The 57,671-nt window shown below is 38.6% G+C and carries 48 protein-coding genes and 1 pseudogene (1 of these 49 only partly in view); 11 read left to right on the top strand and 38 right to left on the bottom strand.

Annotated elements, in window-relative coordinates:
* From ACE198_RS00565 to ACE198_RS00520, 10 genes are all read right to left on the bottom strand, one after another.
* Positions 1 to 200 carry the 5' portion of a polysaccharide deacetylase family protein gene (locus ACE198_RS00565; RefSeq protein ID WP_375374311.1) on the bottom strand. 403 nt of this gene lie to the left of the window's left edge, so 200 of the gene's 603 nt are visible here — the first part of the coding sequence; it begins with the start codon at positions 198 to 200; its stop codon lies beyond the left edge, outside the window.
* A 14-nt stretch (positions 201 to 214) separates the two neighbouring features.
* Positions 215 to 1,198: an aldo/keto reductase gene (locus ACE198_RS00560; RefSeq protein ID WP_375374310.1), complete on the bottom strand. Its 984-nt coding sequence runs from the start codon at positions 1,196 to 1,198 to the stop codon at positions 215 to 217.
* A gap of 48 nt (positions 1,199 to 1,246) precedes the next feature.
* Positions 1,247 to 2,746 (bottom strand): xylulokinase, encoded by a 1,500-nt coding sequence (xylB, locus tag ACE198_RS00555; RefSeq protein WP_375374309.1) that lies wholly within the window; start codon positions 2,744 to 2,746, stop codon positions 1,247 to 1,249.
* 16 nt (positions 2,747 to 2,762) lie between these two features.
* Positions 2,763 to 2,948, bottom strand: coding sequence for a hypothetical protein (locus ACE198_RS00550; RefSeq protein WP_251461953.1), 186 nt, complete (start codon positions 2,946 to 2,948; stop codon positions 2,763 to 2,765).
* Positions 2,949 to 3,019: 71 nt separating this feature from the next.
* Positions 3,020 to 4,351 (bottom strand): xylose isomerase, encoded by a 1,332-nt coding sequence (xylA, locus tag ACE198_RS00545; protein WP_098576050.1) that lies wholly within the window; start codon positions 4,349 to 4,351, stop codon positions 3,020 to 3,022.
* Positions 4,352 to 4,914: 563 nt separating this feature from the next.
* Positions 4,915 to 6,396, bottom strand: coding sequence for a glycoside hydrolase family 5 protein (locus tag ACE198_RS00540; RefSeq protein ID WP_375374308.1), 1,482 nt, complete (start codon positions 6,394 to 6,396; stop codon positions 4,915 to 4,917).
* A 29-nt stretch (positions 6,397 to 6,425) separates the two neighbouring features.
* Positions 6,426 to 8,027 carry a glycoside hydrolase family 43 protein gene (locus ACE198_RS00535; protein WP_375374307.1) on the bottom strand — a complete coding sequence of 534 codons (1,602 nt, stop codon included), beginning with the start codon at positions 8,025 to 8,027 and terminating at the stop codon, positions 6,426 to 6,428.
* 5 nt (positions 8,028 to 8,032) lie between these two features.
* Entirely contained in the window at positions 8,033 to 9,415 is a 1,383-nt protein-coding gene (locus ACE198_RS00530; protein ID WP_251461962.1) for a glycoside-pentoside-hexuronide (GPH):cation symporter, read from the bottom strand.
* A 383-nt stretch (positions 9,416 to 9,798) separates the two neighbouring features.
* Positions 9,799 to 10,734, bottom strand: a complete 936-nt coding sequence (locus tag ACE198_RS00525) for a dihydrodipicolinate synthase family protein (protein WP_375374306.1) — start codon at positions 10,732 to 10,734, stop codon at positions 9,799 to 9,801.
* A 123-nt stretch (positions 10,735 to 10,857) separates the two neighbouring features.
* Complete coding sequence (locus ACE198_RS00520; protein WP_375374305.1) at positions 10,858 to 12,843, bottom strand: YjhG/YagF family D-xylonate dehydratase; 1,986 nt, start codon at positions 12,841 to 12,843, stop codon at positions 10,858 to 10,860.
* A 243-nt stretch (positions 12,844 to 13,086) separates the two neighbouring features.
* On the opposite strand from ACE198_RS00520, the gene ACE198_RS00515 reads away from it, so the two are divergent.
* The 4 genes from ACE198_RS00515 (at position 13,087) to nspC (ending at position 18,012) form a co-directional block, all read left to right on the top strand.
* Entirely contained in the window at positions 13,087 to 13,848 is a 762-nt protein-coding gene (locus ACE198_RS00515; RefSeq protein WP_375374304.1) for an IclR family transcriptional regulator, read from the top strand.
* A gap of 132 nt (positions 13,849 to 13,980) precedes the next feature.
* Positions 13,981 to 14,967 (top strand): glycoside hydrolase family 43 protein, encoded by a 987-nt coding sequence (locus ACE198_RS00510; protein WP_375374303.1) that lies wholly within the window; start codon positions 13,981 to 13,983, stop codon positions 14,965 to 14,967.
* 677 nt (positions 14,968 to 15,644) lie between these two features.
* Positions 15,645 to 16,883, top strand: coding sequence for a saccharopine dehydrogenase family protein (locus ACE198_RS00505; RefSeq protein WP_375374302.1), 1,239 nt, complete (start codon positions 15,645 to 15,647; stop codon positions 16,881 to 16,883).
* A 1-nt stretch (position 16,884) separates the two neighbouring features.
* A complete protein-coding gene (nspC, locus tag ACE198_RS00500) occupies positions 16,885 to 18,012 on the top strand; it encodes a carboxynorspermidine decarboxylase (RefSeq protein WP_375374483.1) in 1,128 nt (375 codons plus the stop codon).
* Positions 18,013 to 18,093: 81 nt separating this feature from the next.
* Here the strand turns inward: nspC and ACE198_RS00495 are convergent, their stop codons facing one another.
* Together ACE198_RS00495 and ACE198_RS00490 are read right to left on the bottom strand one after the other, a co-directional pair.
* Positions 18,094 to 19,026, bottom strand: coding sequence for a fumarylacetoacetate hydrolase family protein (locus ACE198_RS00495; protein WP_375374301.1), 933 nt, complete (start codon positions 19,024 to 19,026; stop codon positions 18,094 to 18,096).
* 543 nt (positions 19,027 to 19,569) lie between these two features.
* Positions 19,570 to 20,925 carry an MFS transporter gene (locus ACE198_RS00490; protein WP_375374300.1) on the bottom strand — a complete coding sequence of 452 codons (1,356 nt, stop codon included), beginning with the start codon at positions 20,923 to 20,925 and terminating at the stop codon, positions 19,570 to 19,572.
* Between the two features lie 1,262 nt (positions 20,926 to 22,187).
* On the opposite strand from ACE198_RS00490, the gene ACE198_RS00485 reads away from it, so the two are divergent.
* From ACE198_RS00485 to ACE198_RS00475, 3 genes and pseudogenes are all read left to right on the top strand, one after another.
* Positions 22,188 to 22,859 carry a TetR family transcriptional regulator gene (locus ACE198_RS00485; protein WP_375374299.1) on the top strand — a complete coding sequence of 224 codons (672 nt, stop codon included), beginning with the start codon at positions 22,188 to 22,190 and terminating at the stop codon, positions 22,857 to 22,859.
* 562 nt (positions 22,860 to 23,421) lie between these two features.
* Positions 23,422 to 24,021, top strand: a complete 600-nt coding sequence (locus ACE198_RS00480; RefSeq protein WP_257148600.1) for a hypothetical protein — start codon at positions 23,422 to 23,424, stop codon at positions 24,019 to 24,021.
* Between the two features lie 97 nt (positions 24,022 to 24,118).
* Positions 24,119 to 24,852: pseudogene (locus ACE198_RS00475) on the top strand (NAD(P)-dependent malic enzyme); the annotation flags it as partial.
* Between the two features lie 378 nt (positions 24,853 to 25,230).
* Here the strand turns inward: ACE198_RS00475 and ACE198_RS00470 are convergent.
* Positions 25,231 to 25,899 (bottom strand): TetR/AcrR family transcriptional regulator, encoded by a 669-nt coding sequence (locus tag ACE198_RS00470; protein ID WP_098576064.1) that lies wholly within the window; start codon positions 25,897 to 25,899, stop codon positions 25,231 to 25,233.
* Between the two features lie 295 nt (positions 25,900 to 26,194).
* On the opposite strand from ACE198_RS00470, the gene ACE198_RS00465 reads away from it, so the two are divergent.
* A complete protein-coding gene (locus tag ACE198_RS00465) occupies positions 26,195 to 26,551 on the top strand; it encodes an ATP-binding protein (protein ID WP_375374298.1) in 357 nt (118 codons plus the stop codon).
* A gap of 463 nt (positions 26,552 to 27,014) precedes the next feature.
* Here ACE198_RS00465 and ACE198_RS00460 read toward each other — a convergent pair whose 3' ends face one another.
* The 11 genes from ACE198_RS00460 to ACE198_RS00410 all read right to left on the bottom strand — a co-directional run bounded on the left by ACE198_RS00460 (position 27,015) and on the right by ACE198_RS00410 (position 38,823).
* Positions 27,015 to 28,970: an oxidoreductase gene (locus ACE198_RS00460; protein WP_375374297.1), complete on the bottom strand. Its 1,956-nt coding sequence runs from the start codon at positions 28,968 to 28,970 to the stop codon at positions 27,015 to 27,017.
* A 32-nt stretch (positions 28,971 to 29,002) separates the two neighbouring features.
* Entirely contained in the window at positions 29,003 to 29,731 is a 729-nt protein-coding gene (locus ACE198_RS00455) for a (Fe-S)-binding protein (RefSeq protein ID WP_375374296.1), read from the bottom strand.
* Between the two features lie 2 nt (positions 29,732 to 29,733).
* A complete protein-coding gene (locus tag ACE198_RS00450) occupies positions 29,734 to 31,017 on the bottom strand; it encodes a 4Fe-4S dicluster domain-containing protein (RefSeq protein WP_375374295.1) in 1,284 nt (427 codons plus the stop codon).
* Positions 31,018 to 31,872: an electron transfer flavoprotein subunit beta/FixA family protein gene (locus ACE198_RS00445; protein WP_375374294.1), complete on the bottom strand. Its 855-nt coding sequence runs from the start codon at positions 31,870 to 31,872 to the stop codon at positions 31,018 to 31,020.
* On the bottom strand, positions 31,847 to 32,869 hold the full coding sequence (locus ACE198_RS00440) for an electron transfer flavoprotein subunit alpha/FixB family protein (protein ID WP_375374293.1): 1,023 nt from the start codon (positions 32,867 to 32,869) through the stop codon (positions 31,847 to 31,849). The genes ACE198_RS00445 and ACE198_RS00440 overlap by 26 nt, the downstream gene beginning before the upstream one ends.
* Before the next feature lie 72 nt (positions 32,870 to 32,941).
* Positions 32,942 to 33,670: a cupin domain-containing protein gene (locus ACE198_RS00435; protein WP_375374292.1), complete on the bottom strand. Its 729-nt coding sequence runs from the start codon at positions 33,668 to 33,670 to the stop codon at positions 32,942 to 32,944.
* 80 nt (positions 33,671 to 33,750) lie between these two features.
* Positions 33,751 to 34,176, bottom strand: a complete 426-nt coding sequence (locus ACE198_RS00430) for a Rieske (2Fe-2S) protein (protein ID WP_257148602.1) — start codon at positions 34,174 to 34,176, stop codon at positions 33,751 to 33,753.
* A 24-nt stretch (positions 34,177 to 34,200) separates the two neighbouring features.
* Entirely contained in the window at positions 34,201 to 35,328 is a 1,128-nt protein-coding gene (locus ACE198_RS00425; RefSeq protein ID WP_098576070.1) for an amidohydrolase family protein, read from the bottom strand.
* Between the two features lie 126 nt (positions 35,329 to 35,454).
* Positions 35,455 to 36,375: a DMT family transporter gene (locus ACE198_RS00420; RefSeq protein ID WP_098576071.1), complete on the bottom strand. Its 921-nt coding sequence runs from the start codon at positions 36,373 to 36,375 to the stop codon at positions 35,455 to 35,457.
* A 281-nt stretch (positions 36,376 to 36,656) separates the two neighbouring features.
* Positions 36,657 to 38,123, bottom strand: coding sequence for an alpha-ketoglutaric semialdehyde dehydrogenase GucD (gene gucD, locus ACE198_RS00415; RefSeq protein ID WP_098576072.1), 1,467 nt, complete (start codon positions 38,121 to 38,123; stop codon positions 36,657 to 36,659).
* 472 nt (positions 38,124 to 38,595) lie between these two features.
* Complete coding sequence (locus ACE198_RS00410) at positions 38,596 to 38,823, bottom strand: hypothetical protein (protein ID WP_375374291.1); 228 nt, start codon at positions 38,821 to 38,823, stop codon at positions 38,596 to 38,598.
* A gap of 480 nt (positions 38,824 to 39,303) precedes the next feature.
* Between ACE198_RS00410 and ACE198_RS00405 the strand changes: the two genes are divergently transcribed.
* Entirely contained in the window at positions 39,304 to 40,752 is a 1,449-nt protein-coding gene (locus ACE198_RS00405; RefSeq protein ID WP_375374290.1) for a L,D-transpeptidase family protein, read from the top strand.
* Positions 40,753 to 40,870: 118 nt separating this feature from the next.
* Here ACE198_RS00405 and ACE198_RS00400 read toward each other — a convergent pair whose 3' ends face one another.
* The 8 genes from ACE198_RS00400 to ACE198_RS00365 all read right to left on the bottom strand — a co-directional run bounded on the left by ACE198_RS00400 (position 40,871) and on the right by ACE198_RS00365 (position 49,404).
* Positions 40,871 to 41,398: a GbsR/MarR family transcriptional regulator gene (locus tag ACE198_RS00400; protein WP_375374289.1), complete on the bottom strand. Its 528-nt coding sequence runs from the start codon at positions 41,396 to 41,398 to the stop codon at positions 40,871 to 40,873.
* 102 nt (positions 41,399 to 41,500) lie between these two features.
* Positions 41,501 to 42,667: an amidohydrolase gene (locus tag ACE198_RS00395; protein WP_375374482.1), complete on the bottom strand. Its 1,167-nt coding sequence runs from the start codon at positions 42,665 to 42,667 to the stop codon at positions 41,501 to 41,503.
* Between the two features lie 74 nt (positions 42,668 to 42,741).
* Positions 42,742 to 43,584, bottom strand: a complete 843-nt coding sequence (locus tag ACE198_RS00390; RefSeq protein WP_375374481.1) for an ABC transporter permease — start codon at positions 43,582 to 43,584, stop codon at positions 42,742 to 42,744.
* The gene (locus ACE198_RS00385; RefSeq protein WP_375374480.1) at positions 43,527 to 44,501 is read right to left on the bottom strand and encodes an ABC transporter permease; all 975 of its coding nucleotides are present in this window, start codon (positions 44,499 to 44,501) and stop codon (positions 43,527 to 43,529) included. Before ACE198_RS00385 ends, ACE198_RS00390 begins: the two co-directional genes overlap by 58 nt.
* A gap of 68 nt (positions 44,502 to 44,569) precedes the next feature.
* Positions 44,570 to 46,177 carry an ABC transporter substrate-binding protein gene (locus ACE198_RS00380; RefSeq protein ID WP_251461989.1) on the bottom strand — a complete coding sequence of 536 codons (1,608 nt, stop codon included), beginning with the start codon at positions 46,175 to 46,177 and terminating at the stop codon, positions 44,570 to 44,572.
* A 34-nt stretch (positions 46,178 to 46,211) separates the two neighbouring features.
* Positions 46,212 to 47,198 carry an ABC transporter ATP-binding protein gene (locus ACE198_RS00375; protein ID WP_375374288.1) on the bottom strand — a complete coding sequence of 329 codons (987 nt, stop codon included), beginning with the start codon at positions 47,196 to 47,198 and terminating at the stop codon, positions 46,212 to 46,214.
* Positions 47,191 to 48,189: an ABC transporter ATP-binding protein gene (locus tag ACE198_RS00370; protein WP_375374287.1), complete on the bottom strand. Its 999-nt coding sequence runs from the start codon at positions 48,187 to 48,189 to the stop codon at positions 47,191 to 47,193. The genes ACE198_RS00375 and ACE198_RS00370 overlap by 8 nt, the downstream gene beginning before the upstream one ends.
* Positions 48,190 to 48,237: 48 nt before the next feature.
* Positions 48,238 to 49,404 (bottom strand): M24 family metallopeptidase, encoded by a 1,167-nt coding sequence (locus ACE198_RS00365; protein WP_375374286.1) that lies wholly within the window; start codon positions 49,402 to 49,404, stop codon positions 48,238 to 48,240.
* Positions 49,405 to 49,664: 260 nt separating this feature from the next.
* Here ACE198_RS00365 and ACE198_RS00360 point away from each other — a divergent pair, with 260 nt between their 5' ends.
* A complete protein-coding gene (locus ACE198_RS00360; RefSeq protein ID WP_251462001.1) occupies positions 49,665 to 50,498 on the top strand; it encodes an RMD1 family protein in 834 nt (277 codons plus the stop codon).
* Between the two features lie 69 nt (positions 50,499 to 50,567).
* Here ACE198_RS00360 and bioB read toward each other — a convergent pair whose 3' ends face one another.
* The 3 genes from bioB to ACE198_RS00345 all read right to left on the bottom strand — a co-directional run bounded on the left by bioB (position 50,568) and on the right by ACE198_RS00345 (position 53,453).
* Positions 50,568 to 51,566 carry a biotin synthase BioB gene (gene bioB / locus ACE198_RS00355; RefSeq protein WP_375374285.1) on the bottom strand — a complete coding sequence of 333 codons (999 nt, stop codon included), beginning with the start codon at positions 51,564 to 51,566 and terminating at the stop codon, positions 50,568 to 50,570.
* 298 nt (positions 51,567 to 51,864) lie between these two features.
* The gene (locus ACE198_RS00350) at positions 51,865 to 52,023 is read right to left on the bottom strand and encodes a hypothetical protein (protein WP_375374284.1); all 159 of its coding nucleotides are present in this window, start codon (positions 52,021 to 52,023) and stop codon (positions 51,865 to 51,867) included.
* Between the two features lie 68 nt (positions 52,024 to 52,091).
* Complete coding sequence (locus tag ACE198_RS00345) at positions 52,092 to 53,453, bottom strand: D-serine ammonia-lyase (protein WP_375374283.1); 1,362 nt, start codon at positions 53,451 to 53,453, stop codon at positions 52,092 to 52,094.
* A 321-nt stretch (positions 53,454 to 53,774) separates the two neighbouring features.
* Here ACE198_RS00345 and rlmN point away from each other — a divergent pair, with 321 nt between their 5' ends.
* Positions 53,775 to 54,833 (top strand): dual-specificity RNA methyltransferase RlmN, encoded by a 1,059-nt coding sequence (gene rlmN, locus ACE198_RS00340; protein WP_375374282.1) that lies wholly within the window; start codon positions 53,775 to 53,777, stop codon positions 54,831 to 54,833.
* Between the two features lie 232 nt (positions 54,834 to 55,065).
* Here the strand turns inward: rlmN and fabF are convergent, their stop codons facing one another.
* The 3 genes from fabF to ACE198_RS00325 all read right to left on the bottom strand — a co-directional run bounded on the left by fabF (position 55,066) and on the right by ACE198_RS00325 (position 57,519).
* Positions 55,066 to 56,307 (bottom strand): beta-ketoacyl-ACP synthase II, encoded by a 1,242-nt coding sequence (fabF, locus tag ACE198_RS00335; RefSeq protein WP_375374281.1) that lies wholly within the window; start codon positions 56,305 to 56,307, stop codon positions 55,066 to 55,068.
* Between the two features lie 140 nt (positions 56,308 to 56,447).
* Positions 56,448 to 56,723 carry a phospholipase A2 family protein gene (locus ACE198_RS00330; protein ID WP_375374280.1) on the bottom strand — a complete coding sequence of 92 codons (276 nt, stop codon included), beginning with the start codon at positions 56,721 to 56,723 and terminating at the stop codon, positions 56,448 to 56,450.
* A gap of 412 nt (positions 56,724 to 57,135) precedes the next feature.
* Positions 57,136 to 57,519 (bottom strand): hypothetical protein, encoded by a 384-nt coding sequence (locus ACE198_RS00325; RefSeq protein WP_375374279.1) that lies wholly within the window; start codon positions 57,517 to 57,519, stop codon positions 57,136 to 57,138.
* Positions 57,520 to 57,671 lie beyond the last annotated feature (152 nt).

Genomic DNA, 57,671 nt, shown 5'->3' with positions numbered 1-57,671 from the left:
TTTCCGATTTCATGTCCTAGGGCAGCCACTTGTTTTACCACCTCAGGATTTTTCTTCATTTGATCACCAATCATAAAGAAGGTAGCTTTCCCAGCTGCCTCCGAAAATATCTCTAATACTTGAGGTGTGTAGATGGGATTGGGCCCATCATCAAACGTAATCGCCACTGCCTTACGAGATGTATGAACTTCGTTAATCATAATGTGAGCACCCCTTAATACGGACCTCTAATATGACCCTTTACTTTTTCCTGATAGAAACGTTCAATCTCTTGCATTTCATCTTCTGAAAAAGGTTTTGTCTCAAGTGCTGAGAGATTGTCCTCGACCTGTTTCACATTTTTAAACCCAGGAATAATACAAGTAATTTCTTTTTGGTCTAAAATCCAGCGCAGTGCCGCACTTGCCATCGATTTCCTGCCTTCGCCAATCCACCTTAACTGATCAGCTAATTCTACTCCCTTTCGGAATCCAAGGCCTGCAAAGGTTTCTCCTACATTAAAAGCCTCCCCATTTTCATTAAAATGGCGGTGGTCATCGGCTTCAAAAACATGCTGGGCCGTAAACTTACCAGTAAGCAGACCGCTGGCAAGCGGTAATCTAACAAGAAGCCCTGCCCCTTTTTGATAAGCCTCCGGGATTAATTTCTCTAATGGCTTTTGGCGGAACATATTAAAGATGATTTGCAGGCTCTTAACATTTGGATATTCCAAACAAATTAACCCTTCTTCAACGGTTTCCACACTAACTCCATATTGACGGATTTTTCCTTCCTGCTTTAGCCGATCCAGTACTTCAAAAACACTGCCATCTTTTAAAATCTCCGTTGCCGGGCAGTGAATTTGATACAAATCAATCGCCTCTCTATTCAAACGGCGAAGGCTATCTTCACAATAGGCACTAACTTTTTCATAGCTATAATTTTTGGGATCATGAATATCACCCTGACGGCAGAACTTTGTTGCGACATAAATCTGGTCTTCCCTGCCTTTTGTGGCTTTGGCCAGTAACTCTTCACTATGACCGTCCCCATATACATCGGCCGTATCAAAAAAATTAACCCCCTGGTCAATGGCATATTCCAAAGATTTCAGTGCTTCTGTGTCATTTGTTTTCCCCCAAGCACCACCGATTGCCCATGTGCCAAAACTAACCTCACTAATCATGATTCCTGTATTACCTAATTCACGATAATTCATTTTTTAATCACTCCTTTATAAAGAGAGCTGACCCAGGCCAGCTCTCCGTTACTTTCTAAACTCTCTTAATTGCTCATTCAATTCCTTTGTTTGTGGATAAACATGTTGATAAATGGTAAATAGCTTTTTATATGCTTCCACATTTTCCTGAATCGGAGTATAGGTTTTTGAAGTTTGAATAAATTCTTGCGCACATTCTTTTAGGGAAGGATACCAGCCGCAGCCGTAAGCAGCTAACATCGCTGCCCCCATTCCAGGACCTTGCTCGCTTGTAAGCTTTTCAATTTTTGCGTTAAAAATATCTGCCTGCATTTGCAGCCATGTGTCATTTTTCGCTCCGCCGCCAATAGAAATAATAGAATCAATCGTCTTACCGCTGCTTCTAAAAATCTCAATCGATTCATGCAAGGAGAAGGTAATACCTTCAAGCACTGCACGGGCAAAGTGCTTACGCTCATGGGAAGCATCGACACCTATAAAACTGCCGCGAATGGTTGAATCCGCATGCGGTGTTCTTTCCCCTACAAGATAAGGAGTAAATAATAAACCGTTGCTTCCTGCCGGTACTTCATCCACACCTGCTAATAACTGTTCAAATGCCTCTTCCTTAGCAAACGTATCTTTAAACCAGCTTAAACTATAGCCGGCTGCGAGCGTTACTCCCATCGTATAGTAAGCATTTTCTTCACCGTGATTAAAATAATGAACCTTCCCCTCAAAATCGAGGTCATTTCGTTCTTCATAGGAAAGAACAACGCCCGAAGTACCGATACTGCATAAGGTTTTACCTTCCGCCAAAATCCCTGAACCAATTGCACCGCAGGCATTGTCCGCTCCACCTGCGAAAACTTTTACCGCATCAGACAATCCCGTTTCTTGGGCAAATTCAGCTTTAACCGTACCCACAAATGCATGTGATTCTACCAGTGGAGGGCAGAAATCAGCCGTTAAACCGAACGTTTCAATTAATTCATTGCTCCAATTACGATTGGCTACATTTAACAATAAAGTCCCTGCAGCATCAGAGTACTCCATATGGATATTTCCAGTCATTCGGTAACGCAAATAATCCTTTGGAAGCAAGAATACGCTGGCCCGTTCAAATACTTCAGGTTCGTTTTCTTTTACCCAGAGGATTTTAGGTAAAGTAAAGCCCTCAAGCGCAGGGTTTTTCGTTACTTCTAATAAACGCTGACTGCCAACAACTTCGTAAATCTCCTGGCATTGTTTACTCGTCCTTGTGTCATTCCACAGAATGGCATTTCTTAGTACTTGGTTGTTTTCATCTAATAAAACAAGGCCATGCATCTGCCCAGAGAAAGAGATGCCCTCGATATCATTTATGTCTCCATCGAATTGTTCAATAAGCTCTGCTAATCCTGCCGAGGTTTTGTCTACCCATTCTTCCGGGTCTTGTTCGCTATAGCCTGATTTTTCAATAATAAGAGGATATGATTTAGACACTTCTTTGCAAACTTCACCATGTTGATTGACAAGTAATATCTTTACGGCACTCGTTCCAAGGTCAACTCCAATTACGTATTTCATCCGTATCATCCTTTCCTTATAGCTGTGTTAAACTTGTCTGTTGATTTCCGTTCCAGGCGCTTTGCTTTCCGCGGGCGTTGCGGGGAGCCTCCTCGGCGCTTTCAGCGCCTGCGGGGTCTCCCCTGCCCCGTACTCCCGCAGGAGTCTTCGCGCCTTCCTCTCCAATCAACAGAGTGTTAAAATCAACGCGAACCTTTAACACAGCCTATCCTATAAAAATGTGCTGGAGTAATAGACTGCCAGCACATTTTTGATGATTATATTAAGTAGTTATTAAACAGTTACACTTGAAAGTGTTTCTAGTAGATATTGATTAATTAAAGCTTTTAGGCGCTCTGTTCTGCCTGAGATGTTTTTAATTTCTGTTAATTGAAGAGCATATGCTTCAAGTTCACGGAAGTTTGTTTTTCCTTCTACGATGTCTAAGCCAATTCCATTTGTATAGCTGCTGTAACGCTCTTCAATAAAGCTATCAAGAACTTTATCTTCGATTAACTTGTTAGCAACTTTTAGGCCAATCGCAAATGCGTCCATACCTGCAATGTGTGCGTGGAATAGGTCTTCTGCTTCGAATGAACCTCTTCTTACTTTTGCATCGAAGTTTAAGCCGCCTTTTCCTAAGCCGCCATTCTTCAAAATTTCGTACATAGCTAATGTATTTGTATATAAGTCAGTTGGAAATTCATCTGTATCCCATCCAAGCAGTGTATCCCCTTGGTTGGCATCGACAGAACCAAGCATTCCGTTAATACGAGCTGTTCTTAATTCATGTTCGAACGTGTGACCAGCTAAAGTAGCGTGGTTCGCTTCGATATTAAACTTGAAGTAGTCTGTTAAATCATATTTTTGCAAGAATGCTAGACCAGTAGCCACATCGAAATCATATTGATGTTTAGTAGGCTCTTTTGGTTTTGGCTCAATTAGGAATGGAACGTTTAAACCAATTTCTTTCGAATAATCTACTGCCATATGAAAGAAGCGTGCTAAGTTATCTTGTTCCAGCTTCATGTCTGTATTGAGAAGTGTTTCGTACCCTTCACGGCCGCCCCAGAATACATAGTTTTCTGCTCCAAGCTCTTTTGCTACTTCTAACGCTTTTTTCACTTTCGCTGCAGAGTAAGCAAACACATCTGCATTCGGAGCAGTAGCCGCTCCATGAACATATCTAGGGTTAGTAAACATGTTTGCCGTATTCCACAATAATTTTGTCTTGCTGGTTTTCATGTATTCTTTTATCATTGCAACGATTACATCTTGGTTCTCGTTTGTTTCTTGCAACGTGCTTCCTTCAGGAGCAATATCAACGTCATGGAAAGCAAAGAAAGGAACATTTAATTTTTCAAAAAGTTCAAATGCAGCTTCCACACGTGCTTTCGCTAAATCTAATCCTTTCAGGTGATCCCACGAACGGATTGCTGTACCTACACCAAATGGATCGGTACCATCTGCAGTAAATGTGTGCCAATATGCTACAGAGAAACGAAGAATTTCTTCCATTGTCTTGCCATTTATTTTTTCTTCTGGATTATAATACTTAAATGCTAATGGATTTTTAGATGCTGCACCTTCAAATTGAATTTTATTAATTGTTTCGAAATAAGCCATGAGATTATTCCTCCTAGAGTTTTATGGGTTCAGAATAACTTTGCAAATGCTTTCACTTTCTAATCAGATTATAGCACCATAAACTTAGTTTGTCTATTAGATAAACTAAGTTTAAGAAAGTATTTTTTACATGAGCTTCATCTGCCATAATTCCTTTTTTTCATCCCCATTTATTTATACACTATATACATTAATCTGATCGCATTTTCAGATGTTTTTTCAAGGTTATCAAATGCTCTATTTTTAGTTGATGCGAAGAAGAAATCTCCTAATTTTGCTGGACTGGACACTCTTCATTTACCGCTTAATCCCCATTTCCCTTCACTCGGGAAATGGAGACACTCTTCATTTACCGCTTACCCCCTTTTTCCCTCCACTTGGGAAATGGGGACACTCTTTATTTACCGCTTAGTCCCCTTTTTCCTTCACTTAGGAAATGGAGACACGCTTTATTTACCGCTTAATTCCCATTTCCCTTCACTCGGGAAATGGGGACGCTTTTCATTTACTGCTTAGCCCTATTTTTCCTTCACTCGGGAAATGGGGACACTCTTCATTTACTGCTAATTATTTTCTACCTCAACTTTTTCATATGTGTGTTTTTTCAATACCTCGAGCAAGCCTTCGTTAACTTTACAGTTTTTAAAGGAGAACGATTGCATGATCAGGTCAATTTCTTCCTCAGAAAGTTCTTTAAAAATCTTTGCGTACTCTGGCTGGATTAGTGCGCCGGCATAGACAGTCAGAATGACTTGAGAAAGGCTGGAAAGATTATACGCGTGAGACATTTCCGGATTGACCACCTCTTCCAAATGGTTAGCTAATTCCTCAACAGATTGTCTTGCCTTAAAGCCTGGCAGCCAAATCATCCAATCGTCCGTATTTAATGCATGTTTCATTTTAAAAATGGAAGAAAGCTTCTGCATGTATTCCGATTCTGGATCAAGTGTCACTAATCCCATTACACCGACATCTTTATACGTCCAAGTGGTCCAATGTGCTCCAAATTCTTCAAAGATACTAAGTTGGTCATCCATCGCACCCAGACGATCCATAATTTCATTTTCTGGTCCATTATAAACGGAACCGAATTCCCCTACCCATAAAGGCACATGATATTTTTGTGCAAACTTTGTACCTTGATGATCATAAAATACTTCCTCTTGGACAGCCTTATCCCAATACTTTCCACTTTCTACACGGGCTGTCTTCGCGTCAGCTACTCCTGGATAAGCCCCTGGCCCGAAACCGGCTGCCGTATAGTTATGGCTGCTGTATACAAGATTTTTTGCAAAGGGAGCCTCTAAACCAGCAAACAGCTTTGAATAGTTATCCCCCTCTAGGAAAATAATGTGGTCTGGGTCGATTGCGCGAATTGCTTCAACGACGCGTCGATAAATACGATTCATCCTGTCCCAGTCCGGTTGATAATTGCCAAAGAATGTATGTGGGAAATCGCCATGAGGTGTATTCACACATGGTTCATTCATAACATTATACCCAGCAATAACTCCTCTTCCTTTGTAACGTCGAGCAAACTCTTCCCATAAAGAGACAAATCTGTCTTGATACGTTTTATCATGCCAGAAAAAACTATGACGTACATCATTATCGGAATGCCAGTGAGTATTTTGGAAGCCCTGCACAGCATGAAGGTCAAGTATAACGTAAAGCCCATACTTTTCGCATAAATCAATGATCTTGTCTAAGCGTTTAAATCCTGATTCCTTGTAAGTAAAGGGTGCCTCATCATCCTCAAAATGACGATAATTTAAAGGAATGCGTATGGTAGTTGCTCCCCAGCTTTTAATAAACTGAATATCATCTTCACCGAAAAAGTAATGCAGCATCCGGTCAAATAAAAATTCAGCTTTTTCTTTACCAATCACTTCTGCAACAGTATGACGAAGAGCGTGCTCCGTCCCAGTATAGCCATTAATAAAGTCCTCCATATTCATCCATCCGCCAATACATGTGCCTCTTAGTTGAATGGTGTTACCAGTAGAATCAGTAATTTTTTCATTTTTTACTTGAAGCAAGTCCATAACTATTCCCTTCCCTTCAATGCAATGTACTAAATTTCTTTATATGAAAAATAGTCAAAATCAGCAGGTTGACTTGTTCCGCTTGTATCTTGACAATGCATACCAACAAATGCTCCCGTAAATCCATTAAGCCGGACATATTCGTCCGATAGTTTATAAGATTCAAAGGTGACAGGTATATCCGTCCAAGTTTCGTTATCAAAAGAATAAGCGAATTGAAAGGTATGTTTTTTGACTTTAACTTTTAAATGAACATACTCAACCGATTCTGGAACTTGAATTTCTGACCCTTGAAGCGGTTGTGAGAAAGCAAAATTATCACAATTCATGATATCAATGATCCGGCCCTTTTCTTCATTCCAGGTAATTTGAACAGATGTCCAATTTTCTGTATTATAATAGCAAACCAAGCCTGCAGCCTGTTGGAATGTATTTGGCTGGAAGGAAACCGCTGTACCAGCTTCAAAATGGAAGGACTGCCAGCGACGGGCAACCAGGGCTTGCGTAAAGCATGACGTTAATGACTCTTTTCCATAAAGGCGTAAATTCCCCAGTCTGTCAGTTAAGGACATAATATCATCTGTTAATGGAATCCTTAAGGACTGATAATGATGGTTCAATGTTGGGCTGTCAAAGTGATCAACTTCGTCATAATCTCTTTCCCATTTAACTTCTTCCATCTTTGGTGCTTCTACTTCAACAGAGCCTTGTTTTCCTCCCACAACGTATGGCCAGCCGTCTCGCCATTCAAGTTTTTGAATGGCCGTCTCTCTCCCCAGTGGACAAAAACCTCGATAATCAAGTACCGGTTTATCATCTTTAGGCAGCGGTCTGCCAGTGAGATGCGCTAAATACCATTCATCTGTATGTGTTTGAACAATAGAGGCATGTCCGCATCTTTGCAAAGGATTTCTAGGATCATGCCAGGAAGTAAGGAATGGATGATCTGGGTGCAACTCATAAGGTCCTTCAATATTTTTTGATCTTGCTAGTGTTGCTGCATGAGCATATCTCGTTCCACCCTCTGCTGTCAGCAGATAGTAATAACCATTGATATGATATAAATGCGGTCCTTCAGTCAGTCTAATGTCGGTTCCTTCAAAAATCACTTTCGGCTTTCCAATTAAACGACCTTCCTGATGAGAATATTCTTGTAAGACAATTCCCCCAAAAGAGTGTTTATACGTTCTTTGGTCCCAAAGCATATTGATGATGTATTTTCTCCCATCCACGTCATGGAATAAGGAAGGATCGAAACCTGAACTATTCAAATAGATCGGGTCGCTCCAATCGCCATCCATCGTTTCACAAGTAGTCAAGTAATTATGAGTGTCCTTCCACGCACCCGAATGTTGTTTCACATCGGAATAAATCAACCAGAATTTGTCATCAGCATAGGTTAAGCATGGTGCCCACACTCCGCCGGAATTGGGGTTCCCTTTCATATCAATAAGGGAAACCCGGTTTAATGGACGTGATACAAGATGCCAGTTTACTAGATCCTTAGAATGATGGATTTGTACCCCAGGGAACCATTCAAAGGTAGATACCGCGATATAATAATCATCCCCGACCCTGCAAATGCTAGGGTCTGGATTAAAACCTTTTAATACAGGATTTTGGATTTTCATTGTGATCATCCTCTCGTTTTTAATACATTAAGAATTCGTTTATGTTCCTTTTCATCCAATTTATATAAGAAGATGGCAACTAGCTCGATGATAACAAATACGGCCGGAATGACAGTCATGGTAATCAAAATACCATTTAATGCTTCTGGAGTTTGGGCTTGATTAGCAACATAACCGAATTTAGCCAAAATTAATCCTGGAACAATTCCTCCGATTGCCATACCAAACTTGAAGAAGAATCCAACCAACGCATAAATGACACCGCTTGCACGTTTACCAGTCTTATATTCGCCAAAATCGATAGTTTCAGGGATTAACGCCCATGTAAATGCACCTGCAGTTATTGTACCTAGTGCTGCAATTAAACGTCCTGCAAATACAAATGGAACCATGGTTGGCGGAATAAGGAAAAGAGCTATTAAGCCGATTGCCTTTAATGATAAAGCTGTAAATAATAGCTTCTTCTTACCCATCCATTTGTACATTAATGGCATTAATGGCATAAGGATAAGTGCAGGAAGCGTTCCCATTAAACCATACCATTTTACTAATTCCGGTCTGGCAACGTTATACGTGACATAATAAATTCCAACAGAGTTAACAATGGAGTTTACACCAAAATTAAGTATAAAGAAAAAGCAAACGATTAATAGTGGACGATTTGTTTTTAATTGAATCCAGATATCTTTAAAGTTAATCTCTGCTTCTTTTGAATGATTAAGCGGAACACGTTCCTTTGTGTTATAAAAGCTGTATATCAACAAAAAAGCTCCTAAAATCCCCATGATTGTCATGGTGATTTGCCATCCTGAGCCCGTTTCTCCAGTCATATTTGTGAAGATTCCGGCTAAAAGGGGTACACCGAAGGAAACGATCAATCCACCTGTGTTTCCGAACAGCATCCGGACTGAAGTCAAGCTAACGACTTCTTTGTTATCTTGAGTTATGGCTGAAGTAAGCGCTGCATAAGGAATGTTAATCACTGAATACGTAATCGATAATAAAATATAAGTTACATATGCATACACAAGTTTCATAGGATCAGAAAATCCTGGAGTTGTAAAACAGAGAATCGCTACACCCGCAAATGGAAAGGCACCGTATAAAAGATAGGGACGAAATCTTCCGTATTTTGTTTTGGTCTTATCTATAACTGCTCCAATAAATGGATCGAGAACCGCATCAACTAACCGAACAACTAAGAACATTAATCCAGCAGCTGCTGCCGTTATTCCAAAAACATCAGTATAGAAAAATAATAGATAGCTGCTTACCGTTTGATAAATGAAGTTGCAAGCCAAATCACCCGTACCATAGCCAATCTTTTCCTTCATTTTGATCTTTTCGGGTTGAACTACTGTTAATTGCTGAGCAACACTTGTATTCATTCTGATTCCCCTTTTAATTATTATTTACAAATACTTAGTTTGTTGGTCCTATAAACAAAGTTATGATAATATTATTATCCAATCTACCAAACTGGATAAAAACCTTTATGGATTTCCTTCCATGGCATTTTCACGCCATAATGCAGGACCGTTGTGCTTTGTATCCCTTGTACCTTCCACTTCACTCCTTTTACTCTATTTATGTGTGCCTGCACTGGCTAAGAAAGGGCTTTCTGCCAGTGCAATATGAATAGAACACAAAAAAGTTTTATATTATAAAACACAATTTTATAATATAACCTTATTTAGCTAGATTATAACACCTTACACCAAGGAAGTCTATTCCTACTTAGGACATATTTTCTAACCTATTATTTACGAATTTACACTAAAACCCCATTACAATTAGGAATAACTTGAACAATCAATGCATCTAATTCTTGCAAAAGCAGATTGATGGACTCTATTTGTTTGTCATTTGGCTGGATAAGCGGTTTTTGACAATATCCCTCTAATTCAATCCCTTGAAGAACCATCGCTTGCTTCATAATCGGGATAAACGGAGTCCCAATATCGTATAGCCCCATCATTTTATCGACAATCTTTTGGATATCAGCCACTTTTTCCAGGTCACGCAAGTTGATGGCCTTTACCCACTCAGAAAATACTGCTGGATATAAGTTGGAGAGCCCCCCAATACAGCCATTACCACCACAAAGTATATTATGGGCAAAGTTTTCATCAAATCCGGAGTAGACAATAAATTCAGGGAATTCGTCCCGCACCGTTTGAATCAATTCTCTTGTATGCGTCATTTCCGTGACAGTATCTTTATATCCTTTAATATTCTTATGTTTCCTCAAGAGATTGAGAGTCACTTGCGGAGACAAGTCATGGCCTGTCCTTGCAGGGAAATTATACAAATAAATATCACCATTTACCCAATCGGCAACCTGATCGTAATAGTACTCAACACTTTCATCCGAAAGTGAAAAATAATATGGACTGATAATCATAACACCATCCGCACCGGCATCAATTGCATAATTGGAAAGCTGGATCGTATCTTCCACCGTCATGCACGAAGTCCCAATATACACTTTGGTCCGATGATTCACATGGTTAACCACAAGGTCGATCAATTCTTTCTTCTCGGCATCATTCATGGCGAAAAACTCTCCAGTACTGCCCATAATGACTAAACCGTCTACTCCCCCATTAATTAAAAAATCATAGATATTTTTGTTAGCCTGATGGTCCAATTTGCCCTCAGCAGTAAAAGCAGTAACAACCGGCGTTAGAAATTGTGCTTTTTTCAATGAATCTCTCTCCTTGGATACCCAGCAGGCTCTAATTTTACCTGAGCCCGCTAAGATAAAAATATTTGTTTAATGAGCTATAATACATCTAATGAAATTTTTACTCTCTTAAAAATTACTTAATCACACTTTTTTCTTTTTTTGGTCCGCTAATGCTTTCATGCCTGCATTCAATACTTCAATGATTCGATCAGTATCATAAACACTACCTCGCCAAGTTCCTCCACTCGCGGATTGAAGTGCAGCCCATAATCGAGTATCATCTGGTAAGCCAGGATCTGGCTTAACGCTTGGATGTGTCCCACGTTCATCTAATACTCTAGTTGCCTCTTCAATCGACAATCTATTGTCCTTTGTCCCGATAAAGTTAACAGTACCGACCAATTGTTCTCTGTCAATAATAATTTCAATTACATCTCCATCACGTAATTTACCAATTGGTCCCCCTGCCAACGCTTCTGGCCCAATATGTCCGATACATGCCCCAGTTGAAACGCCTGAAAAACGTGCATCTGTAAGTAAGGAAACATGTTTCCCATAAGATAAGTGTTTTAATGCAGACGTTAATTGATACGTTTCTTCCATTCCAGTCCCTAATGGTCCTCCACCCATAACAACCATGATGTCACCTGCTTCGATTCCGCCTGTTTTAATCGCCCTGATCGCTGCTTTTTCAGAAGTAAAAATCTTTGCTTCACCAGTATGACGATAAACACCGTCTTCTCCGACCACGGAAGGATCAATGCTAGTTGATTTTATGACAGAACCTTCAGGTGCAATGTTACCTTTCGGAAACGTAACTGTTGAGGTTAATCCTCGTTGTTTTGATTGAATTGGACTCATGATGACCTCATCTGGTTGAATTCCATCATGTTCCACCAATAGTTGTCTAAATTTCGTACGTCTTTCTGAGGTTTCCCACCAATCAAGGTTTGCTCCGAGAGTTTCCCCTGTCACTGTAAGAACATCTTCATGTAACAGGCCTAATTTCCTTAGATGAAGCATAACTTCAGGTACTCCTCCAGCTAAGAAAGCACGAACGGTTGGATGATTATCCGGACCATTTGGCAATACATTTACTAAGCGAGGCACCAATTTATTAATTCTTTCCCAATCATCTACAGTAGGAATTTTGCAACCAGCAGCATGTGCAACAGCAGGAAGATGCAGCAGCAAGTTGGTTGAACCGCCAAATGCCGCATGAAGCACCATTGCATTTTCAATTGCTTTATCTGTAATAATATCCTTAGTAGTAATGTTTCTCTTTTCCAATTCCAACGCTGCCCGTGCTGACTGTTTCGCGACTTCTTCCCAAACAGGCTGGCCAGACGGTGATAAAGCAGAATGCGGCAGTGCCAATCCCAGTGCTTCCACAACCACTTGTGAGGTTCCAGCAGTTCCTAAGAACTGACAACCACCACCGGATGAGCCACATGCCACACAACCAAGTCTTGCGGCATCCTCCAATGAAAGCTCACCATTTGAAAACCTTGCACCAATCGTTTGAACCTTGCCCGCATCTTCCCCATCTGTAGGCGGAAGTGTTGCACCTCCCGGAACGAGGACGGTTGGAAGATTATGCATGGATGCCAGGGCAATCATCACGGCGGGGAGACCCTTATCACAGGTGGCAACACCTATAACGGCCCGTCTTGTCGGGATGGACCGGATTAGGCGTCTCATCACAAGGGCTGCATCATTCCTATATGGAAGGGAGTCAAACATGCCTGTTGTCCCTTGAGAGCGGCCATCACATGGATCACTTACAAAACTGGCAAATGGGACGCCTCCTTGCTTAGTAATTTCTTCAGCAGCAGCCCTCATTTGCAATCCTAGTTCATAGTTTCCAGTATGATATCCTAATGCAATGGGAGTGCCATCATGATCCCGAATTCCTGCCAATGTTCCGATAATCAGCACCTGTTTTCCAAGGAGCTTGGAAGGTTCCCAGCCCATTCCGGCATTTTGGGTCATACCAAAAATATCACCGCTTGGAAGTTCTCTTAACATTTCGGGCGTCAGTGGAAGTGAACCTTCCGGCCCTGCGCCATGAGTCTTTATGCTATAAAGGGATTGATTTCCTTCGTCAAATATTGAATTTAATGACATAGTAACCTCCGAGGAATTTATTTACTACCAAGTAATGATTTTATGTACACCTATAGTTTTATAATATAAAACTAAGTTTTATTATTTGGCTGTGATTTGATTATAGCATATCTTTATTTATTGTGCCTATTCCATTACAACCTAAAAATTGTTTTTTCAAAATTTTTTATCCACATTTATTAATCCATAATGTTTGTTATAATAAGATATAATTTTACAATATAAAACAAAAAGGAGTTATTTATGCCTATTATTCAATCTGTTGAACGGGCTCTGAAGATTCTAGATTTATTTGATGAGCATAAGTCGGAGCTAAAAATTACCGAAATTAGTGAAAAGATGGGGTTGCATAAAAGTACTGTACACTCCCTACTAAAAACACTACATGAGTATTCCTATATCGACCAAAATCCAGATAATGGTAAATATAGATTAGGATTGAAACTAGCTGAACGAGGGAATTTAGTCATCAGCAATATGGATATAAGAAAAACGGCAAAAAAATACCTTCTCGATCTTTCTGCCAAAACGGGGCAAACAGTGCACCTGGGGATATTGGATGGTCGGGAAGGCGTGTATATAGATAAAGTAGAAGGGGAACAATCAATTATTCGTTATTCTCGTATTGGCCGAAGACTCCCCCTCCACTCTACTGCGATTGGAAAAGTCCTTTTAGCCTATCAACCCCCTAATGAATTGGAGCACTTATTAAAAAATTATAACTACCAGTATCAAACTGCAAATACGATCATCAATGAAGCTGTTTTTCGAAAAGAAATTGAAAAAGTCACGGAGCAGGGCTATGCAGTAGATGAACAAGAAAACGAGCAAGGTGTTCGTTGTGCTGCTGTACCCATATTCAACGGGAAGGGCCGGGTCCTGGCTGCAATTAGTATCTCCACTTTAATTTCTCGTGTGAACGATCCGGAGCTGCAGATATTTATTGATCTTCTCAAAACATCCTGTAATGAACTCTCGGAACAAATGAAATATGGATATGAATGATTTTTCCTTAATAGTTAACAACTAATAAAAAACATAGGCTATTAAAAAAGTTAGTTGTTTGGATATACAAAGTCATCTAACTTCGGATATAATAACATGGTATGTTTCTAAATTATTTGATGGGGAGATATGATGATGAAAAACTCAAAGCCCAATGAACCATTAGTTACGCATATTTTTACAGCAGATCCTTCCGCACATGTCTTTGAAGGTAAGCTTTATATTTATCCTTCTCATGACCTTGATCACGATGAGCCATCTAATGATAATGGTGACCAATATAAGATGGAAGATTACCATATTTTGTCCATGGATGACGCAGGTGCACCATGTGTAGACCACGGAGAAGCTCTTCATTTAAGAGATATCCCTTGGGCAAGTAAACAGCTTTGGGCACCAGACGCTGCTTACAAAAATAACACCTATTATTTATTTTTCCCTGCAAGAGATAAAGAGGGTATTTTCAGAATTGGCGTTGCAACTAGCCCTAATCCGGCTGGACCTTTTACACCAGAAGAAAATTATATACCTGGCAGCTTCAGCATTGATCCCGCTGTCTTGGTGGATGAAGATGACAAAGCCTATGTTTATTTCGGCGGGCTTTGGGGAGGACAATTAGAAAAATGGCAGACAGGAACTTTTATCCCAGATGCTGAAGGTCCAGCCGCTGCAGAACCTGCTTTAGGACCAAGAGTAGCTGAACTAAGCGACGATATGCTTACTTTTAAAAGCGAACCAAAAGAAATTTCCATTGTCGATGAAAACGGTCATCCAATTCTTGCAAGTGATGAGGACCGAAGATATTTTGAAGGACCATGGGTTCATAAATACAATGGCCTTTACTATCTATCCTATTCTACTGGTACCACGCATAAAATTGTTTATGCTGTAAGTGATAATCCACAGGGTCCATTTGTGTTCAAAGGGACAATTCTTACACCTGTAATTGGCTGGACCACACATCATTCGATTGTCCAGTTTAATGATAAATGGTATCTGTTCTATCATGATTGCTCGTTATCAGATGGCGTGAATCATAAGCGTTCTGTGAAATACACGGAACTAAAATATAACGAGGATGGAACGATTCAAACGATTGACCCTTATGGAAATAAATAATTAGATTGACCACTGACCCTCATAAAGGGGTCAGTTTTTTTGATCTTTGGGAGTTTTTTATATCACCTGCCACTATTTAATGGCCCAATAACCATGCACTGGTTTCCCTACTAATATTTTCCGACATTTTTTTTGAATTTTTTATTGCCATTTATAATAGTTGCTGATATTATTGAAGGTGCGTAAATTGGAAAGCTGTTATTCAATATGTCTGGATCTTTCCAAGCAGATAATTTTTGACCACTTCCTTCAAGAAGTTAAGGCCATACGGACAGCCGGGTCAAATGCCGAATGGCAACTTTAGTTGCCTTATTGATTGAGTTAAAAGCTCAAATTTTATAAGTTGGTTACTTTACAACCAGTGCATATGCACACAACTTGTGAAACGGTCAATAAGAGTAGTAAAAGTAATTATTTGCTATATAGACTCTGATCCTAATAAGATATATTTTGAATATTATAGAGCTTCCTTACTGATTTTATAAGGACCTTTATCGTAGTGGTATGATTTCTATTACGGTATACGTATGCTTTTTTAATATTGATGATTATATCTAAAGCAAGTGTTGTGCGCGGTTATGCGTTATGATTCACTTGCTTTTTTTGTTGTGAAATTTTAAGAGGAATTCAATTTCTCTCTGCATTAAAAAAAATTAACCAGTTAGGAGATTAAGAGAATGGGAAAAGCACTTATTATTGGCGCCGGCGGCGTGGCATCAGTAGCAATTCATAAATGTGTACAAAACAGTGAAGTATTTGAAGAGATTTGCATCGCGAGTCGTACAAAATCGAAATGTGATGAATTAAAAGCGAAATTAGATGGCGGTAAAACAAAAATCACGACTGCACAAGTAGATGCTGACAATGTAGATGAATTAATTGCCTTAATTAATGAAGTAAAACCAGATATCGTAATGAACCTAGCTTTACCATACCAGGACTTAACAATTATGGATGCTTGTCTTGCAACAAAGACACACTATATGGACACAGCAAACTATGAGCCAGAAGACACCGCTAAATTTGAATATAAATGGCAGTGGGAATACCGTGAGCGTTTTGAAAAAGCTGGAATCACAGCTCTTTTAGGCAGCGGCTTTGACCCTGGTGTAACAGGTGTATTCTCCGCTTACGCTCTTAAGCATTATTTTGATGAAATCGAATATATCGACATTCTTGACTGCAATGGCGGCGACCATGGCTATCCATTTGCAACAAACTTTAATCCTGAAATCAATATCCGTGAGGTTTCTGCTAACGGAAGATACTGGGAAAACGGTGAATGGGTTGAAACCGAGCCAATGGAAATTAAACGCGAATATAACTTCGCTGAAGTTGGTCAAAAGGATATGTATTTGCTATATCATGAAGAGCTTGAATCTCTTGCGCAAAATATCCCAGGGATTAAGCGTATCCGTTTCTTCATGACGTTTGGCCAAAGTTATATTACACACTTAAAAGCCCTTGAAAATGTGGGAATGATTTCTATCGAGCCAATTGAATTCGAAGGACAACAAATCATTCCACTTCAATTCTTGAAGGCTGTATTACCAGATCCAGCTTCCCTTGGTCCACGTACAGTTGGTAAAACCAACATCGGCTGTATTTTCAAAGGGAAAAAAGACGGAAAAGATAAAACCTATTATGTATACAATGTTTGTGACCACCAAGAGTGCTATAGAGAAGTCGGCTCTCAAGCCATCTCTTATACAACCGGTGTTCCTGCAATGATTGGTGCTGCAATGATTATGACTGGCAAATGGAATAAACCAGGCGTATTCAATATTGAAGAATTTGATCCAGATCCATTCATGGAAGAGTTAAACAAATGGGGCCTTCCATGGGTAGAAGATTTTAATCCTGTGCTTGTTGATGCATTGCCTGAAGAAGCAAAAGAGTTGGAGCTTGTTCGTTAAGATGCGGTTTGAAGAATTACCAACACCGTGTTATGTCGTTGATGAAGGCCTTGTGGAAAAAAATCTCAAAATCCTAAACGGTGTCATGAAACGCACAGGTGCTAAGATTGTTTTAGCGCAAAAGGCATTTTCGATGACAAAATTCTACCCTCTTATTGGGGAGTATCTAAGTGGAACAACCGCAAGCGGTTTGTACGAAGCACGACTAGGTTACGAGGAAATGGGCAAAGAGAATCATGTCTTTGCCCCTGCCTACCGTGCAGATGAAATCGATGAGATTATCTCAATTTGTGATCATATTATTTTCAATTCTTTCTCACAATTGGAGAAATTTAAAGATAAAGCACTTCAAGCTGGCAGAAAAGTTGGCTTGCGCATCAATCCGCAATGTTCTACTCAAGTAGGACATGAAATCTATGACCCTTGTTCACCAGGTTCAAGGTTCGGTGTCACGATAGAACACTTTCGTCCCGATTTGCTGGATGGTGTTTCAGGGCTGCATTTTCATACCCTTTGTCAGCAAAACTCTGATGACTTAGAAACGACACTTAGTGCAGTCGAAGAAAAGTTTGGTGAGTTTCTTCCGCAAATGGAATGGATCAACTTTGGCGGTGGTCATCATATCACAAGAGAAGATTATGACATTCCGCGGCTGGAAGCGTGCATTAAAAGAATGCAGGATAAATACGGTTTAGAGGTTTATCTTGAGCCAGGAGAAGCAATTGCTCTTAATGCTGGGTACTTAATTACCTCCGTACTTGATTTACATCAAAACGGATTAGAGATTGCGATTCTTGACACTTCTGCTACCTGCCATATGCCTGATGTCTTGGAAATGCCTTACCGTCCTCCTCTTTTTGGATCAGGAGAAGCCGGAGAAAAGCCATATACATATCGTCTTGGCGGGCAAACCTGTCTTACAGGAGATGTGATCGGCGATTATTCTTTTGACCAGCCATTAGAGAGCGGTGATCGCTTAGTTTTCGGTGATATGGCGATCTATACAATGGTCAAAAACACCACGTTTAACGGGATGCCATTACCTGCCATCGCTGTTCAAGATAAAGATGGGGATTGTCAGGTTGTGCAGCAATTTGGCTATCAAGATTTTAAAATGAGACTAGCTTAATAGAATAGTGGAAAAAGGGAGAAGTGCGAGTAATGCACTTCTCCCTTTAATTTTGCCCAGCATTCTCTTAAAAGTCCCCTATTACATTGTTGAATGCTTTTTTACTTCATTTTTTACCAATGGTAATGTCATCTGGTTTGTCAGCTCACCAAGTTTTTCTATCCTAATGGTTATTTCATCTCCTGCTGTCAGCCAATCCTGTTCATACTCCGGTAGACCAAGGATGACTCCTTCAGGTGTTCCAGTGATAATCAAATCACCTGGCTCTAGGGTTATATAGTTGGAAATATAACTAATAATCTCATCGCAATAAAAAATCATGTCAGCAGTATTGGAAGATTGCCTTACCTTACCATTTACAATCGTTTCAATTTTCAACTGGTTTGGATTGCCGACTTCCTCTGCAGTCACAAGATACGGCCCAACCGGACAAAACCCATCAATTGCTTTTCCTAATAGCCATTGATTCGTACGGAATTGAAGGTCCCTTGCGGATAAATCATTAGCATTGCAATACCCTGCCACATAATCTAGTGCACGTTCCCTTGATACATTTTTGGCTTTTTTTCCAATCACTATGCCAAGTTCTGCTTCAAAATCAACTTGCTTCGCATCTGCAGGAATCTCAACTTTCTCTTCGTGACCAGCAAGGGAATTACCATACTTGTTAAAAAGTACAGGGGTTTTTGGCGGTTCCATATTCGATTCTTCCGCATGCTTTCGATAATTGAGGCCCACACAAATAATTTTTGCACTTTTCGGTACACATGGTCCATATTGAACCTGGTCTTCTTGAATAGTGAAATCATTGTTATTCTTGTTTGAATGCACAAAGTGATGAAAAAGTTGTTTAGAGTCAGCATCTGCTTGTAACCATTGTTCTAATGATAGAGGAATATTCTGAGGCTCATTCGCCGCCTCCCAAGCCTTCACTATGTCTACAATACCGGTATCTGTTTTCACACCAAATTTAGATGGATCATTTGAATTCAATTTATAGTTTACTAGTTTCATATTGTTTAGATTACCTTTCCACTTGATTAGTTTTTTTAATTTATCTAGTTTTGTTGTTCCACATATTTACTATAGCATGGAGATTTTTAGCGAGCAAGATTAGTGTTTTGAATTTTCCGAATAATTATATTTTCTATCATCCCTGGTTCCAATGATTTAATCAAAAGATAAAATTTCGCTGTGCATAGTAAATAACTATAAAACGAACTCCTTCTGTGTAAAATTACTTGTATGGGTAAGGGATTCAATCAATAACATAATTGCCATACTAGTATCATTACTGACTTGTGAGAGAAAGTTCGTTGTAATTCCTTTAAAATGAGTAGGTTCGTTTGAAACCTCATGACACATAAAAAAACACTATCCTTTCCATCGTATTACAGAAAGAATAGCGTTTTTTTCATTTCTGGGGTATCGATTTGCGTTAGAGCGATAGGTATGTAGTGGATAGGAATGCGAATGCCAACACAAGATAGAACCAACAGAAATTTTAGGTCGTAAATTTTAAAACATTATTGGCTTTTATCCCTTGCTACTTTAAACTTATGCCTCTCTAGTAGCCTTTATTATGGTTGAATTTTCCTCATCACTATCGGTATTACTTGCATCACTAAGTGAACGTGATTTAGTTTCAGGAGCCCAAGCTAACGATACAATTGTCCCGATGATGAGAACCGCTGTAAGTGCAAGCATTGAAGGTTGAATCCCGAATTTAGAAATACTAATAGGAAGAAGAAAGGTTCCTATTGCTGACCCTATCTTGCTAACTGATGTAGCAAATCCCACTCCTGAAGAACGAAGTGATGTTGGAAAACTCTCCGGAGGAATTGAAGCAGTAAGATTACAGACTGCTGACATTATTAAGGTGAAACCGATAAATGTAATAATCATAAGGGCAGATCCTGTTGGCAAAAGGCTTAGTAAGAGTAAAGAAACGCTTAGAAAGATAAAGGATCCGTTTAAGAATGCCCTAGTAGATAATTTAATTGTTAAAAAGATGCCAAGAATTGAACCTATAAAAAGCACTCCGTTTAATAATAGGTCTGTACCAAAGTTTCCATGTAGCCCCAAGGCTTTTAATATAGATGGAAGAAAGGTATAGATTGCCCAATAAGGAACAATAATACAAAGGTAAAAAATACAGTTAAATGCTGTACGTTTTCTCATATTTTTGCTAAACAAATCAGCATAACTTGCTTTTGTTTTAACAGGTGTTTCATCATCAAGTTCGACGTTTTGTCCAATATATTTCTTTACAATTTGTCTAGCTTCTTCAATACGGCCTTGATTAACTAACCATCTTGGAGATTCGGGAGTTCCCATTCGCATGATAAAAATTATCACTGCTGGCAATGTAGCAGAAGAAAGCATCCAACGCCATGACTCAGGACCAATATGAGTTAATGAAAATCCCACGACAGTTGCAAGAACGAAGCCCAATGTCCATATAACGCTAAATGACCCGAGTATGGCTCCACGATGTTTTCTTGGCAAAATTTCCGCTAGCATTGTATGTCCTACGCTATAATCTCCTCCAAGGCCAAAACCAAGCAGTAGCCTCAAAATAAACAATTCACCTGCATTGTCAGCAAAAAATTGTAAAAAGGATGCAAGGATAATAATTATAAAGTTTAAGGAAAATACTTTTTGTCTGCCAATTAAATCCGCTATCCTTCCAAGAATTAAACTTCCTAAAAAGAGCCCAATTAAGGCCGAAGTTCCAATAAGACCGACCCAAAGCGGACTAAGGTCAAATTGAGGTGTAAGTAAAGTGAGAGCGATACCAATCAATCCTAATACGTATCCATCGGTAAAGTGTCCGCCAAATGTTAGGGCTGTCATTTTAAAGTGAAATTTATTTAGTGGAGCATCATCAAGCTTTACTATTTGTTTTGCCATATTATTGCCCCTCTCCTCTGATTTTTGTATTTAAGATGGAATTCTCAAATAATGATTTAGAAATGTTCATATTTTCATCCCCTTTTTCAAATTCAAGAAACATAGACGGTTTCATTATAATTTTGTAGAGTTGAATAATCTTAAAATATATTTTTCCATTTGTTTGATCCTTCAAGGTAAATACCTTATCCCTCCATTTTATCATTCCGATTAAAAATCCAATAAATAATGATTTTTTCTTTAGGTAATCGCTTTCAAATTTAGGAACCATGATATCATTAGTTATTTTATCAGATTACCAAATGACAAAGGCTAATCAGGAAAAATATACTTAATTAGTAAAACTTTAAATTCAAGAACTTATCTTCCAAATCGGGAAGAAAAATAATCAGCATCCAATAATCTGATCCATAAATTGATTAAAAATGTTTTTCCTCATCGTTTGTTTACAATCTATAGATTAATTTCGTTGATTTCCGGTTTTTGCTCAATCTAATTAATGTATTGGATTATTAGGTTCGACGTCAATGTGATTTAAGACCTAACCCAAATAAAAGACCTTACTACCTTTAATTTTCACTACAAGTACCCATTGCTGCTGAATTTCCGCAGATTGGATATATGATTTTAATAAAGGTAAAGCCTTTGCAATAAATATGGATTTGCCTCATTTGCACGTTGCGAATAGTGAAAACTAAAGAAAAAAATTTTTTGGTAATAGATTTCTCATTTGAATCTTCTTAATCCTTTTCATCAATAAACAAACTTATAAAAACAGCAAATCAAATTCTTCATAATCCCCTCCTTTTTTTTAATTAGTTTTAAAAAACAAATTCTCAATATGAACATGTTCACCAAATGAACATGTAATTAATAATAGTACAAAAAATAGAGAGTGTAAACTGAAAATTTGGAATTTATTTTTTTTTCTATTTTTCATTGCGAGATGTGGAGTAAAATGGAAAAGGAAGAATTATAAGTTGTACAAAAATATATAAATAATGACGGTGGCTATAATATCTAAGTGAAATCTATGGAAAAACAACCCATAATACATTAAAAAATAGGTTCTACAGTATCAATATCATGATGAAGAAGGTCTTCTAAAAACCTATACAAACTATTCTGCTCAGTTTAAACTAGACGTACTGGGCCCTTACCGTTTTAAATATAATTAAAGGGATTTTATAAGTATTTTACGTTTAAAATAAAGCGGTTACTTGTTTGATTCTTGTAAAAGGTTGATGATGGAGGGGGATTTTATGAAACGCAAAGAGATACAGATGAATCGTATGTGGAAATATTTTGTAGATGCAACAGCTCAAATAATTGAAGAAGAAGGCTTGGAAAACGTTACGATAAGAAAGATTGCGGATATTGCAGGGTATACAGCTTCAACTGTATATAACTATTTTGATGAACTGTCCCATCTAATTTTTTTCGCTTCGATGAGATTTCTTAATCCATATATTAAAGAATTATCTTTTTACATGACAACAGGAAAGAACTCGGTAGAAAAATATTTATTAAGTTGGGAATGTTTTTGTAACTACTCATTTAACAATCCGCACATTTATAACGCAATTTTTAATGCAGATTTGGGAAGTAAACCAGAAGAATTACTAAATAATTATTTCGAAGCTTATCAAAATGATTTAACAGGAGTATCTGATGAAGTAAAGCCCTTAATTTTTGAACATAACATTTCAAAAAGAAGTAAAGCGGTTTTGCAAAAAGCTGTTGAAGAGGGATATCTAGATAGTGATGATAGTGAAGAAATAAATAATATGACTATCTTAATATGGCGCGGAATGTTAACAACTGTCTTAAATAAGCGCAGAGATTATAATCCAGAAGAAGCTGCAGCGGAAACGATGAGATATGTCAGGAAGATAACAATGAATGCTTTAAAAAAACCCTTAGAATTATCTTGAGTTTTATCTCAGTTTGTTCAGTTTAAGTTGGAAAGTATTTCATATTATTAACCTTTTAGTCTAGTTTCGATGACTAAAAGGTTTTTTTTACTTTGACTGATCGTATAGAATGGTGCAAACGTAGTGCGTGGGAACGGAAAATATTTCAAATTATTATTGTGTTTAAAAATCACATATGTTAATATATTCCTAAATATGAACATGTTCATATTAAAAACATATTCATTTTTTTGGTGAAACGGATTTAGGCAGGACGATAGGAAGCGAAGGTTTTAATTGGACTTTATCATTTAGGAAGAGCATTCTTTCGAATTTATTATCCATTACAAAAAAGTTAGTTTGTAATCGCTTTCTAGTCGATTGAATAATTGCTGATTAAATATTTTTGAATGGAGAGGGAACTATGCATACTACGAAAATTATAAGCTCTGACAATTTCTCATTCACCCTTGACGGCTATTTAGCCTCCTTAGAAGACATTTTCCCCGGGTTGCATAATCAGGATCGCATAGGCATTGTAGTTCGTAGCCCCGGTGGAGCGACAGGTGCCAGCGGACTGTTGATGGCGACGATAACACACTTCTATGATTCATATAGATTAAATCTTGGAAATGAAATAGGAAAGGTACGAATTTATCCAGAGTGCTTTATATTCCATGTTGGAAAAAGTCATGGCAACCACGCAGACATGGATGTGTGGCCCCCGCATCGAGAGGTTGTGGTGGAGGATGACCCAGAGCAAATCTTAGAGGTAATTAATGATCGTGCTATAACTCGTTTAATTGTCGAAGATTCCCCTCCATTATCGGCCACGTTCCTGCGTGAGACAATCAGTAGTGCTGAAAGCCGGATTCTTAGTACCATTGCCTATTCTGCGATTGGTCGTGTCGACAAAGCTGACGTGAGTGTAACGAGTAATAGAGTAGTAGAAAATTATGTTCTCAACACGCTAAGGTTGTCGAAGGAACTTCTTGAAGAGGAGCTTGAGCATATGCTTGAGGTACGTGAAAGACTCGCTGTAAATGACCAAGTTACAGAGACTTACCGTCGAATTAATTTATCTGATGCCCTTCGTATGCTTAGCCCCAATTCAAATGCAGGATCGACTACGCGTCACACTATTTCTATTAGCGCTCCAAATGCATCGATAGTCATAACCTAAAGTTAAAAGAGATACTAAAAATTTACCCGATGCATTAACCAACTAGTTTCCTTCTTTTAAATGAATAACAGTTTATACTCATAGTTTTAGTAACTTTGTTCAAAATAGGGATGAAAAATACATTAATTATATTCCCATTTTCCATGATGATCAACATGTAACAGCTATTGTAACTGCTGCCGGATAAATCAATGCTCTTAAACTTGCTGACAAAAACATTGAAGATATACGTGTCGTATCAAACGGTGCGCAGGTGTAGCGATTGTAAAGCTCTTACTTCATATGGGGGTAAAGGATGTCATCATTTTTGATACAAGTGGGATTATATATGATGGACGTCCAGTCTGGATGAATCCATTCAAGGTAGAAATGGCCCGCATCACCAATAAAAAACAAAAACACGGGACACTAGCGGATGTATTTATTGGCGTATCAGCGGCTGGTTTAGTAACAAAAGACATGGTTCGTTCCATGAACCTTGATCCGATTATTTTTGCCATGGCTAATCCAGTACCAGAAATCATGCCAGAAAATGCAAAAGAAGCCAGAGCACTAGTTGTTGGAACAAGGCGATCTGATTACCGATTCAAATCAATAATATTTTGGAATCCCCTGGAATTTTACGTAGTGCTTTAGATGTTCATGCAAAAGAAATCAATGAAGAAATGAAGTTGGCATCTGTGTATGCGATTGCCGGATTAATCACACGATGTACTTAATCCCAATTATGTAATTCCCAATCCATTTGAACGCCGTGTATTTGCCCAATTAGCATCAGCTGTTGCTGAAGCTGCAATGGAAACGGGTGTTTCAAAAAAATGTAAATGTTGAAGAGATAAAAAAGCGTCTATTAACACTAGTTGAAGATAAATAACCTGCTTTATTAAAAATCTTAAAACTAAAGTGTACCTTAATCTATTATAACTAACTTTAAATAACAGTAAAGCGTTAGTCTGATTCATTAAGGTTTATTGAGGAGGTGGCCGTGTAAGGGTCCCTCTAACCTACTTTGACGAGATTCTACAGCTATAAATGTATATTATTGCATAAAATTCCCACTATTATTGGCAATTTTATTTCTTCATTTATAAACAGACTTCCTCCATTGACTTAACAGTTTTATCTCACCTGATTTCCATCGGTGGTTATCCCTCTATAAAGCTAATAAACTTTTCCCTATTTTCTAAACAAAACTTATTTAATAGTCAATTATAACTCTAAGGGTTTTATTAAAGAATTCATCGTTATCTTTCTGACATATCGCATCGTATCTGCTACAGCTTCTTCAGGCTTAAAATCTCGGCGATTATTTAAAACTGTTGTTAGCATCCCGCGCCATATTAATATAGTCATATTAATAATTTCTTCACACACTTCATTATCTAGATAACCTTCTTCCACAGCATTTTGCAATACTGCTTTACTTCTTTTCGTAATATTATGTTCAAAAATTAAAGGTTTTATTTCATCAGATAGTCCTGTTAAATCGTTTTGATAAGCTTCGAAATAACGTTCTAGTAGTTCCTCTGGTTTGCTACCCAAATCTGCATTGAAAATAGCGTTATAAATGTGTGGTTTGTTAAAAGAGTGGTTACAAAAACATTCCCAACTTAATAAATATTTTTCGACCGAGTTCTTCCCTGTGGTCATGTAAAAATCAAGTTCTTTAATATACGAATTAAGATATCTCATTGAAGCGAAAAAAATTAAATGGGAAAGTTCTTCAAAATAGTTATAAATAGTAGAACTTGTATAACCAGCAATTTCCGCAATTTTTCTTGCTGTAACGTTTTCCAAGCCTTCTTCTTCAATTATCTGAGCTGTTGCATCTACAAAATATTTCCACATGCGGTTCATCTGTATTTCTTTGCGTTTCATAAAATCCCCTCGCTCACCATCAACTTTTACAAGCCTCAAACAGCTACTCGCTTAAATTTAAAATTTTCACTCTTTAAAAGTACATTATTTATACAATCATTTCAATTATATTTAAATAATATTATATACGATAAGATGCTTTTTCATTTGGTAATATGCATATTAAGTCTATTGCAATAATATGAACATATACATATTATGAATATGTTTTTAAATAAATTGTAATCTTAAATTTAATTGATTGTCTGCTAAATAGATATCCAAATGGAATAGAAGCAATGTCGAATGGTGACAATTGCAAATCCTTTTACATCTTTATCATCAGGATTTACAAATCGATATTTATGATTCTAGAAAAGGCATGACACAAGAACAAATTAACCGTCTCGGTGAGCCTTATTTTACTACAAAGGAAAAAGGAACAGGTCTAGGGATGATAGTTTCCTTTAGCATTATAAAAGGAATGAACGGAAGTATCAACTTCACAAGCGAGCCTCAAAAAGGGACTTGTTTCTCTATCAGACTCCCCCTCTATCAAAAAATAGGCGAACCAAATGTGTATAAAACTTCTGAGGAAATGACCTTCAAAAGAATAGAAAGAATTTCTTCTCATCCTATTATCAAAGACGACCCAACGAAAATGTCTATCTAAGGTATTTTCCTTTGGCCGTCTTTCTAATTTGGGAATCTATACTTTTCAAATTTCCACAATATCTTCGTTGAAGAAGTCCTCCATTTAGTTAGGTTGAACGCACGTAGAATTAGTCGTGACTTGATCGACATCACTTATTAACCGATTAGGAAGTAATATTTTTTGTTCCTCCCCCTCAAATTAAATCTCTGAAAGGAGATGAAATAATTGTTTCTTTTAAGACTACGAAACAGCTCTTGGGCAAGGATTTTCAGAACCCTATTTACGGGACTAACAATATTCTTATTTTAATATTGGGTAAATAATATCCATCTAAATTATCTCTAAACCCTTTCAACTTTTGATCTATTAATATGATTAGTAACCACTTAAAATGTTAAAAATAAATAGAAGCCAGTAGTAAACGATATTTTGACAATATCGTTACGTCCTGCCTTCTTTTTTTTCCCCTCTCCATATTCCCCTACAAACTGGCTGCCAACTCCAACCCTTCAAGAATGGCTTCTTCTACGGTTCGCGGAATAAGACTGTCACCAATCCGGTGTAGATTAGGTATATGTTCTTTTAGTTGATGATAAAGGTCATTCTCTTGAAGAAGACCATAGGCTAAGACAACCGTATCAATGTTATCACGTTGGAGTTCTTGTCCCGTATAAATATTGGAAAAAGAAACCGAAGTTGTATCGACTCCGGATAGCTTGTATTGCGAAGTCATCTCAATTTCCTTTAAGAACATCTGGGTTAAAGTAAATGTTCTAACTTTCTCCTGAATAGAGTGTCCCACTTGATAACAAGAAGTAATTAATTCTACATCACAGCCTAAATCCTTTAAATAGAGAGCAACTCCAACCCCTGTCATATCCCCTTTCCAATCGGCAACCACTACTTTTTTTCCAGCTTCCTTGCGACGTGTTAGAATATCCCAGGCAGTTACAACATGTGGAAAATCCATCCCTTTCACATGTGGGATATACGGATTAGCGCCTGTCGCAATGATGACCTCATCCGGCTTCATATCGAGAACCATTTCTTTTGTTACTTCCGTATTTAAACGGACTTGAACACGGTAGTGATCCAAATCACGCTTCAAATTGGATACTAGTTCCCCAAATTCTTCTCTACCTGGAATTTTACGGGCCATTTTGACTTGTCCGCCCAATTCATCGCTCTTCTCCAACAGTGTCACTTGATGACCACGTTCTGCAGCAATTACTGCTGCTTTCATTCCAGCAGGCCCTCCACCTACCACCACGACATGCTTCATTTTCTCCGCTTTCGGCATTTCAGCGTATTGAAGCTCCCGCCCGGTAACAGGATTTTGCAGACAGCTAATTGGAATATCTAATTGCATATGCCCAATACAAGCCTGATTACAGCCAATACAAACCCGAATGCGTTCTAATTCCCCACGGAAAGCCTTATTAGGCATGTGTGGGTCGCAAATCATGGCCCGCGTCATACCAACCATATCGGCTTGTCCATTAGCAAGTACATTCTCTGCAATAACTGGATCATTAATTCGGCCCGCAACAAAAATTGGTACGGATACTTGCTCACGGATTTTAGCTGCATGAGAAGCAAAATGGGCAGGCGGAACCGGTGCAGGAGGCACAATAAAAGCTGAACTGGCATATGTAGCCGAGCTCCCTCCGGTTAAATTGAAATAATCAAGACCTCCAATATGTTTATCGATATACTGCAAAATTTCTTGTATTTCTCCATACTCTGCCCCTTCATCTTCTAAATCATCAACACTGAGACGTAATCCGACAACAAAGTCTGATCCGACTTTCTCACGAACAGTTTCCACAATTTCTTTTAGGAAACGCAGCCGATTTTCGATAGATTGCCCACCATACTCATCTTTTCTCAAGTTCAAACGAGGCGACCAAAATTGGCTTGGCAAATAGCCATGAGAAGCGACGATCTCTACACCATCTAGTCCACCAGTCTTTACCCTTACTGCTGTATCTGCATATCCTTTAATAATGTCTATGATTTCTTCTCGCTCGAGCTCTTTTGGAATAATACGAAAGCGATCTGCCGGAACAGCAGATGGTGCTACCGCTACCGATGTTCCTGAAGGGAACACCTCTCTTCCTGGATGAAAGAGCTGTACAAACATTTTCGTATCGTACTGGTGAACCGCCTCTGCCAGTTTTTTATAATACGGAATAACTTCATCTTTAAACGCACAGATTGTATCCGCTGTAAAAAAGGCAGTTGGATGGACAGCGTTCGCTTCTACGATAATTAATCCCGCTCCCCCTTTGGCTCTTTCTTTATGATAAGCAATTAAGCGGTCCGTAGGGATTCCGTTTTCCACATAGGAAGTCATATGACCAGTACTTAAAATCCTATTTTTAATCCAAATAGAGCCAATTTTCTTTGGTGTAAACAAATATTTAAATGTTGTCACGTTCTATCGTCTCCCCTTCATTCACTACCACTTTAAACCAATGAATTCACCACTTCAGCAATATCCCTTGTAGCCATATTTGTACCTTTTGTCTGATTCAGGGAATCAATTGCCTCTTCCATCATGACAAGGCAAAACGGGCAAGCAGTCATCGTTGTGCAAGCACCCGTTTTGACAGCTTCTTCTCCCCGAAGGGAATTAATTTTCTCCCCGCGCTTGATAGTCTCAAACATTGCTCCGCCACCCGCTCCACAACAGAAAGATTGTTCCTTATTTCGTTCCATTTCTACAATTTCATAGCCTAGCATTTCTAAAATATCCCTCGGTGCTTCAAAGATTCCATTTTGACGTCCTAGGTAGCAAGGATCATGGTATGTCACAATTTCCCGTTCTTGTTTTTCAGGAATTTTTAAACGTCCGCTTCGGATGAGATTATAAATATATGTGGTATAATGCGTGACCTCAAAATTACCGCCAAGGGCAGGATATTCATTTTGGAACATATTAAAACAGTGTGGACAAGTGGTGACAATAGATTTCACTTCATGCTCTTTGAGTGTTTTGATATTGTGCTGAGCCAATTCCTGAAATAAGTTTTCATCCCCCATTCGGCGAGCTATTTCCCCTGTACAACGTTCCTTTGTTCCTAAAATTGCATAATCCACATTGGCTTTTTTCATAATTTCACTAAATGCTCGAGCGATACCTTGAAGCTTTGGATCATAAGCCGCGGCACAACCTACCCAAAATAATACTTCCATCGTTAAGCCCCCTCTTTCTGATTCTCTTCGTTGTTTTCATTAATGTCTAAAACTGGAACATTGAGTCCTCTACTCCAGTCCCCCCGTTCGGACCAGGGTTTTCCGAAAACATTATGCTGTTCTTCTAATTTAATTAAAGTGTTCTCTGCTTCTTCTTCGATTACTTGACTCTGAATAAGTCCCCGGCGCATGGATAAAATTAAATCAACATGATTGATGGAAACCGGACACGCTTCGACACAAGCACTACAGGTTGTACAAGATTGCAACTCTTCTGGCGCAATGAACGCGGCAACCTCTAGGTCTGTATGCATATTATCACGAATCTTCGTTACAATTGAACGAGGTGCCAGCGGTTTGCCGCTGTTATGGGCAGGGCATTGGCTGTCACACCGACCGCATTCTGTACATGCATCCGTACTGAACAGTTGCCAGTTCGTAAAATCAGTGATGGTATTAACACCTTGTATTTTCATAGATTCATATCGCTGCGCTTCTGTCATTTCCATTAAGTTATAAGGAGTGCTAACTTTCCCCGTACGTTTCACAGGCTGAAAAAGAATGTTGATTGGAGCCGTAATTACATGAAATAATTTAGTATAAGGAATGATAGCCACTAGGATAAATGCTAAGATAGCATGGCTTAGCCACCAAATCTGATAATATTTCAAACTGAAGAGCGCATGATCCTGAAATAAAACCGACAGCCCATGACCCACAGGTGACCAAACAGAATGGGACACTTGCGTCTCAGCAAGTCGAATTCCTTCCATTATATATCCGCCAATACCAATCAAAAATAATAGCAGAAGGAAAGCTTGATCAGCCAAACCATTTCTCAACCTCGGCCGTTTCTTTCTAGCTCTAACCACCATAGCTAACAATAAACCGATAAGGAACAGAACACCAAAAACATCTAAAACCAATTCATAGATACGATAAAAATTTCCGCGAAGCAATGGAATTTTAAAATCATAATCAATGACAACAAGAACGGTACCGATGAATAAGATCACAAACCCGTAGCTTGTAAAACGGTGCATAAATCCATACAATCGGTCTCTTTTTATCTTTTTTTGCTCAACAACCATTTTAAAGAAGTAATCAAAATTGGTTTTCACATCATCCCAGCTTATTTTCTCTTTGACTCCCTTTTTCCATAAACGATACCGCCGATAAAAGCCATAAATGAAAATGCCCATTGCGATAGCTGCTAGAACATAAAGCATAATCTTGTAATCAGAGGATATTGCCCAAAAGGTGTCTCTTTGCACGGTCTGCATCATTTACTCCTCCTTTAACCATTTTTGTAACTTCTGTGAAATAAAATGAATGTTTCGATCAGTAATTTCGGAAGCTACTTTTTCCCCGGTATTTTCAGTCCTCTCACGATTAAGCCCCATAATTTGAAGAAGACGAAGTTCTGGAGTTAAATGGTCATCCGGAATACCAAAATAACGAATATTCGGTTTTGGTTCAGACACCTTTATGACTTTAACCTTTGAATGATTCGATGGACCTTTTTGTATCTGCTGCCGAGCTTTCTTTTGGTTTGCCATCGAACGGGAGTAACGAGGGATATAGCGCTTTCTACCTAATGAGCTGACCACCCCGATTAAAGCAGGCAACCGAATTTCATAAGTTTGGACGATACCTCTTCCTTCGCCTCGTTTTACTCTCCAAACACGATCGTCTATGACTTCAATATGCTGGATATTGGTTATGGATGGAATTCCCAACGATTCAGCTATCATAAAAGGTGTGACTCCTAAATTCTCATCTTCGCTTACAGAGCCGCTTATAATTACATCAAATAATCCAGATTTGCCTTTTAATTCACTCGCCAATATTCTTGCTGCTTCATTGCGATTTTCACGTAAACCGGGCTGCTGAATGATTAGACATTCATCTAAATTATATTTTAGTAGGCTATTCTCATCGACACTTATATCTGGATCGGTCGCCAACAAAACAGTGATTACCGCACCATATTTCTTTTTATAATCACACGCCCACTGCAGGGCATGGAGATCAGCTGAATTAAAAGTATTACTTATAAAGGAAAATCGCTGCTTTTGATAATCCCATTGAATTGAATTGGAGTCCATTACAGGTTTAACCAATATGCAAATGTTTAACATTGACTTCACCCTGCCTTTCAGCTTGAAGAGATTCTATAAGTCTTGGTACGACTTCTTCGTAATCACCAACAATTCCAATGTCACAGCGCTGAAAAATTGCGGCAGATGGATCATTGTTAATCGCAATAACATGTTTTACTCCTTTAATCCCTTCAAGATGCTGGGAAGAACCCGAAATTCCAATCGCAATGTAAATATCAGAATCAATCGTCGAACCACTAGCTCCAATACGCTTTTCTCGTGGAATTAATCCTAATTCATCGGCGACTTTACTGCCTCCAATGGGTGCATTCAAAATTTCAGCCAATTGTAAAATGGAGTCAATGGTATTTCCGTTGTTCACGCCACGTCCAATTCCAATTACTACTCTAGCTTCCGTTATTTTCAACTCTTTCCAATCTACCTGTTCCTCTAAAAGAAACTGAATTGGGCTGAGGATATGTGGTTCTATATCAATCTCCTGCACGAAGTTTGGCTTTCCATACTGCTCCGTTCCGTACAAGATGGAATTCTCCAATGTCAAGTATTGCTGTTTTTCATCTAAAAAAGTAACAAATTCATGTGCTTTTTCCTTATAAATTTCCCGTTTAACAAGTAACGATGAGGCCTCGGTTTTATCCCAAGTTACTTCTATTGCATTCGTAATGATAGATCCCTCATACCGAGTAGAGGCACGTACAGCAATTTCATGATACAGTGGATGAGAAGAAAATAAGTATATTCCTTTTTGATCACTTATAGTTGCTCTAATTTTCCTAAAAGCTTGAATATGGTAATCTGCTATTTTCCATTTTTTTATATCTAATTTGACATGGTACACTTCATCAAAGGGAAGCCGTTTCAGTTCATCGGATTGAATGCCAGTATGTACGATAATCGCTATCATTTTTGTCTTTTCAGTACGGATTTTTTTTGCCCATTCTATCATTCCCCATGTTTCTTTCGTGAACGATAACCCGTTTTTAACAGGGAGATAGCAAAATACGTTAGACTCCATCTTAGTCTTCCACCTCACTTATTTTATTGCCTGATATAGTCTTTCGACTATATCAGGCAATCTTGGAATCTATTACTTCAATAATCTCCAGTTTACAGGATATAAAGTAAAGTAAAATTCTACTTCTTCATCTGTCCCATACGTAATTTCCGCTCCGTCTTTCATAAAGTAAATGTCACCCTGATTCGCTTCAATCTTTTCTCCATTATGAGTAATGTACATGCTGCCTTTGGAGACATAGATCATTTCATCATATTTAATTTGCCAATCGAAGTTACCATTTTTCATGCGACAAACCCCACCACCAAGTGTAGTAGAGATCGGATTGATGACTGAGGCAATTTCTTGTACCTCCGCTTCAATTCCAAGTGGATTGAACTTAATTTCTGATCCTTTGATTAAGGTAACCAAGCTCTCACCATTATTCTCATATTGAACATCTTGCTTTACTTCTTTCCAATTCACAGGATAGGTTGAAAAAACAAATTCCACTTCTTCATCTGTCCCATAAGTAATAACGGCGCCTTCTTTCATGAAATAAATATCGCCTTGCTTTGCTTCAATCTTTTCTCCGTTATGGCCAATATACATGCTGCCTGATTGAACGAAAATGACTTCATCATATTTAATCTGCCAATCGAAGTTGCATTCCTTCATTCGGCAAATACCCCCACCCATCGTTGTGGATAATGGATTTACAGCCAATGCCATTTCCTGTACTTCTGCATCAAGACCTAATGGGCTGAATTCAATTTCATCCGCCTTCAGCAAGGTTACTAAGCTTTTTACTGTATTTGTCATTTCTGTTCCTCCTCAACTTGTTTGAGTTCAATTTTGTATTGATGTATAATAAATATTGGTTAGGTATCAGCCTAAAAAATTTAGTGTGAACAACGGAAATTTTTTAGGCTGATGCTTTTTGGTTCTCTTTTAAGCATTAATACGATAGATCCTTGATCTTCTTGAATTTCGTAGCTTCCGATTGAAACCTTATCTGGATTAAACAAAGACTTACCTGTGTTCATATCAAACTCCCAACCGTGTAAAGGACATCTAACAATTTGATTATCGCAACCGTAAATAAATTCACCAGGATTCGAAGGAAGCATTGCTCCACTGATAGACCCGTAAATCATCTCCACACCTTGATGGGGACAACGGTTTCGGAAGGCATATAGTTGCCCATTAACATTGACCATCGCAATTTCTATTCCATCTATCTCGACTAATATTCGTTCCCCTGCCTTTAAATCCTCAGTAGAACAAACGATGACTCTATTTAACTTGCTTTCTTTCATTGTCTCCATTATTTTGCCTCCCCACATACTCTTTTACAGCCTGTAAGAATTTTTTGCATTTTCATAAAAAATTTTGTGCTTTAACTCTTCTGGAAAATGTAAGAATGCCCGGTCACTTTCATCACCATCCCAATGTGGGTAATCACTTGCAAATAAAAGCATATCTTCCATTTTCGCCATACAAATCAAATCTACAATGTCTTTTGGACGGAATGTCTCTTCAATTGGTTGAGTACCTAAACGGACATTTCTTCGGATATACTCGCTTGGTAGTTCCTTAACCCAAGGAATTTCACTTCGAAGAGCTTTCCAATTTTTATCTAATCTCCACATAAGGGATGGCATCCAAGAAAATCCATATTCGATAAAATTAAATTTTAGATTTGGAAATTTCTCAAATACTCCTTCACAAGCGAGACTCATAATTTGTCTTTGGGCTATGAGAGATAAGGTAGTATGCCACTCTGCATAGGTCGAAGCCGGTCCGACCGCACCAGGGGGAGAATACTCCGATGTCCCTTCACAGTCAGGATGTAAAACAATTGGAAGGTTATATTCTTGTGCTACTTCATAAAGCGGCCAAAAATGGCGTTTCCCTAATGGGATGTTGATACACTGAAGGTTAATGCCTACAATCCCAGGTTTGTGCCCAATACGTTGAATTTCCTTTATAGCCAAATCTGGGGCAACCGGAGTAGCAGACATCGTCATTTTAAAGCGCGAATCACTTTCTACCCATCGATTATATAGCCAATCATTGGATGCAGATGTGTAACCTGCTGCAATTTCTACATTGTGATAACCTGCCATTGTTCCATGGCCAATATTTAAGATTCCATATTTGTGATTATGGCGATCAAATAAATCCTTCACAACGAAATCGGGTTCAGAACCGGGAATCCCCCCCTGTGGAGTAATTGCATCTAAACGAAGAACATGGTTAGGATTAGCGTACCTTGCTTTCGGAAAAGTAAAGGATCCCGCGTTCATGTTGGACAGCATATTTTTCTCAAATTTCCCTAAATTCATATGTCTTTGAACCCCTTCTTCCATATACGGAATGAGTTCATCGAAATTATCCAAGTATGGGTGCACATCGCAGTCAATTATAGTTCTTGTATTTTTCTTGAGTTCTTCCTGTTCCTTTAAGCTCACTTGCATTTATAAAACACTCCTTCTATATTTTTTGGAAGGTAATTAAAATAGTAAAAGTCCAGATAATTTATAAGTAATTTTAAATCCAATCCAATAGATTTCTTCTCAGATTAGTACTAGATCATGATATTTTTATGTTTTCTGATTCTCAGACGGAATATTAACAAAGGCATCCATATTTTTGTTCTTTACAAAGGGTATCACCGTACCAAATATAATAAGGGTTCCACCAATGAAAAATTTCACATCTAAGGATTCACCTAAATAAATCCAACCTAAAAGGATCCCTACAACAGGTGTAAAAAATTGGAACATCGCACCGGTTCCAGCTTCTATTAATTCAATTCCTTTATTCCAAAGGTAAAAAGCACAAGCTGTCGCCACTACACCAATATAAAGCGTGCCCATCCAAATGGATTTGTTTTGAAAAAGCTCAAAAGTATGTCTATTGGATTCCCAAAGCATCAAAGGAGTTGTCATTATTAACGCTGAACCTAAGCCAGAGATTGTAACCAAAAGAGCTGAATATTTCAACATTGCTCTTTTAACATAGACACAATATATTCCCCAGTTTAGGGTTCCTAAAAGAAGTATAAGATTCCCCGACATGTGTAGGACCCCATCAGGATCCATTCCAATCACAAGTGATACCCCACAAAACGTAATAATGATTGACACTACTTTTTTCTTCGACAAAGACTCTTTCAAAACCCAAGCGGCAATAACTACGGTGAACAGTGGAGCAATAGAAGCAATTAGGCTTGCCATATGAGCGGTGGATAGATGAGTGCCTACGAAAGCCAATCCATTTGCCAAAAAATAGCCTATAAAACCTAGAAAAACAAGCAAACCCCAATCTGAGCGACGAATCTTTTCTTTTTTTGTAAACAGAAAAACAACCAATAAAATGATAAAAGCCAGCGCATATCGGGTCCATAATAATGTAAAAGCCGGTATATAATTTAGAACAAATTTTCCTACTACATACATGCCTCCCCATAAACACGCAGCAGTAAATAAGCATAAACTTCCCAATAAAGGCTTGCTATTCATGGATTAATCTCTCACCTTTTTATGAAATAGGCATATTCCAACTCTCCAGATCATCCGAAAACACTTTCATTTTAACGAATGTTTACATCCTTGCTAATTTTTTGCTTCTGTTTTCCAATCGAGCTGGTCTCTTTCTGAGATAGCCCCATAGTTTCTGGAGCCTAAGCGGAAATAAATAAAGCTAGCAAAAGACTCCAGACATCACGGAAGTATCATGAATATTTCTAAGTCAACCTTAGTTATCAGCACAGAATTTTTTCGACTAACAATAGTGAATGGTTTTAGGGTTTCACAAATACTGTTTTAATTGATGTAAAGAATTCAATAGCTGCCTGCCCCTGTTCACGGGAATGGGAACTCGATTGCTTCATGCCTCCAAATGGAGCCTGCAGTTCAACCCCTGCACTTTCCGCATTGATCCTAACAAGCCCTGCCTCAATTTCGTTAATGAACGAGAGCATATGTCCAATATTAGTTGTAAATATTGAAGCGCTAAGTCCATATTGAACATCATTTGCAACAGCTAATGCTTCTTCCATTGTTTCAACTTTAATTAGTACTAAAACAGGCCCGAAGATTTCCTCTTGTGCAATTGTCATAGATGATTGGACATTTTCAAATATGGTTGGTTGTACAAAAAAACCATTATCATGTCCGTCTACTTCGATCCTCTGTCCGCCATAAAGGAGAGAGGCTCCTTCGGAAAGTCCTTTTTCGATGTAGGACAAAACAGTATACAATTGACTTTCATTGGCGCAAGGCCCCATCCAAGTATCGTTATGTAGACCATCGCCAACCTTTAAAGCGCTTACTTTTTCTAGTAATTTTTGTTTGAATTTATCATAGACATCACTTTGCACAATGACACGGCTTGTTGCCGTACATTTTTGTCCAGTAGAACGTAGCCCACCGCTAATCGTTGCTTCTACAGCCAAATCCAAATCCGCATCGGATGCTACAATTACCGGATTTTTCCCACCCATTTCCAGTTGGTATTTTGCTCCCCTTGCAAGGGCACCTTGTCCAACTTGTTTACCAATATGATCAGATCCGGTAAATGTGATTCCATTAATATCAGGATGATTAATAATTCCCTCTCCAATTACTGAACCACGACCGGTGATCATATTAATCACCCCAGCTGGAAAACCTGCTTCGTGGAAACATTCAATTACTTTTGCAGCAGTAATGGCTGTCTCTGAAGCTGGTTTAAGTACAACCGCATTTCCGTACACTAAAGCAGGGGCTATTTTCCAAATTGGAATGGCCACTGGGAAATTCCAAGGCGTAATAACTCCCACGACCCCAAGAGGTATACGGGTAGTAAACATTAACGCATCTTTATCGGTGGACGGAATAACATCTCCGATTTTTCGCATCCCTTCACCCGCATAATAACGAAGAATGGCCACCCCGCGAGCAGTCTCCCCCTTCGCTTCAGGAAAGGTTTTCCCCATTTCTCGGGTCATTGTTTCTGCGACTTCATCTATACGCCTTTCCAAAATATCGGCAGCTCTATTTAGAAATTCTCCTCTAGATGGGCCAGCTAATTTTCTCCAATGTCTTTGAGCTTCCTTTGCCGCATATACCGTTTGATCCAAATCCGCTTTGGAAGATTCCTGAACATAACCTACTATTTCATTTTTATTGGCTGGGTTTATACTCTCACCTACCACTTGTGAAGAGGAAGAAATCCATTCTCCGTTAATGTAATTAAGGTACGTTTTGATTTCTGTTTGAACTGTCATATTGTTCACTCCATTCAATAGTACTTGATCAATTAGTTAATCAACGAGTAAGCGATTACTTACTTAACACTCGTCGTGTATTAAAGTTTTGGATTGGATTATCAATATTCCTAAAAATTAGCCCCCTCGATTTCTATTCGCCTCCTAAATAGTTCACAAGTTATGAACTTGTTAATTTTATGAACATGTTCACCATTAAGGTAATAGTAGCATAAACACCACAAAAAAAACAATTACATTTTTAAATATTTTTAATATTTTAATTATGGGTAAAGTGTAAATTTATCGACCAATATGTGGTGGGTATTTTTCTCGTTCGTTGGATCTACCTATTCAATTCTTTGTTGAATATAGTTTCTATATTGCTGTCATTAGTTCGGATTATCATTCCCTAATAAATTAAACAACCCTTCAGATTCCTGATGGGCTGTTTGTTATTAGTTTTATTCATGGTTAGTTGACTTTCTTTCCACTATTCCGCTTTTTCTAAAACCGTCCTCCGCCTAATGCTATATTCCACACTTGCTCCCCAGGACACTGTGTTTAGATTCGGACTATTGCTGGGGGGCATGTACCCGCTGAAAAAGCCCAATTTTTTTAGTTGAGTTTGGGCCTCTTCTCTTGTAATCGTACCTGCTCGTTCTTTTTCCATGATAACCTCGGCCTTTGCTTTCGTATCTTCATCGAGATTGGAGAACATATCAGCACGGTTGCCCCCGCCGCCGTCTGGGCATCCTCCAGGGCCAGTGCTTTAATACAAATTCTTTGCTTTTAATAGAAGAAACATGAATTCACAAATCTTCAAAATTTTTTTCTTAAGGATTGTTTAAGGTTGGTATTTAATAATAATATCTCTGCCCTCGATGGAGTGAAATCAGCCATTATGTTGAGCTATGACGGGAATTTTTAATGCTTAATACACATCCATGAAAGAAGCTGATTATTGTTGCATTTAATCAGCTTCTGTCCATTTTTTTGTTTTATTTACCGGCTTTGCGGGAAATACATATAAAATTTCACTCTTAGACAAAATGTGACAAAGTTCACACTATAAAATCTAGTAGAATAGTATTAAAATTTAAGTATAATATAATATATTGAAGTTTGGATGCAGAACCAAAGGCTTAAAAGTCGAAGGACGTCGAAAGCTGGGTTGTTAGGTAATTTGGGGGGAATATTTGTGGAAAATGTGGCAAAAGAATCAGTAGGAGAAATAGGTCAACGCCAGTCGAAATCAACGAAATGGTATAAGAACTGGAAATTTATCACAACCGGTATAATCGTTATCATCGCAATCATATTTGCGGCAATCAGCTATTATCAGGCAAATTACTTTAATTCACATATTGAAATTAATAGCACAAATGTCGGAGGATTAACTCCTGATGAAGCACTCAATAAATTAAAATCGTCTGTCTTAACAAATAAGGTCTACGTTGGACAACAACAAATTTTAGATGGAAAAGATACGAAGATGGAATTTACAGAGGAAGATCTGCCAGGTGTTAAAAAGTTATTAAAAAGCCAATGGTCAATTTTTCCCTCTTCAAAGGTGAAAGAATATTCCTTATTGCCGAGTAACATCGATCAGTATCGAAGCCAAGAAATGAAGAAACAAGTTGAAGAGAAGCTTGTAAAAATGAATAAGAACTTAACTCCGCCTAAAGATGCAAAGGCCATTTTGAAAGAAGGTACAGTCATCATTTCAAAAAGTAAGAATGGTGAGCAGTATGATGTTGCCAGTCTTTTAAAAGACTTCGATAAGCATGGATATACTAGTGAAATCCATTTGAGCCCTGTATACATCCAGCCAATTAAAGAAGACAGTCAGATTGTCAAAAATGAAGAGAAAAAGCTGCAGGATCTTCTTCAACAAACCGTTGAGTACAAAGTCCAGGACAAGGTTTATTCTTTAAAAGGCAGCGAATTAATTAAAAACGCTACGGTTTCAAAAGACATGAAGGTTAAGATTGACAAAGGTGATCTTAAAAAGAAAATCGAAGAAATAAATGAGTCTCAATCCACATTAGATAAAAATTTTAAATTTAAAACCCATTCAGGTTCAGTCATTTCAGTTAAAGGACAAGGTTATGGCTGGGCATTAGACGTGGCTAAAGAAACCAAACAGGTAAAGTCCGCTTTTGAAAAAGGAACGACCTCCGTTTCTGCATCTAATACGGTCGGACATGGCTGGAGTGGTGAAGGCTACGGATACGATACCACAACAAACAATGGCATCGGTGATACATATGCGGAAGTTTCGATTGCCGAACAGCGTATTTGGATTTACAAAAAGGGTAAATTAGTCATCACAACGAATGTCGTGACTGGTAAACACAGCACTGGGAATGATACATCAAAAGGAGTGTGGTATATCCTCTATAAACGAACACCAGCCACACTAACGGGCAGAGAGCTCGGAGGAAAACCGAGTTATGAAGTACAAGTTGATTATTGGGCACCATTTACGAATGATGGACAAGGATTTCATGATGCGGGATTTCGATCAAACTGGGCAAGTAATGCCTACTTAAATGCAGGATCGCATGGCTGCGTTAATACACCGCCAAGTGCTATGAGTACCGTATATAATAATCTTAGTACATACGAACCGGTTATCGTCTATTAAGACTGTAAATTAAAAGAGATTGGAATTTTCCAATCTCTTTTTCTGTGCTTTAAATGTACCTTATACATCACTATTTTTTTCAGGGGAAAACTATCTTAAGGTAAATATAATCAAAACGTTATTTCATTACTTTTTCATTTACTCCCATTTTCGGAATAAAATCAAAAATTTCATGTGATTCAAACGATTGGATTAGACGATTAAGCCAATCAAGATACTCCAAACCAGAATGAAGCTTATTTAAGTCCTTCTCAATTAACTCTTTCGATTCCTCATCTAGATCGCCTTTTTCCTTTATCTCATTTAATTCATCAATAAACTTTTTCAGCGCAGTGGTTTGTGGAAAGACGGATTTCCGCCAATGATAACAAAAGAATTTGATAAAACTGTCATAATTGTCTTCTTCAACCTGGTAGATATCCTTTCGTTCTCCCTTTTTCCAAACCTTTTTTACTAAGCCCATTTCATCCAGTTCTCTTACAGCAATACTCATACTTGCTTTACTCATGCCTAACAGTTCTGTCATATCATCTAAAGTCATCGGTTTTTCAAAATAATACATCACGGACATTAAACGTCTAACGGTATGAGGCATGGAGAATAATGTCTGATGATCTGAGTTATGATCAATTATTTGGTCTCTCACCCTCTTGAGTTCATCATTCAATCCATTTCACCATCTTTACCTAAATTTTCTCACATTACTTCTACCTATTAATTTAAACTAAATTTATAAAAAAATATATGGTTAGTTGCTTAATATCGCTGAAATAAAGATTTTCCCGATATTTATCATTGACCTTTCATCCACATCAAATTTCGGATGATGATGAGGATACACGGCATTTAAGTCTGGATTTCCTCCCCCTACCCAAAAGAATGTTCCGGGAACCGCGTCAACGTAATAGGCAAAATCTTCTCCACCCATATCAGCGGGTTTAACAACCACATTTTCTTCCCCGAAAATATCGATAGAAAGTTCTTTAATAAAGGCTGTTTCCTTCGGGTGGTTATACAAGGAGATATAACCCTTTGTGTACTTTACATCGATTTTAGCGCCATGCTTTGCTCCTGTTTGCTCTGCAATCCGGTTAAGCTCTTTCTCGACTTGTAGTCTAACATCTTTATCGTACGTTCTTACGGTACCCTTTAAATAGGCTTTATCCGGGATGACATTATGGGCATTCCCACTATGGAAAGCTCCAACTGTGACTACTGCTGGATGCAGAGGGTCAATCCGTCTACTCACAATGTTCTGTAAGTCGATAACAAGATGGCTGCCGATGACGACTGGATCAATACAACGATGTGGTTCTGCCCCATGTCCACCCTTACCATAAATGGTAATATCATAGGCATCCGATGCGGCATGTACATATCCATCATTCAATGCTATGGTTCCAATTGGAAAATTCACTTCCACATGTGCACCATAAACTTCATCGACTCCCTCCAAACATCCATCTGCGATCATGCTGACCGCACCGCCTGGACTCAATTCTTCGGCATGCTGATGGAGGAAAACGACCGTTCCCTTTATTTCATTTTTCACTTTACTTAATGTTTTGGCTACTCCAAGTAAGGCGGCAGTATGAATATCGTGTCCACATGCATGCATGACACCGGGTACTTTTGATTTATAAGGGACTTCCTTTTCATCATCGATTGGCAGCGCATCAAAATCCGCCCTAAGAGCAATGGTCTTCCCAGGCTTGCCGCCCTTTAAATACCCTACTACTCCATTTCCGCCAACACCTGTTCTTACTTCTAAACCTAAATCTTTTAAGTAGTTTGCAATGAACTCTGGAGTTCGTTTTTCTTGAAAAGAGAGTTCAGGGTTCATGTGTAAATCTCTTCGAATTTCAACAAGTTCAGAATAGATACCTTCTAGGGAATCAAATGCCTTCTGCATTATAGTAATAACACCATTTTGTAACAAAATAAAAACTCCTTTCTATCATCCTAGTAGTTGTGTAAAACTCTATTTTTCTAGTGCTTCATACGGGGATCAAGGGCATCTCGCAGGCCATCACCCAAAAGATTAAAACCAATAACGACTAGCATAATAGCTATACCTGGTGACACCATTGTCCATGGGGCTTGGGTGATAAACTGTCTGGAATCAGACAACATTTTTCCCCACTCGGGATTGGGTGCTTCTGCACCTAAACCAAGGAAGCCAAGAGCAGCAGCTTCTAGGATTGATGTTGCTATCGCAAGTGTCCCTTGAACGATGACTGGTGCCATGCTATTAGGTAATACGTGATGGAATAGAATTCGTAAATCTCCCATTCCAATACTTTTTGCAGCGATAATATATTCCTCTTGTTTCACACTTAAAACCTTCGAACGGATGAGCCGGCCAAAGTTTGGTATATTAATAATGGCAATCGCAATTAATGCATTGGATAATGAAGGGCCCAGGATCGTTACGATCGCAATCGCAAGCAAGATGCTTGGGAATGCAAGCATGATATCAAATGCGCGAGAAATAAGCGTATCTACCCAGCGGCCATAATAACCTGCCAATATACCTAAAATACTCCCCACTATGATGGAGCCCAGTACAGAGAAAGTCCCTATCCATAAAGAAATTCTTGTACCGTAAATAATTCTCGATAATATGTCTCTCCCAAAATCATCTGTACCTAACCAATGGCCGGCTGACGGAGATTGCAATCTTTCAGCTAGTTTTTGGTCATTAATTCCTTCTGGTGCAAGCACGGGTGCAATAATAGCGATAATTACAAAAAACGATATGATCCCGAGACCAATTACCGCCAGCTTATTCTTTCTAAATCGCCGCCACGACTCAAGCCAGGGGGAATGAATCTCCTCATTTGAATAACGGGATAATCCCTAAAATTAATCGCCTCATAAATATATCGGCCAATTCCCGGCCAGCCAAAAATCGTCTCTGTTAGAACAGCACCGCCTAATAAAATCCCCATTTGCATCCCTATAATAGTAAGTACTGGGATTAATGCATTTTTTAATCCATGTTTGTAAACTACCCAAAACATGCGCATTCCTTTAGCTTGTGCCGTACGGATATAGTCTGAGCGCATAACTTCAAGCATGCTGGACCTTGTAATCCTAGCGATAATCGCCATGGAAATCGTTCCAAGGGCACATGCCGGCAAAATCAAGTGTTTTACCACAACATTAAATTGACTAAAATCCCCTTGTATCAAGGTATCTATTAAATAAAAATTAGTAATCGGAATAACAGGATCGCGAACATTCTCTCTGCCTGTAGACGGCAGCCAGCCTAAGTCAATTGAGAAAAACCATTGATCCATTAATCCCAACCAAAATATAGGCATCGATATCCCTATTAAAGCAATCACCATAGCAGTATAATCAAACCATGAGTTTTGAAACCAGGCACTAATTATGCCAGCATTCGTCCCAATAATGATGGCAATGAGAAGAGCAGCAACAGATAATTCGATCGTAGCGATGAAAAATGGCCATATCTCCTGGCTTATTGGGACTCCCGTCCGTATAGATGTACCTATATCACCTGTAAACAGGCCCTTAATATAAGAAAAATATTGAACATACCATGGCTGATCCAAACCTAATTGGCTGGTCATGCTTGCAAGGGATTCTTTGGTGGCTCGCTGACCTAAAATTAATTGGGCAGGATTACCGGGGATGAGTCGTAATATAAAAAATACGATAAGGGTCATCCCAAATAAGACAGGTATTAACATTAATAGGCGCCGTATGGTATAAGAAATAATCGTAATCACCTCTTAACATATTCATTATTAGTTGAGCAGGAGGGCACTCCACCCTCCCGCCTATTCCATTATTTAAAATCAATTTTAGTTGTAATTACTCTTCCTGTCGGATGAGGATCAAAGCCAGTAATATCACCTCTTGCTGCTAACACCGGTGTTGTATGCACTAAAGGAATAATTGGGGCATCATCATGCATGATTTGTTGTACATGCTGATACATTTCGTTCCTTTTTCCTTCATCTGTAATCGATCTTGCTTCAGTTAAAGTCTTGTTTACCTCATCGTTTGAATAACGAGTTGAGTTTAGGCTACCGATATTGTCTTTATGCCATAATGAGTAAATGAAGTCATCCGCATCACCATTCGCACCTGTCCATCCAAGGAGGAAAGCATCTGCTTCCCCAGCTTTCGCTTTTTCTAAATATGTCGCCCATTCGTAAGTGACAATTTTTGCTTTGACTCCAATCTTAGCAAAGCTTGATTGAAGGAATACTGACACTTTATTTGCATCAGGCATATAAGGACGAGAGACGGGCATTGCCCATAATTCCATATTAAAACCATTAGGGAATCCCGCCTCAGCTAGGAGCGCTTTCGCCTTATTTACATCGTATGGATAGGCAGCAATTTCATCATTGTATCCTTCGACTGCTGGTGGAATTGGGTTTTTAGCTGGAATCGCTTGACCGCCGAAGAATGCTTTAATCATTTCGTCTTTATCAATGGCATAATTTAATGCTTGGCGAACCAACTTATTATCAAAGGGCTTTCTCGTAACTGTTAAACCTAAATATCCAATATTAAGAGAAGGCCTGGATAGAATCTTAAAATTTTTATCCGCTTCTATTTGTTGAATATTTCCAGGATCTACACCGTCCATCATATCAATTTCCCCACTCATTAATGCATTTAAGCGAGCTGTATTATCTCCAATTGTCCGGAAAATAACTTGATCCATTTTCGGATAACCTTTTACCCAGTAATTTTTATTTTTACTTAAAACAATTCGATCGTTTCTTTTCCACTCATCGAAGACAAATGGACCGGTACCCACTGGATGGGTGCTATAATCTTTACCGTATTTTTCTATTGCTGCTGGACTTGAGATGGAGAACGGTGTTAAGGCGAGGCTTTTTAAAAATGTCGGCATAACATGTTTCAATGTAAATTTCACTGTAGTGGCATCCACGGCTTCTACAGATTGAAGGTTATGAGTCTCATCTCCCTTAAACCCTCCAAAAACGGAACCATACACAGGGAATTTCGCAACATCTTTTCCATTCATCCAACGCTCAAAATTATAAACGACCGCATCTGCATTGAAATCTGTCCCGTCTTGAAATTTAACACCTTCTTGAAGTTTAAAGGTATACGTCAATCCATTATTGGTTTCTTCCCATTTTGTTGCTAATAGTGGAGCAATCGTTGTTTTTCCTTCAGCAAATGTCACTAATGTTTCTAAAATACTTTGGGAGACATTTTCCGATTCACTATCAGTAACCTCTGATGGATCCAGAGAAACCGAATCGCCGCCCCGGGCAAAGACAAAGGTCTTTTTACCTTCTTGGGCTTTTGAGTCAACTTGATTTCCTTTTCCTGATTTTGAGCATCCCACTAATGCAATAGATAGTAAAAAAGCACCCAGAAGAATAAAAAGTAACCGACTAGTTTTCATTTAATCAATCCCTCTCCCTATCTTTTATAATTTATTAATGCAGTTCCCCATCATGATAAAGGTGACAAGCAACATAATGAGATGGCTCAACTTCCTGAAGTTTAGGACTCTGTGACTGACAAACATCCATGGCTTTAGGACATCTTGTATGAAAAGGACACCCTTTAGGAGGATTAGAAGGACTTGGAATATCACCGGTTAAAATCTCTTTTTCATTTCTAACAGCTTTCGGATCCGCAATTGGTACAGCTGATAATAGAGCTTTGGTATAGGGATGCAATGGGCCTTCATAAAGGCGTTCACTCTCGGTCAGTTCCACTAAATGCCCCAAATACATCACGCCAACCCGATCACTAATATGCCTGACAACTCCTAGGTCGTGAGCAATAAAAAGGTACGTCAAATCAAATTCCTTTTGTAATTCCTGCAGGAGATTTAAAACCTGTGATTGGATCGAGACATCTAGTGCGGAAACAGGTTCATCCGCTACGATTAATTTGGGTCTTGTCATTAATGCTCTGGCAATACCAATCCGCTGCCTTTGTCCTCCGCTGAATTGATGAGGATAACGCTTGGCGTGATAGCTGCTTAAGCCCACGACCTCCAGCATTTCTCTGACCTTTCTTTTCCGCTCCTCCGCACTGCCAATTCCCTGTACAATTAAGGGCTCTGATAAAATTCGTTCTACCGTATGTCTTGGGTTTAATGAAGCAAAAGGATCCTGAAAAATCATTTGCATTTCTTTTCGAAGGCTTTTCATCTCTTTCCTTGAAAGTCTTGTAATATCTTGATCTTCAAAGTAAATTTCACCATCTGTCGGCTCTAGTAATCTCATTAATAGCCGGCCAGTAGTGGATTTCCCACAGCCGCTCTCACCTACTAATCCCAATGTTTCCCCCTTTTTTATATGAAAAGAAACACCATCGACGGCTTTTACCGAGCCTACTTGCTTACCTATGATGCCTCCTTTTATCGGGAAGTGTTTCCTTAAATTCTTAACTTCTAGTAAAGTATCAGACACTGTAGCTCACATCCTCTACTGTTTCGTGTAAGAAGCAGCGGACACTCTGCCCTTGACCACTATCAAGTAATGGGGGATTTTCTGAAAAACAGCGATTCATCGCAAACTCGCAGCGCGCTGCAAATGCACATCCTTGTTTGATGGATCCAGGCTTTGGTACATTACCAGGGATGGAATATAGCTTGTCTATCTTCTGATTGACATCAGGAACTGATTTTATTAATCCAATCGTATAAGGATGTTTTGGATTTTCATAAATCGATTCAACATCCCCCTCCTCAACAATCTTACCTGCATACATTACAATTACCCTTTTGCAGACTTCCGCGACGACTCCTAAATCGTGGGTAATCAGCATGATGGCTGTCTGATAGTTTTCATTTAATTTTTTCATAAGTCTTAATATTTGAGCCTGGATTGTCACATCCAGTGCGGTTGTTGGTTCATCCGCTATCAATAATTTAGGCTCACATACCATTGCCATTGCAATCATCACACGTTGTCTCATTCCACCAGATAATTGGTGGGGATACTCATCAATTAATTCTTCCGCTCTCGGCAGGCCCACAAGCTTCATAATTTCAATCGCCCGATTCCTAGCCTGTTTTTTATCCATTTTTTGATGAAGTCGAACGGCTTCAACTAATTGATTACCTATCGTATAAACGGGATTAAGAGAGGTCATTGGTTCTTGGAAAATCATCGCAACATCATTTCCGCGAATCTGCCGCATTCTTTTTTTAGGTAGTTTCGTTAGGTCCTCACCGTTTAATAATATTTCACCGCTTACGATTTTTCCCGGAGGATTTGGAACCAATCCCATGATCGATAAAGATGTAACGCTTTTTCCACACCCAGATTCACCGACAACACCTAGAATTTCCCCTTTATTAATATGAAAACTGACATTATCTACTGCCGGGATGGTTCCTTCATCCGTAAAGAATGATGTCGTTAGGTTTTTCACTTCTAATACAGGTTTACTCCTCATCGTTTCACCTCTCTAATGACATGGTATATCTCGGTTAATTCATTCTTCTTATTTATGAACAAGATTTTGAGGTAAGTGTGTAAGAAGTTCAGATCCATCTTCTGTTACTCTGATCGATTCACTGACGACAAATCCTGTGTCAGCTTGAAATAGTGCTGGTAAGATATGAAGGGTCATATTTTTTTGTAAAATCGTTCGGTCTCCAGGACGAATACTAATCGTCTGTTCACCCCAATCTGGGGGATAACCGATTCCAATGGGATAACCAACGCGGGATTCTTTTGTTATTGTAGATTTTGCTAATATCTTGTTCCAGCTCCTAGCAACCTCATAACAGGTTACCTCTGCTTTAATCACTTGAAGCATTTCTTGTAAGCCTTCTAGAACAATATTTACAATATCGATGTATTTCTGAGGAGGAGTGCCTATGTAAACGGTTCTTGCTAATGGTGCATGGTAACGATGAACACAGCCGGATAATTCTAGGGTAACAATATCATCTTTTTTATATGAACTGTTTGTCCAAGACAAATGTGGTGCTGATATTTTATTACCAGAAGACATGAGAGGAATAATCGCTGGATAATCTCCAGCCTGTAATTCAGTCCCTTTAATCAGGGTTTGATAAATTCTCGCAGCAACGTCTGATTCTTTTACTCCTTCATTAATAGAGTCGATGGCCATTTTCATCGCGTTAGCAGTAATTTCTCCTGCTAGTTTCATATAGTAAATTTCCATATCCGATTTAATCATTCTCACCTGATTGACTAAAAAGGATGCATCTTTAAACTGGCAATTAGGTAGTTTTTTTTGGAATTCCATAAAAGAGGTAACGCTTAGAGAGTCCTGACCCCATTCGAGACCAATCGTTTTGTTGGTAACACCCTTTTCAGATAAAACATCAGCAAAAAAGTGCATCGGATGTTTCGTGTTAGATTGGACGAAATCATCTCCATAGCCGAAGATATTCTCTATACTGAGCCATGTGGAAAATTCTGCACCGGGAACATCCATCTTCCTGCCAATCCACAGCGGTTCCGGCTCATCCATCAGAACGACTACACCTTGAATGACATAAAAGGAGTAGCCATCATAACCTGAAAGGTAATTCATGTTTGCTGGATTTGTAGTTATTAATATATCAATCTCTCTTTTTTGCATTTCAGCCTTTGTTTTATGTAATCGCTCTTTAAATTCTCCGGCCTCAAATACCATGTACAAACCTCCTTCTCTATTATACCTTTCGAACATTTAAAACGTTTAATATTTTCTAAACGAACAGGCAATAAAAATTGGCAATACACTAATGCCAAACCAGTATATTGACTCTTCTTTCATAGCATAACAAATATTTTTAAAATTTAAAACATTTAATTTTTTCTAAACGTTAAAATACTCCTTTTCAGTGTAAGCATGTTTTTGAAAGAAGTAGAATAAAATCGAAAAAAGGACAAATCACTGGAAAGGTGATCAAAGTGAAAGAAATAACCTTTAAAGCATTTGCTGTCACCCATGAAATTGACTTGAACAAAATTGCCATTCATTGCGGGATTCCCAAAAAATTCACTTGGGAACAACCGTTAATCCTCAGAGGCGCTATTCTAGAATCAATTCTCCATAACCATGTCGACGATTCGCAAATGGTCCTGATCTTTTCCTTTGGAAGTATCGTCTTCATTAATCATTTATGTGCTGATGAGATCGAGAGTTTATTGCATTACATCCATTCCTTCGAACCAGATTTTGACATTAAACAAGCGGACAGATATAGCGACGATTACTGCCTTCATATTACAGAAACGGAAAGCCTTGAATTGACGGATGAATATGTAGTCGTCCCTGAATATGAGGAATTTTACCCTGAATTGATTTCTACAGTAATAGCAAAGTCCGTGGCGCTTGAAAAGACAGAGGAACAACTTGGGCAAATCCATGACAAACTCGAAACCATGATCGACAGACTGGAGAAAGGCAACCTGCGAATTGGTAACAAGGAGCTGGCCCGGACTACGGCAAAAATCGTCCGTCACGAATACAACACCCTTGCGTATATCATGATTTTGGATAAGCCTGATATTACCTGGACGAGCAGCGCGGCCAGCGGTTTTTATGACAGAATGGTGGAGTTTTTTGAATTGAACGATCGCTATAAAATATTGAAAAGCAAAACGGAGATTTTATATAACATCATGGACGGTTTTTCCACCATCAGCCATTCCATTCGAGGATTATTCGTGGAATGGATCATCGTCACTCTTATTGTCATTGAGATTGTCCTGACGGTTTTGGAAATTGGCGGCTGGCTATAAATAAAAGGTGACACCCGGTGCCTTCGGACTGGGTGCCACTTTCCTTTGATTTAGTATTAGAATAAACCTCTAGTTTAAGCTCGCTTTCATTTCTTCTACAGATTCAACCTCAAACCCTAAATCGAGTAACATTTTGTGATCTTCGGATTCTTCTTGTCCAGTGGTCGTTAAGTAATCACCGACAAAGATGGAATTGGCTGCGTAAAGACCCAATGCTTGTAACGAACGTAGGTTGACTTCTCTTCCACCTGAGATCCGAATTTCCTTTGTTGGATTGATAAAACGAAATAAAGCCAATACCCTTAAACAATATAGCGGGCTCAATTCTTTTACTCCTTCTAATGGAGTGCCATCAATCGCATGTAAGAAATTAACTGGGATGGAATCCGCATCAAGAGCTTTTAAGCTATTAGCCATATCAACTACATCTTGCTTTGTCTCCCTCATCCCAACAATGACACCTGAACATGGAGACATTCCGGATTCCTTTACTGTTTCCACCGTATTAACTCGATCATCGTATGTATGGGAAGTTGTGATGTTTGCATGGTTGCTCGCTGATGTATTGATATTATGATTGTAACGATCTACTCCGGCTTCTTTCAGCTGCTTCGCTTGTTCTGGTTTTAACAGTCCAAGACAGGCACAAACTTTCAATCCATATGTTTCCTTTATTTCTTTAACTGCCTCCACTACATGTGCAACATCTTTATTAGTTGGCCCTCTGCCACTAGCCACAATACAGTACGTCCCTATATTTAAATCATGTGCACGTTTTGCACCTTCAAGTATCGCATCCTTATCTACCATTCTGTAAGAATTAATCGGTGCTGTCGAAATAGATGATTGAGAGCAATAACCACAATTTTCGGGACAGAGTCCAGATTTCGCATTCAAGATCATATTAAGTTTTACCTTTTTTCCATAATATCGCTTTCTGATTTGAAAAGCAGCGTGCATTAGCAGAAGAACGTCATCATCTGGACATTCTAATATGGAAAGTGCCTCCTGATTGGTTATATCCATCCCATCTAACACTCGATCTGCAAGATTCATCCATTTATTCATCTTTATCCCTCCATTTTAAAATAAATACTATCTATTCTTTTATTGTAAACTATAACAATAAATAGGTTAACAATAAAACGAAATAATCGTAAATAAAATTAGATTCACTCATTGAAACACTAGATTCGCTCGATGCAGTCTAAAATTCGCCCATTGGAACCCCATATTCGCCCATTAACCTGAAAAATCCGCCCGTTGATTAGAGAAATCGGTGACAAGGCGCAAAAAAAAGCGGGAATATCTCCGCTTTTTCTTGAAAATCACGTATTCTATTGAAAATATAAACACTCTTTTGTCTCTATTCAGGCAAAGTGCCTATTACCATACCTTGAACACTCTCCCGGTAACGCACCTTTTGTTTTTTATCAATCTGACCGTCTAACCAACCAATCATATCTTCTAAAAACTTCACTTTTCCCTCTTCATCAAAAGGGCGATGCTTGGCCAAAGTATACATTCAAGTTCCCGTTCAAATAAAAAATTTTTCTCAATAAAAACACAGGGGTCAACTACCCCTGTGTTGAATTACTTTTGATTGTCTAACGATAAATTCAATCCTTTTTGATAATATTGCTTCATCATTTCTTCAGGAACCATATTTCCACCAGTCCCCCAGATAATATGTGTAGCTTTACTCATTTTTTCCGTTAAATTATGCTTCAGTAAATAATTCGTTCCATCTTTAGATAATTTAATTGGTCCTATCATGCCTGCTAGTGCTGAAGGTTCTAAACGAATCCCCTCTGTATCAACTAGTTCCTTTAATAGCTTATACAACTGTTCATCGCTAACCGTATAATTACCACTTAGAAACGGTTCTATAGTTTTACCTACAAATCCCGATGGTCTTCCTACAGCAAGTCCATCAGCGTCAGTTACATTATCAAGACCAATATCTTGCACAGAAATTTTATCATGAAGTCCAGTCATTAAACCAAGTAACATACATGGAGAGTGGCTAGGTTCTGCAAAGAAACAGTGAACATGGTCTTGATATACTAACTTCAAACCAAAAGCTATTCCGCCAGGACCACCGCCTACTCCACATGGAAGGTAAACAAACAAAGGATGATTTTCATCAATTGTTATCTCTAACTCTTCTAATTGTTTTTGTAATCGAGATGCTGCTACTGCGTATCCTAAAAATAGGTCATAAGAATTTTCATCATCTACAAAATAACATGCAGGATCCCTATCTGCTTGGAGTCGACCTTCCTCTACTGCTTTACTATAATCCGATTCATATTCAATTACATTAACATTTTTGCTTCGAAGTAAGTCTTTTTTCCATTGTTTTGCATCAGCCGACATATGAACGGTCACATTAAAACCTAACTTTGCACTTATGATGCCTATACTAAGTCCTAAATTTCCAGTCGAACCTACTGCGATGGAGTATTTGGAGAAGAAGGTTCGAAACCTATCACTATCTAAAATGGAATAGTCATCTTGAATCGTCAACAATTGATGTTGAAGAGCTAAATCTTCGGCATGTTTGAGAACTTCATAAATCCCGCCCCTTGCTTTTATAGACCCTGATATAGGGAGGTGACTATCACACTTAAGCAATAATTCTCCGAATATCGGTTGTCGATAATTCTGCTCTAAAGATTGTTTCATAGAAGGAATTCTCACCAATGGAGATTCTATTATCCCATTCTTCTTTTTTGTTTCTGGGAAAACCTTGGCAATATATGGAGCAAAACGTTTCAATCTTTCCTCTGCATCCTTTACATCATCTTGAGTAAGGGGGGATTTTTTAATTCCTGTTTTAAACTTTTCAATTTTAGGATTTAACCATAATATTTCATTCATCGAAATGAGTTTGTTTAGTAAAGGATAGTTTTCTCTCCATGTTTGTAAATCTCCGAATTCAATCTCTTTCACTTTGATAGTCCTCCTCATTGACTTGATTATAGTCTTCAGCACCACGTAAAATATAATTTAATAATTGTTAAATGCAGTTTAACATATATTTGAAAACGGTGACCCCGCCAATTTTTTAATTTTTTTATTTAACAAACGACTACACTTCAATAACAACCAATTAAAGGTATTTTTTTATAATGTGTCTTTTCTTGGTATAATAGATATTGTTTTTAAAATTACATGTATGGTGATTAGCTGATTTAGAGTCAATTCACTATTTATATAGTAGGTAAAGATAAATTTTAGTAAGTTTTATCGTTACGAAAAGAGGAGGAACATATGAATAAACAGAGTATATACGGATTAACGATCGATCAATTAGCCGCCTGGCTTGAGGCCCACGGCGAGAAGAAGTCGAGAGCACAGAAAGTTTGGGAATACCTTTATCGAAAGCGTGTTACAGCATTCTCGGAGATGACGGAAGTTAATCCAGAGTGTGTTCAACTATTAGCAGACAACTTCTTGATCCAAACCTTACAGGAACACATTAAACAAGAATCCGCTGATGGCACGATTAAGTTTTTGTTTAAATTGCAGGATGGCAATTTAATCGAAACGGTTTTAATGAGGCAGAAATACGGCCTTTCCGTTTGCGTGACAACACAAGTAGGCTGTAACATCGGCTGCAGCTTTTGTGCAAGTGGGTTATTAGCGAAAAGCCGCGATTTATCCAGTGGGGAAATTGTTGAGCAAATTATGAATGTGCAGCTGCATCTGGACAAAAAAGGCCGGGGAGAAACCGTCAGTCATGTGGTCGTGATGGGCATTGGGGAACCTTTTGATAATTTTGAAAACCTATTAGATTTTATCAAGGTAATTAAAGATGATAAAGGACTAGCCATCGCGGCTAGACGGATCACCGTCTCCACAAGCGGTCTTGCGGACAAGCTGATTGAGTTCACGGATAAAGGGCTGCAGGTAAACCTTGCAGTGTCATTACATGCGCCAAATAATGAACTTCGTACACGTATTATGAAAATAAACCGGGCCATTCCGATTGAAAAATTAATGAAGGCGATGGAGTATTACGTAGACAAAACAAATCGACGGATTACGATTGAATATATTCTGTTGCGAGATGTTAATGACCATAAACAAGAAGCTGTGGAGCTTGTCGACCTGCTTCGTCCACTCGGTCAGAAAGTCTATGTAAACTTAATTCCATATAACCCGGTTGATGAACACAGTCAATATCAACGAAGTGAACAGGAATCGGTATTGTCCTTTTATGATACGTTGAAAAAGGGCGGGGTTAATTGCAAAATCCGCCAAGAGCATGGTACAGACATTGATGCAGCATGCGGACAGTTACGAAGTAAACAAATAAGAAATGCTTAAGCATATTTTTTTGTAGGTAAGATCGGGTAGCGATACCCGGTCTTTTTTTGTCGATGCGTATTTCGACATTCTTCCCTACATTTCCCGGGAAAAAATCCAGTTGATACAAGGGTTTAAACTTAAACTAATCAATCGTTTGGTTAGTTTTATTTTTGTCGGAAATAGTCCAAACATATAGAAAAAAGGTATCTAATTAATATTTAGACACCTTCGTTTTAGCTATTTGCTATCGTTACTCGGTAAACTTTTTAAAAATTAACGTGGCGTTATGTCCGCCAAATCCTAATGAGTTGGATAAAACGACTTGAACATCCTTCTTCTTCGCCTCATTGGGAACATAATCTAAATCAAGTTGTTCATCTGGCGTTTCGTAGTTGATGGTTGGTGGAATGATTCCTTCCTTGATTGCTAGAACAGAGAAGATTGCTTCAATTGCTCCCGTCGCACCCAATAAATGGCCGGTCATTGATTTGGTGGAACTAACTGATAATTGATAGGCGTGTTCTTTGAAAACTTCTTTAATGGCTAATGTTTCATACAAATCATTATAATTGGTGGATGTCCCATGTGCATTGATGTAGTCGACTTGTTCAGTGGAAATATCCGCATCGTCTAATGCTAATTTCATAGCCCTGCCAGCCCCTTCTCCGTCTGGTGCAGGTGTGGTAATATGATGGGCATCACCAGTGGCGCCATATCCAATCAATTCTCCATAAATCTTAGCGCCGCGGGCCAGTGCGTGTTCTAGTTCTTCTAGGACCACAATTCCAGCCCCTTCTCCAATCACAAAACCATCGCGATTCTTATCAAAAGGCCGGCTTGCTGTGTTCGGATCAGGATTTTTAGAAAGAGCGGTCATATTCGAAAATCCAGCTACGGTCATTTCAGTAATCGTTGCTTCTGTACCACCCGCAATCATCATCTCCATATCCCCTTTTTGAATGACGCGGAATGCATCACCGATGGAATTGGCCCCGGATGCACATGCAGTCACCGAACAATTGTTGATTCCTTTAGCACCCAGCGCAATGGAAACTTGTCCAGCTGCCATGTCTGGGATAAACATCGGAATGGTAAACGGGTTGACTCTTCTTTGTCCTTTTTCAATAAACTTCCTATGTTGTTCCTCGAATTCACCTAGTCCGCCAATTCCTGAACCAATCCAGACACCGACCCGTTCTGCTGGAATGTCTTCTCCGATCTGAATCCCCGAATCCTTTACAGCCATTTGACTTGCTGCTACCGCAAACTGGCTATAACGCCCCATCCTTCTTGCTTCTCTTTTATCCATAAACTCTTCTGGTGCAAAGCCCTTTACTTCCGCCGCAATTTTAATATCGACCTTTTCTACGTCAAAGATAGTGGCTGGGCCAACACCCGATACACCATTTTTAATATTTTCCCATGTTGTTTGAGCATCATTCCCCAAAGGTGTGACTGCTCCAATACCTGTAATCACTACTCTTTTACTCATAATAATGCTCTCTCCCACCCAGTTATAAGTTACCTACACTCTATAGTGTATCGAATTCAGAGAGGATGGACAAATTGATTGCAAACGATTTTAGGATTTAGTTTATTCAGATGGAAGCAAATGCTTTAGCAATATAAGAACTATTTCGGACAGAAGGTTGTTTTCAGTTTCATGAACATATACATTAATCGTGCATTTCTACCCTTTTGCGTATGAGGATTCATTTTTGTGCTGAGGCATTTTATGAATTGTTTGTCACAATAACAAGAGGAATTCCCTTGGCTTAAACAGCGATCATGATGGTAACAGCAGTTATCTACATCATTAATGGGTCTTCCCGGCCCGCTGCATCCTGGACCGCACCAGCGATAATTTGGAAAAATACAGAGGGGCAGGCTGTTTTTTCTCCGTGTCAATATCTCCACCTCCTAGAAATTGATTACTATATTAATATGAAAAAATAAAAAACCTGATTAGACTCGTTTTATAAAAAGATGTTAATCACAGCTGCAGCCCACATTCCAATAGGAATTTATTTTTGCTTGCAGTTACATGGTTCTCTAACAAGCTATGTTGGAATATAAATAAACATATATATAAACTTCACTTGAAAGGGGAATCAATTCTTATGGATTTTTGTATTTCTTGTGGGAGTGAATTATCCAAGTATGAAAGGAATCGAAGTGAATGCTGGGAGTGCATGGATACCACCACGGAAGCTTATACAGAAGAGGAATAACAATTAAAGCATAAATGGCCCCTAGTCCAATAAGGATAGGGGCCATTGTATTTTTATCTAGAGTGATCATGTACTCAATTAAGGGTATTCTAACGCTCTCGCTTTGTTACTGATAATTCTTTTATTTTCTCAACCCAATCCTTGAACGTTCCAAATTCACTTGCATCGAACCCGAAGTGTGTCTTTATGATGTGGACAAATTCGCTCTCATGATCGTGGAAAACTCCATCAGAATAAATAAGCTGAAAGATTTCGGTTAAGACGATATATTTAGAGCGTTCACTTTTAAATTCCGTTAAAATTTCTTCTATAGAGAGACCCTCGAGCTCATAATCCTCCAGCTCCATTTCCCTTTGATATTTTTTTAGCAAGGAATTTTCATATATGGATAATTTGCCATCAATTCTGGCAATCATTGCAGCCAATTCAAGAAATGCGATTTTTTCCCTTTTCTCTAGTTCTTCTAAAAACATTACACGTACCTCTCCTTTTAACCTTTGTTATATTTATACGAACAAATCCCCATAAGGTTTCATCGCACTTTTGTATATGATTCCCTAATTAATTATTAATATAGAAAGATCCTTCTACCTATTTCAAAAAAACCCAAGAAGACAAGAGCAGT

It is taken from the genome of Neobacillus sp. KR4-4 (assembly GCF_042136325.1).
GTDB lineage: Bacteria > Bacillota > Bacilli > Bacillales > Cytobacillaceae > Neobacillus.
The sequence above is the reverse complement of the archived record's forward strand: the minus strand, read 5'-3'. Positions and strand labels throughout refer to the sequence as shown.

Bases quoted from the DNA above. Each gene is read 5' to 3' on its own strand.
- ACE198_RS00560 (WP_375374310.1), bottom strand. From the start codon at position 1,198: ATGAATTATCGTGAATTAGGTAATACAGGAATCATGATTAGTGAGGTT.
- xylB (WP_375374309.1), bottom strand. From the start codon at position 2,746: ATGAAATACGTAATTGGAGTTGACCTTGGAACGAGTGCCGTAAAGATA.
- xylA (WP_098576050.1), bottom strand. From the start codon at position 4,351: ATGGCTTATTTCGAAACAATTAATAAAATTCAATTTGAAGGTGCAGCA.
- ACE198_RS00540 (WP_375374308.1), bottom strand. From the start codon at position 6,396: ATGGACTTGCTTCAAGTAAAAAATGAAAAAATTACTGATTCTACTGGT.
- ACE198_RS00535 (WP_375374307.1), bottom strand. From the start codon at position 8,027: ATGAAAATCCAAAATCCTGTATTAAAAGGTTTTAATCCAGACCCTAGC.
- ACE198_RS00530 (WP_251461962.1), bottom strand. From the start codon at position 9,415: ATGAATACAAGTGTTGCTCAGCAATTAACAGTAGTTCAACCCGAAAAG.
- ACE198_RS00520 (WP_375374305.1), bottom strand. From the start codon at position 12,843: ATGTCATTAAATTCAATATTTGACGAAGGAAATCAATCCCTTTATAGC.
- ACE198_RS00515 (WP_375374304.1), top strand. From the start codon at position 13,087: ATGCCTATTATTCAATCTGTTGAACGGGCTCTGAAGATTCTAGATTTA.
- ACE198_RS00510 (WP_375374303.1), top strand. From the start codon at position 13,981: ATGATGAAAAACTCAAAGCCCAATGAACCATTAGTTACGCATATTTTT.
- ACE198_RS00505 (WP_375374302.1), top strand. From the start codon at position 15,645: ATGGGAAAAGCACTTATTATTGGCGCCGGCGGCGTGGCATCAGTAGCA.
- nspC (WP_375374483.1), top strand. From the start codon at position 16,885: ATGCGGTTTGAAGAATTACCAACACCGTGTTATGTCGTTGATGAAGGC.
- ACE198_RS00495 (WP_375374301.1), bottom strand. From the start codon at position 19,026: ATGAAACTAGTAAACTATAAATTGAATTCAAATGATCCATCTAAATTT.
- ACE198_RS00490 (WP_375374300.1), bottom strand. From the start codon at position 20,925: ATGGCAAAACAAATAGTAAAGCTTGATGATGCTCCACTAAATAAATTT.
- ACE198_RS00485 (WP_375374299.1), top strand. From the start codon at position 22,188: ATGAAACGCAAAGAGATACAGATGAATCGTATGTGGAAATATTTTGTA.
- ACE198_RS00480 (WP_257148600.1), top strand. From the start codon at position 23,422: ATGGCGACGATAACACACTTCTATGATTCATATAGATTAAATCTTGGA.
- ACE198_RS00470 (WP_098576064.1), bottom strand. From the start codon at position 25,899: ATGAAACGCAAAGAAATACAGATGAACCGCATGTGGAAATATTTTGTA.
- ACE198_RS00455 (WP_375374296.1), bottom strand. From the start codon at position 29,731: ATGGAAGTATTATTTTGGGTAGGTTGTGCCGCGGCTTATGATCCAAAG.
- ACE198_RS00450 (WP_375374295.1), bottom strand. From the start codon at position 31,017: ATGATGCAGACCGTGCAAAGAGACACCTTTTGGGCAATATCCTCTGAT.
- ACE198_RS00445 (WP_375374294.1), bottom strand. From the start codon at position 31,872: ATGTTAAACATTTGCATATTGGTTAAACCTGTAATGGACTCCAATTCA.
- ACE198_RS00440 (WP_375374293.1), bottom strand. From the start codon at position 32,869: ATGGAGTCTAACGTATTTTGCTATCTCCCTGTTAAAAACGGGTTATCG.
- ACE198_RS00435 (WP_375374292.1), bottom strand. From the start codon at position 33,670: ATGACAAATACAGTAAAAAGCTTAGTAACCTTGCTGAAGGCGGATGAA.
- ACE198_RS00430 (WP_257148602.1), bottom strand. From the start codon at position 34,176: ATGGAGACAATGAAAGAAAGCAAGTTAAATAGAGTCATCGTTTGTTCT.
- ACE198_RS00425 (WP_098576070.1), bottom strand. From the start codon at position 35,328: ATGCAAGTGAGCTTAAAGGAACAGGAAGAACTCAAGAAAAATACAAGA.
- ACE198_RS00420 (WP_098576071.1), bottom strand. From the start codon at position 36,375: ATGAATAGCAAGCCTTTATTGGGAAGTTTATGCTTATTTACTGCTGCG.
- gucD (WP_098576072.1), bottom strand. From the start codon at position 38,123: ATGACAGTTCAAACAGAAATCAAAACGTACCTTAATTACATTAACGGA.
- ACE198_RS00410 (WP_375374291.1), bottom strand. From the start codon at position 38,823: ATGTTCTCCAATCTCGATGAAGATACGAAAGCAAAGGCCGAGGTTATC.
- ACE198_RS00380 (WP_251461989.1), bottom strand. From the start codon at position 46,177: ATGAAAACTAGTCGGTTACTTTTTATTCTTCTGGGTGCTTTTTTACTA.
- ACE198_RS00370 (WP_375374287.1), bottom strand. From the start codon at position 48,189: ATGAGGAGTAAACCTGTATTAGAAGTGAAAAACCTAACGACATCATTC.
- ACE198_RS00365 (WP_375374286.1), bottom strand. From the start codon at position 49,404: ATGGTATTTGAGGCCGGAGAATTTAAAGAGCGATTACATAAAACAAAG.
- bioB (WP_375374285.1), bottom strand. From the start codon at position 51,566: ATGAATAAATGGATGAATCTTGCAGATCGAGTGTTAGATGGGATGGAT.
- ACE198_RS00350 (WP_375374284.1), bottom strand. From the start codon at position 52,023: ATGTATACTTTGGCCAAGCATCGCCCTTTTGATGAAGAGGGAAAAGTG.
- rlmN (WP_375374282.1), top strand. From the start codon at position 53,775: ATGAATAAACAGAGTATATACGGATTAACGATCGATCAATTAGCCGCC.
- fabF (WP_375374281.1), bottom strand. From the start codon at position 56,307: ATGAGTAAAAGAGTAGTGATTACAGGTATTGGAGCAGTCACACCTTTG.
- ACE198_RS00325 (WP_375374279.1), bottom strand. From the start codon at position 57,519: ATGTTTTTAGAAGAACTAGAGAAAAGGGAAAAAATCGCATTTCTTGAA.